Annotated in this window: 28 protein-coding genes and 1 tRNA gene (1 of these 29 running past the window's edge); 20 read left to right on the forward strand and 9 right to left on the reverse strand. The window is 70.1% G+C overall.

Annotated elements, in window-relative coordinates; all coding sequences use genetic code 11:
- From AB0D74_RS10665 to AB0D74_RS10675, 3 genes are all read right to left on the reverse strand, one after another.
- Positions 1-29, reverse strand: partial view of a hypothetical protein gene (locus tag AB0D74_RS10665; protein ID WP_362582950.1) — the beginning only. 814 nt of this gene lie to the left of the window's left edge; only the first 29 of its 843 coding nucleotides appear in the window; it begins with the start codon at positions 27-29; its stop codon lies off the left edge, out of view.
- A gap of 48 nt (positions 30-77) precedes the next feature.
- Entirely contained in the window at positions 78-6,566 is a 6,489-nt protein-coding gene (locus AB0D74_RS10670) for an RHS repeat-associated core domain-containing protein (protein ID WP_362582953.1), read from the reverse strand.
- 72 nt (positions 6,567-6,638) lie between these two features.
- A complete protein-coding gene (locus AB0D74_RS10675; protein ID WP_362582956.1) occupies positions 6,639-10,304 on the reverse strand; it encodes a LamG domain-containing protein in 3,666 nt (1,221 codons plus the stop codon).
- Between the two features lie 333 nt (positions 10,305-10,637).
- Between AB0D74_RS10675 and AB0D74_RS10680 the strand changes: the two genes are divergently transcribed.
- From AB0D74_RS10680 to AB0D74_RS10710, 7 genes are all read left to right on the forward strand, one after another.
- Entirely contained in the window at positions 10,638-11,684 is a 1,047-nt protein-coding gene (locus AB0D74_RS10680) for an ABC transporter substrate-binding protein (protein WP_362582959.1), read from the forward strand.
- A gap of 44 nt (positions 11,685-11,728) precedes the next feature.
- Positions 11,729-12,565, forward strand: a complete 837-nt coding sequence (locus AB0D74_RS10685) for a siderophore-interacting protein (protein ID WP_362582962.1) — start codon at positions 11,729-11,731, stop codon at positions 12,563-12,565.
- 127 nt (positions 12,566-12,692) lie between these two features.
- The gene (gene desA / locus AB0D74_RS10690; RefSeq protein ID WP_362582965.1) at positions 12,693-14,159 is read left to right on the forward strand and encodes a lysine decarboxylase DesA; all 1,467 of its coding nucleotides are present in this window, start codon (positions 12,693-12,695) and stop codon (positions 14,157-14,159) included.
- The gene (locus AB0D74_RS10695) at positions 14,143-15,426 is read left to right on the forward strand and encodes a lysine N(6)-hydroxylase/L-ornithine N(5)-oxygenase family protein (protein WP_362582967.1); all 1,284 of its coding nucleotides are present in this window, start codon (positions 14,143-14,145) and stop codon (positions 15,424-15,426) included. The genes desA and AB0D74_RS10695 overlap by 17 nt, the downstream gene beginning before the upstream one ends.
- Positions 15,423-15,968 (forward strand): GNAT family N-acetyltransferase, encoded by a 546-nt coding sequence (locus tag AB0D74_RS10700; protein ID WP_362582970.1) that lies wholly within the window; start codon positions 15,423-15,425, stop codon positions 15,966-15,968. Before AB0D74_RS10695 ends, AB0D74_RS10700 begins: the two co-directional genes overlap by 4 nt.
- On the forward strand, positions 15,965-17,734 hold the full coding sequence (locus AB0D74_RS10705; RefSeq protein ID WP_362582973.1) for an IucA/IucC family siderophore biosynthesis protein: 1,770 nt from the start codon (positions 15,965-15,967) through the stop codon (positions 17,732-17,734). Before AB0D74_RS10700 ends, AB0D74_RS10705 begins: the two co-directional genes overlap by 4 nt.
- Positions 17,735-17,826: 92 nt before the next feature.
- The gene (locus AB0D74_RS10710) at positions 17,827-18,705 is read left to right on the forward strand and encodes a DUF4429 domain-containing protein (RefSeq protein WP_362582976.1); all 879 of its coding nucleotides are present in this window, start codon (positions 17,827-17,829) and stop codon (positions 18,703-18,705) included.
- A gap of 17 nt (positions 18,706-18,722) precedes the next feature.
- On the opposite strand, the gene AB0D74_RS10715 is transcribed toward AB0D74_RS10710, so the two are convergent.
- Entirely contained in the window at positions 18,723-20,288 is a 1,566-nt protein-coding gene (locus AB0D74_RS10715) for a metallophosphoesterase family protein (protein WP_362582979.1), read from the reverse strand.
- 165 nt (positions 20,289-20,453) lie between these two features.
- Between AB0D74_RS10715 and AB0D74_RS10720 the strand changes: the two genes are divergently transcribed.
- Both AB0D74_RS10720 and glmS read left to right on the forward strand, forming a co-directional pair.
- A complete protein-coding gene (locus tag AB0D74_RS10720) occupies positions 20,454-20,711 on the forward strand; it encodes a hypothetical protein (RefSeq protein ID WP_362582982.1) in 258 nt (85 codons plus the stop codon).
- A gap of 30 nt (positions 20,712-20,741) precedes the next feature.
- Positions 20,742-22,559 (forward strand): glutamine--fructose-6-phosphate transaminase (isomerizing), encoded by a 1,818-nt coding sequence (gene glmS, locus AB0D74_RS10725; RefSeq protein ID WP_362582985.1) that lies wholly within the window; start codon positions 20,742-20,744, stop codon positions 22,557-22,559.
- Between the two features lie 241 nt (positions 22,560-22,800).
- On the opposite strand, the gene AB0D74_RS10730 is transcribed toward glmS, so the two are convergent.
- Both AB0D74_RS10730 and AB0D74_RS10735 read right to left on the reverse strand, forming a co-directional pair.
- On the reverse strand, positions 22,801-23,367 hold the full coding sequence (locus AB0D74_RS10730) for a GPR1/FUN34/YaaH family transporter (RefSeq protein ID WP_362582987.1): 567 nt from the start codon (positions 23,365-23,367) through the stop codon (positions 22,801-22,803).
- 154 nt (positions 23,368-23,521) lie between these two features.
- On the reverse strand, positions 23,522-24,049 hold the full coding sequence (locus AB0D74_RS10735) for a universal stress protein (RefSeq protein ID WP_362582990.1): 528 nt from the start codon (positions 24,047-24,049) through the stop codon (positions 23,522-23,524).
- 330 nt (positions 24,050-24,379) lie between these two features.
- Here AB0D74_RS10735 and AB0D74_RS10740 point away from each other — a divergent pair, with 330 nt between their 5' ends.
- The 5 genes from AB0D74_RS10740 to AB0D74_RS10760 all read left to right on the forward strand — a co-directional run bounded on the left by AB0D74_RS10740 (position 24,380) and on the right by AB0D74_RS10760 (position 30,272).
- Positions 24,380-24,733 (forward strand): hypothetical protein, encoded by a 354-nt coding sequence (locus tag AB0D74_RS10740; protein WP_362582993.1) that lies wholly within the window; start codon positions 24,380-24,382, stop codon positions 24,731-24,733.
- Between the two features lie 377 nt (positions 24,734-25,110).
- Complete coding sequence (locus AB0D74_RS10745; RefSeq protein WP_362582996.1) at positions 25,111-26,283, forward strand: helix-turn-helix domain-containing protein; 1,173 nt, start codon at positions 25,111-25,113, stop codon at positions 26,281-26,283.
- A 608-nt stretch (positions 26,284-26,891) separates the two neighbouring features.
- Positions 26,892-27,494, forward strand: coding sequence for an oligoribonuclease (gene orn, locus AB0D74_RS10750; protein WP_362582999.1), 603 nt, complete (start codon positions 26,892-26,894; stop codon positions 27,492-27,494).
- A gap of 114 nt (positions 27,495-27,608) precedes the next feature.
- Positions 27,609-27,681 (forward strand) — tRNA-His (locus AB0D74_RS10755).
- A gap of 359 nt (positions 27,682-28,040) precedes the next feature.
- Positions 28,041-30,272: a helix-turn-helix transcriptional regulator gene (locus AB0D74_RS10760; RefSeq protein WP_362583002.1), complete on the forward strand. Its 2,232-nt coding sequence runs from the start codon at positions 28,041-28,043 to the stop codon at positions 30,270-30,272.
- A gap of 91 nt (positions 30,273-30,363) precedes the next feature.
- On the opposite strand, the gene AB0D74_RS10765 is transcribed toward AB0D74_RS10760, so the two are convergent.
- Complete coding sequence (locus AB0D74_RS10765) at positions 30,364-30,993, reverse strand: LuxR C-terminal-related transcriptional regulator (RefSeq protein WP_362583004.1); 630 nt, start codon at positions 30,991-30,993, stop codon at positions 30,364-30,366.
- Positions 30,994-31,433: 440 nt separating this feature from the next.
- On the opposite strand from AB0D74_RS10765, the gene AB0D74_RS10770 reads away from it, so the two are divergent.
- From AB0D74_RS10770 to AB0D74_RS10795, 6 genes are all read left to right on the forward strand, one after another.
- Positions 31,434-35,012, forward strand: coding sequence for a putative Ig domain-containing protein (locus tag AB0D74_RS10770; RefSeq protein ID WP_362583008.1), 3,579 nt, complete (start codon positions 31,434-31,436; stop codon positions 35,010-35,012).
- A gap of 89 nt (positions 35,013-35,101) precedes the next feature.
- Positions 35,102-35,674 carry a ferritin-like domain-containing protein gene (locus AB0D74_RS10775; RefSeq protein WP_362583011.1) on the forward strand — a complete coding sequence of 191 codons (573 nt, stop codon included), beginning with the start codon at positions 35,102-35,104 and terminating at the stop codon, positions 35,672-35,674.
- Complete coding sequence (locus AB0D74_RS10780; protein WP_362583014.1) at positions 35,671-36,408, forward strand: ferritin-like domain-containing protein; 738 nt, start codon at positions 35,671-35,673, stop codon at positions 36,406-36,408. Before AB0D74_RS10775 ends, AB0D74_RS10780 begins: the two co-directional genes overlap by 4 nt.
- Positions 36,409-36,474: 66 nt before the next feature.
- A complete protein-coding gene (locus tag AB0D74_RS10785) occupies positions 36,475-37,527 on the forward strand; it encodes a hypothetical protein (protein ID WP_362583017.1) in 1,053 nt (350 codons plus the stop codon).
- Positions 37,528-37,582: 55 nt separating this feature from the next.
- Positions 37,583-39,808, forward strand: a complete 2,226-nt coding sequence (locus tag AB0D74_RS10790) for a hypothetical protein (RefSeq protein ID WP_362583019.1) — start codon at positions 37,583-37,585, stop codon at positions 39,806-39,808.
- A 41-nt stretch (positions 39,809-39,849) separates the two neighbouring features.
- Positions 39,850-40,626, forward strand: coding sequence for a Pvc16 family protein (locus tag AB0D74_RS10795; RefSeq protein WP_362583021.1), 777 nt, complete (start codon positions 39,850-39,852; stop codon positions 40,624-40,626).
- Between the two features lie 62 nt (positions 40,627-40,688).
- Here the strand turns inward: AB0D74_RS10795 and AB0D74_RS10800 are convergent, their stop codons facing one another.
- Complete coding sequence (locus AB0D74_RS10800) at positions 40,689-41,120, reverse strand: hypothetical protein (protein WP_362583023.1); 432 nt, start codon at positions 41,118-41,120, stop codon at positions 40,689-40,691.
- A 38-nt stretch (positions 41,121-41,158) separates the two neighbouring features.
- The coding region (locus tag AB0D74_RS10805; RefSeq protein ID WP_362583026.1) for a discoidin domain-containing protein at positions 41,159-42,186 on the reverse strand (1,028 nt) is incomplete at its 5' end.

A 42,186-nucleotide genomic window follows, 5' to 3' on the forward strand; every position in this document is an offset into this window, starting at 1 on the left:
ACGTCCATGCTGGGTGCTTCATCGTCCATGAGGGCCTTCTCCTTCTCCCGTTGTTCCCGACTCTACTGGCCGCCCTGCTAGGCGAAGGCTCCGCCCGTCAGGCCGTTGAAGATGAACCCCACCGTGAACAGCACACCGGTGAAGACCATTACTCCCGCTCCGGCCTTCTGTGCGCCCGGCGACACCTCGAAGCCACCCGCCGCCCCGCCTGCCGAGGCCACCCCGGTCGGGCCCGGCGCGGGTTCCAGAGCCGGCGCGTCGACCGTGCCCGGTGCGGTTTCCTCGACCGGTGCCGCGGTGCTGGCGCTGGGCTTGGGGCTGGGGCCGGGCCTAGGCGTGGGATTGTCGCGGTTCTTGCTCCCGTAGAAGCGCATGCCGGGGAACTCCGCCTTGGACCAGACGTTCACGATGCCCTCGCGGGACGCCGCCCGGCCGGACAGCAGGCCGGGGCCGCGCTCCACGCTCCGGTCGTCGCCCTCGTCCTCCAGGTAGTCCGACATGCCCTCGACATACCGGGTCAAGTCCTTCGGTCCGTCGGTCTTGCCGTACGCATTCCCCGGCTTGACCTCCCAGATGTACACCTTGTCCTTCGTCCAGAGGATCACGTCGGCGGCGCCGTCGTTGCCGGTGTCGTTGCCGCTCGCGCCCGGGACGGAGTTGGCGGTGGTGCCGCCGTCGCCGATGTCGACCGTCACATAGCCCTCGACCTTGTATTCCATGGCCCACACCTGCGCGGCATAGCCGGATTGGCAGACGGCGGCGTCGTGGCCGCTCAGGTGGAAGGTCAGGGCGCAGGCGGAGCCGACGTTGCTCTTGCCGCCGTGGCGGACGACCGTCTTGCCGCCGCCCTTGCCGTTGTTGCCGGAGCCGGACGAGGAGGCCTTCTTGGTGTGGGTGACCGGCATCCCGCCCCGGCACTCGATCAGACCCTGCGCGCACTCGATGAGCTGCTCGCCGCTCGGGTCGGAGAACGAGACCGGGTTGTTCGCGGCGTAGGTGTAGCCGTTGAGGGTCTGCGGCTTGTCGGTCTCCAGGAGCGGGTCGGCGCTGATGAAGCGGCCCGTCGTCGGGTCGTACTCGCGGGCGCCGATATGAGTCAGGCCGGTGCTCGCGTCCGCCGTCTTGCCGAGGAAGGCCTTGTCGTCGGGCCAGCTGCCGGTGCCGCCGGAGCGGGTGGCGCCGAAGGGCGTGGTGTAGCGCTTGGTGACGGCCTGGGTCGAGGAGTTGAGTGCGACGCTCGACGTGCCGTGCTGGTCGGCGGCGAGCCAGCACAGAGTGTCGGTGCCGGTCTTGTTGCTGCGCAGGGCGACCGCGTTGCCGTCGAACCCGTAGTAGCGCTGTGCCCAGTACTTGCCGGTGGTGTTGTCCAGGTGAACCTCGGTCGTGCCCAGGTAGAGGACGGTCTCGCCGGAGGCGTTGCGGCGGACGAGCAGGTTGCCGTCGGCGTCGTAGACGTATCCGGTGGTGGAGGTGCCCTCCTTCAGCTCGGCGAGCTTGCCCTCGGGCGACCATGTGAGGGACTGAGTGGCGGTGCCGTCGGGGCGGCCGGTGGTGTTGCCCGCGGTGTCGTAGCCGTAGACGGGTGTGACGCCGGTGCAGGAGGCCGCCGTGGTGGTCGCGTTGAGGGCGTGCGGCTGCGTGGAGCTGTAGCAGTAGGTCTTCGAGGAAGTGGCGGCCGTCGTGTGGGCGGTCTCGGTGGCGCGCAGGCCCGAGTCCGTGTAGGTGTACGACGTCCAGTACGCGCTCGGCCCGCCCAGCCCCGAGGTGGTCCGGGTCGCCGTGCAGTCGCCGTCGGCCGGTGTCCAGGCCTCGGTCAGCCGGCGGTGGCCGTCGTAGGCGAAGCACTGGTTGTCCGCGGACGAGGTGCCTCCCAGCGTCGTCGGGTCCTTGATGGAGGTGACGTTGCCGGTGTCGTCGTAGGTGTAGTTGAGCTCCTGGAGCTCGTAGCCGTGGGTCTGGTCGGTCAGCACCGCCTGGGTGAGCCGGCCCGTGCCCTCCTCGTAGGTGTTGGTGAGATAGGCCTTCTTGGTGCCGGTCGCGGTGGAGGCGCCCAGGGTCAGCTGTTCGGTCTGGCCCAGGGCGGAGTAACTGACGCCGAGCACATAGCCGCTGGCACCGGAGAGGCTGGTGGGCAGGCCCGTCCCGTTGTACTCGGAGGTGACCTTCTCGGCCGCGAGGCCGCCGGCGGCGGGTTCGTCGATGTACTGCTGGGTGCCGTCGATGTTGTAGTAGGTCGAGAAGTCCAGCGTGGCCTTCACCGCACCGGAGGTGACCAGCGCGTCACTCGACGGCAGCACCAACTGGGTTGCCGTGGCGTGGTAGTTGGCGTCGTAGGCGGTGACCTTCTTGGTGTATGCCGAGCCGCTCACGTAACGAGTCGTGGAGTCCAGCTGGCCCTTGTAGAGCGTGTCGTACGCCCAGGCGGTCAGCTTGTTGGCGTCCGTCTTGGACCCGCTCCACTCCCCCGTCCTGCGCCCGAGGACGTCGTACTCGTAGAGCAGGGAGGTGCTGCGCGAGTCGGTGACCTTGGCGACCTGGTCCAGGGCGGTGTACTCGGTGCTCGTCTTGCCCTTGTCCGGATCGGTGGCGGATGCCTGGCGGCCGTACAGGTCGTAGTCGTAGCTCCACTTGGCCTTGTCGGGCCCGGTCACCGTGGACTGCTTGCCGTCGAGGGTGAAGGTGAAGCGGGTGCTGGTGTAGGGGGCGCCGCTGCTCGCGCCGTAGTCGGTGTCGGCCGTGGCGGTGCCGGCGTACTCGCGACGCTCGACCGTGCGGCCCAGCGCGTCGGTGATGTCGCGAGTGGCGGAGCCGCCGGGCAGGGCGGTGACGGCGGTGGAGTCACCGGTGTAGCTGGTCGCGGTCGACCAGCGCTTGACACCGTAGACGAAGAGGGTGTTGGTGGTGGGCCGGCCGGCCGGGTCGAAGGCCGTCTCCGTCTGTTTGGGGGCCTCGCCGTACTCGGCACGGGTGTAGGTGCCGGTCGGTGTGTGGTCCTGGTCGAAGATGTCCGCGTACGTCTCGTAAACCAGGCCCCGGTTGTCGTAGCGGGTGTCGGTCAGCAGGCGCCCGCCGAGCGCCGTGGGCGCCTGTGTCTGCAGGGTGCGCAGCAGCGAGTCGTAGACGGTGTAGGTGGTGTTGTAGGTATCGCCGTCTGCCTTGAGCGTGCCGGTCGAGGTCCAGGACGGCTTGTCGGCCGTCACCGAGTAGTCGTACGTGTAGCTGGCGCTCTGGCCGCCGGAGTGGGAGCGGCTCGGCAGCCAGACGGCGGTGGTCCGGCCGAGGGCGTCGTACGCCGTCTCGGTCAGTTTGGTGTTGACGTCGTAGACCTTGGTGATCTGGCCGCTCGCCGGGTCGTGGTAGGTGTACGACTTCTGCGTCTTGGGGTTGGTCACCACCATCCGCGTCAGCGGTCCGGCCGTGGTGGGTGTGTAGGCGACGGTGGTGGTGTTCTTGCCGGCGTCGGTGGTGGTCACCACGCGGCCCAGGCTGTCGAAGGTGCTGGTGCCGGTGGTCTGCCAGGCGGTCGGGAGGCGCTCTCCGCCGGTAGCTGAGGCCGGGTATGCGGAGGCCCGGCCGGCCCAGGTCTTGAGGCCCTTGGTGGGGGTCTGGCTCGCGCTCCACGCCGTCGCGGACGTGTCGTCGTAGTAGCTCGCCGTGTCGGACAGGATGTCGCCGCGAGTGACGGACGAGGCCGGCAGGGACAGCGAGGTCTCGCCGACCGAGCAGGCACGGGCGACCGAACGGGTGCGAGAGACAAGGGAGTTGATGCTGGCGGCCTCGTTGCGGGCGTACCAGGTGCGGGTGCAGGTCTCGTCGCCGCTCTTGGCGGTGTCACCAGCGTCGTCGACGGTGGCGGCCATGCCGTAGTCGTCGTAGGTGGTGGCGGTGGTGCGCGTGCGCCAGCCCGCGGTCGCCGTCAGATAGGTGTGGGTGTAGGTCTTGGCGGTGCGGACGTAGTAGGCCTCGCTGTCGGCGTACGACTTGTGCTGGGTGGCGGTCCTCTTCGACCAGGGGTCGTTGACGGTGACGGTCACCGGAGTGGAGCCGTTGTAGGCGATCTGCTCGCGCAGCATGCCGGAGTACTGCTCGGTGTCCGTCTGGTCGGGCACGTCAAGGCCGGTGAAGCCGATGCCCCTGACCGACGCGGTGCGGCGGACGTCCGGATCCAACTTACCGTCGGAGCCCAGCAGTCGGTCGCCGTTCATGCCCTGCTGGTACACGGAGACAGTCTTCGTCGCGGAGGCGCCGACGCCCTTGGTGGTGGTCACCTTCCCGTAGCCGCGCCAGATGGACCAGGTGCGCTCGTCGGCGGAGACCAGCGGGTTCTCGTTGTAGCGCCAGGCCGGGTCGGAGTAGCTGTAAGAGGTCTCCACCGCGTCGTTGTGGCCAGTCGGGTCGGAGACGGTGACGGCGAGGACCCGGTACTTGTGGAACCAGTCGATGGTCGACTCACTCGCGCCGTTGATGCCCCAGTACTGGGGATAGCAGGACTTGGCGTTGTCGTCTTCGGCGGCCGGCATGTTCGAGCCGCGCACGCACTCCGGTTCGGAGAGGGTGACGCGGGTGATGGAGCCGGTCTCCGAGGAGATGCTCTCGATGCGTGGGCGGGACAGCGGGAGGATGTCGTCGGTGGCGTCGACCCGGTTCTCCCGCATCTGGTAGGTGAAGGTGATCGGGTCGAGGGAGATCGCGGTGCCGTTCTTGCCGGTCCGCTTGATGCTCTCGAGGGTCAGGGTCTGGTCGGTGCTGTCGCCGATGTCGCCGCCGTCCAGGTACTGCTGGGTGAACGCCCAGGTGTCGACGGGCGTGAAGGCGCTCGTGCTCGCCGACCAGGCCCAGGTGTCGAGCTGGGTGAGCCGCTTGCGGGTGAAGAAGGCCGGGCTGTGCGCGTCGCAGTCGGCGTCCTTCTTGCAGATCGCGTCGTAGGGCACGTCGGGCCAGTCGGGCGCGGTGGAGTCCTTCAGCTCGGAGCAGTCGGTCGCGGTGCAGCGCTCCTGGTAGGTGAAGGTCACCTTGTCGGAGGTGACGCCCGTGAACAGGGTGTCCTTGTTCTGGCCGTAGAGGATCTTGTTGAGATAGCCGCCGCGGGTGTACTCGGTGGTGGCCGTGGCAGCGCCGTTCTTGCCGTAGGCGTTGGTCTCCTTGGTGTACCAGTAACTGGCCGCGTTGCCGCTGGTGTCCTCGACGTAGTCCAGGTTCCAGCGCCAGGCCTGGGTGGCCGCGCGGTCGGCGAAGTCGGAGCCCTGGTCGTAGCCGGGTTCGCCGGAGTCGTCGCCGTAGACGGGCACGGTCCACACGGAGTTGGTGCGCTCGGTACCCGCGCCGGCGAGCTTGTTCAGGCCGAAGACGTACTTGGTGCCGTCGCCGGTCGTCACCGTCCAGTACTCGCCGTCGCCGTCGCCGTTGTCGGCGCCGGTGGAGTGGGTGACGGTGGACGCGTCGTCGTTGGCCAGCCGCCAGACGCCGCTGGTGTCGTCCTTGACCAGCTCACTGGACTTGCCTTCAAGGACGAGCGAGGCGTTGTCGTACTTCCAGCACAAGTCGTGCTTGTCGTCCTGACCGTCCTTGTCGCAACTGCCGTACGACCGCTCCACATAGGAGCTCGCCGACAGGTCGAAGCCCTCGCCGATCTGGGTCGTCTGGTTGTTGGTGGAGGCCGTACGGCCGTCGATGCTCCCCGATTCGTACGACAGTTGCAGTGCGGGCGCAGGGCCCGCGGCGGCGGGTGGCACGCTCATCGGGTAGGACCAGGTGAACGAGCCGGCGCTGCCGCCCGCCTCCCAGGTCGAGGACGAGGAGAGCGGGGTCGCGGTGTAGGTGCCGGCGCCGGAGGAGGAGCTCGTGGAGGTGGCGGCGAGGGCGAGGACGGTGGCGTTCGCGGTCATCGGGACGTCGGCGGAGACGGTCTGCTTACTGACGTCGTTGTCCGAGGCCACGGGGGTGCCGGTACGGCAGGCGGCCTTCTCCGGTGTGGTCAGCGCACACCCCGGCAGTCGCACCACCCCCAGCCGCCCCGACCAGCCACCCCCGTACGCCGACGCGAACCCCGAGTATTCCAGGGTGAGATGGGCCCGGCCCGGCTTCGTGGCCGTCGCCGTGAGCAGGACGCCCTTGATGCCCGCCGCGGCCGTGGTCCTGCGGTCGAGGACACGGATCGACGCGTCGCCGCCCGCCACGTTGCCCACGCCGCCCCGGGCGACCGTGACCGGGAGCCCGCCCGGCTCGGTCGTGGTGCGGACCGAGCGGCTGGTGGGCACGGCGACGGTCACCCGGGCCGGCTTGGGCCAGGCGGCGTGCTGTTCGGCGGCGGCCTGGCGGGCCTGGGCGGAGTTGCGCTCGCGCGCCGCGGCGACGGCCGCGCGGGCCTTGGCGGCACCGAGGCCGGTGACCGCGCGCACCTCGCTGTCTCGTTGTTTCGGTACCTCGGGACGTCCCAGGCCACCCGTCGCGGCCTGGGCCGGAGTCGCATCGGGCAGCGCGCCGGTGGCCAGTGCGACGGCCAGCGTCACCACGATCCCGGCGCGTCTACCGCGCAGCCAACGAACCACTTTCGTACCGGTGTTCACGACATACCCCTGTCAAGGCACGACCGCACACGCGGCCACGGAGGGAAAGAAGTCGAAGGAAGGCGGGCGGCGTCAGCCGCCGATCATGGTGTCGACCTGGGTACCGTCGGCCGCCGCGCCTGCCCACATCCGGATGTCGGAGATCCGGCCGGGCAGGTAGTGACCCCAGGCGCTGTTCACGAAGCTCTTGCCGACAGCGAGTTCAGCGGAGCCGAGGACTGCGGTGTACGGGGTGTCGGTGTCGTTCTGCGTGGAGTCGAGGTAGAGGGCGATGGTGCCGGCCTGCGCGTCGTACACCCCGGTCAGTCGCACCCGGCTGCCGACCACGGCCGCGCTGTCGGAGTCGACAGCGGTGAAGGTCCCGTCGATGCCGAGCCGGCCGAACCGCCAGAAGCCGACGGGGACTTCGTACGGGTTGTCCTCGTCGTCGAACCGGGTCTCGGTCCCGGTCGTCTCGTACCACAGGCCCCAGGCGGAACCGTCGGCGGTGCGCTGGCCGAGGACCTGGCCGATGAAGCCCATGCCCTTGGCGTTCAGTACGGTCTGGTCGAGTTCGATCTCGGTGGTGACGGTGAAGGAGCCGGTGTCGTCGAGGACCGGTCCGGCGGTGGTGGCCGCGTCGTCGGTGCCGTCAAGGACGATCGCCTCCCCGTCCAGCGAGGCGCCTCCGGTCAACGTCAGCGAGCGCCCGTAGCCGGTGACGGTGTCGGCGAGTGCGGTGCCGCTCGCTCCCTCCGGGTTCCAGGCGGCGACCATCTCGGTAGCGGTCGCGGTGCCGCTGGGGTCCAGCAGCCTGGCCTCGGTGGCGACCTCGGTCGGTGTGAGCGCCTTCTGGAAGACGGCGGCCTCGTCGATACGGCCCTTCCAGTACTGCGTGTAATCGCCGTAGACGTAGCTCGCGCGACCGAACTGCAGCGCCCCGTCCGGGGTCTGCTTCTCCCCGCCGGCCGGCACAGCCACCGGGTCGCCCTGCGCGCGTCCGTTGACGTACAGCTGGATGGTCTTCTCGTCGGCGTCGTAGACGGCGGCCACCTGGGTCCACACCTTCAACGGCTGGCCCTCCAGGGTGGCGCCCTTGGTGACGAAGTGCCGGGTGCCGGAACTGTCGGACCAGTTGAAGCGGAAGACGAATCGCTTGACGCCGCCCGAGTAGTAGAGGACGAACCCGGAGTGGTCGGTACCGGTCTGGGACATGACCGCCCGGTACTCGGTGCTGTCCGTCAGATAGGTCCACGCCGAGACGGTGTACGAGGACTGGGTGTTGACGGCGGCGGAAGCGGTCGCCGCGTATCCCGCCTGCCGGGTGGTGTCGGAGGTGTCGTTCAGCCACAGGGAGCGGTCGCTGGAGCCACGACGACCGAAGCCGGACCAGCCGGCGCCGGTGGTGTAGAGGGTGGCCGGGTGGCGTGTCCCCTGCGCCGTCGCGGAGTCGGAGGCCAGCGTCTCGCCGGAACCGACCGCGCTGTCGTTGAAGTTCCAGCGTCCGGCGGCCCCTTCGCTCTCCCGCACGTTGAACTTCACGCGCGCGATGGCGCCCCAACGTCCACTGCCCACGTTGTCCAGCGCCCGCACCTGGAGCACCTGGGTGCCGGCCAGCTCCGGTGCGATGGCCCTCTTCACCGTCGTCCCGGAGACTGTGGCCGACCAGGAAGCAGCGGAGGAGAGTTTGTAGCGGTAGCCGACGACCGTCGACTGGTCACCGGAGGCCGGGGAGAAGGTGAAGTCGTCCTTCACGCCGGGACCGCCGGCCGGGTCGCAGAGGTTGGCCGTGCACGCCGTGTACGTCGAGCCGAACGAGATGACCGGGGCCTTGGGTGCCGTCGTGTCGACCTTGAAGTAGCACCAGCCCTTGGTCGTCACCGTGCTGTGCGACTCCAGATAACTGTTGCCGCTGTTGTAGTAGGAGCGGGTGAACACGGCCATCCGGTATGTCCCGCCCTCCGCCAGCGTCACCGGCGAGCTGACCTCCACCTTCTTCCCGTCGCCCGTGTAGGCGGGGCTGACCGGTCGCACCGGTTCGGTGACCACGCTCCAGGTGTCGTCGCCGTTCTTCTTCTGCACGTAGAAGCGGGTGCGCAGGTTCGCCTCGGACTCGCCGCCGGCGAGTGTCTGGGCGACCGCGGTGAAGGTGGGCGTGGGGTCCGACAGGACGTCGGGGTCGTCCGCCTTCGTCTCGCACGAGGAGATCTCGCCCGAGAGGACGCCGGGGCTGGTGGGCGGCGCCGGGACGCCCACGTAGTCGACGTCGAGCACGGCGTCGTCGTCGAACCGCTTCCAGCCGTTGGGGTCCGACTCGTTGTACGCCTTCAGCATCAGCGTGAGGCGGGAGAAGTCACCGGCCGCGAAGGCCTTCACCGTGTTCGTGAGGTTCTCGTAGCTCTGCGCCGGATCGTCGTTGAACTCGATGGGCGCGTCGGGCTGGCTCGGGTCGCAGGCCGTGCCACGACCGGCCGACACGGTCCGGTCGCCCATGATGTCCCACTTGTCGGTCGGGCCGGGCCACCGGGTCGCCGAGGAGATGTTCGGGGTCCGCACCAGTTGCACGGTGGTGTGCGTACACGACATCGACCAGCGCTCGGTCACCCGGAACGTGGCGTCGAGGACCCGCTTGCCACGCAGCGCCGTCGGCGCGAACTCGAAGTACATGCGCTGCTTGTAGCCGGAACCGCAGTAGTAGGCGTAGCCGCCGGTCACATAGGTGCCGCAGTAGCCGACGCCCTTGCCGTCGTCGCCGCCCGAGAAGTTGTAGAAGGTGTCGCCGTCGGAGGACAGCAGGGTGCGCTCGGATTCGCCCCAGGAGACGTCGGGGTCGATGTAGAGCGGGTAGACCGTGTCCCCACCGGTCAGCAGGGCGGTGTCGGGAACGACGGTGATGGAGTCGGCGTCGGCCGTGACCGGCAGTACCGCGGAGGCGTCCCCGTCGCTCGGTCCCGCCGTCGGGTCGGGGGCGTGGTCGCCGTCGGCCTGGACCTGTTCTTCCGCGGAGGTCAGCGACATGGTGGACGCCCCGGATGCCGCGGTGTCGCCCGCGGAGTCCCACTGGCGCGCGCTCGGCGTGCGGAAGACCGCGTTGCCGTTGTCGTCCAAGGCGTTCAGACCGCCGCCCGCGCCCGCGCTCAGGGTCAGCCCCTGAGTCCGCACGGGGAAGTCCAGCTCCTTGAGCTCGTCGCTCGCCGCGGCCTCGGGTGTCTTGACGACGAGTACCTCGCGATAGCCCTCGGTGGTCGCGGTCATCCTGAGGTCCACACCGGGCAGCACTTCGGGATAGACGGCCGAGGCTCCGTCGAGGTTCGGCTCAGGCAGGGTGCCCGGCCAGCCGACGGTCAGCGAGTGGCCGCCCTCGGTGACCGTCACGAGGTCGGCGCCGTCACCGCCGCCGGAGAAGGACACGTCCGCGACCGTCGCCCTGGTGCCGACAGTGCCGTCGGCGCGGCGCTCCAGCGTGGCGTCCGGCTGCGCCCAGGAGCCGTCGGACTGGCGGGCACGCACCGGCACGGTGGACAGGCTGAGGGAGAAGGTGGAGCCGTCCGGGTTGGCGTAGGTGGTGGCGTATTCGGTGCGCTCGCTCGCCACCTCGACCCGCTCGCCGCTTTCGACTGCCTCCTGGGCGGCTTCCTGCGCGTCGGTGAGATTCGTCGGCGATTTCTGCTGCTGCGCGACGGACGTTACGGAAACGGCGGTTGCCGGAATCGCGCCGAGTGTTCCCAGGCCCACCGCGAGGACCGTGGCAAGACTCAACCAACGTCCACGCGCATGTTTTTGATGACACGTCAGCACAGACACACCGGCCCCCCGTGAGTCACAAGTCCCCAACGGGCGCAATTTTTACGCACCTTGACCGTTCATAGTCAAGATTGATCCGTCAATTGCCCTCCCTTTGCTCGAATTTCCGAAACAGGGAGGGACGCAGAGGAGAACACGCGGAAAACGCGACCTCAATGACGGGCGACACACGGGCGATCGCGAGCCACCCTCCCCGGCCCCCCACCCTTGGCCACAATGTGAGGTTAGGCTAACCTAATCTCCATCCCGTCCGGCGGTGTTTCCGCACGTCCGAAAGCAGCCACACCTATGTCCAACGTCAGAGCAGCCCACCTCTCCCGCCGTGGCATCCTCGCCGCGGGCGGCGCCCTCGGCCTCGGCGCCGCGCTCGCGGCCTGCGGTGACGACGACGCGAAAAGCGGCTCCTCGGACAAGGAGACGACGGCCGCCAAGTCCGGCCCCTGGACGTTCAAGGACGACCGGGGCACGACCGTGAAGCTGGACAGGTCCCCGGCGAACATCGTCGCGTTCGTGGGTGTCGCCGCCGCGCTGTACGACTACGGCATCACCGTCAAGGGCGTCTTCGGCCCGACGAAGACCAAGGCCGGCAAGGCCGACGTCCAGGCCGGCGACATGGACATCAGCAAGCTGACGATCCTCGGCAACGAGTGGGGCCAGTTCAACGTCGAGAAGTACGCGGCGCTCGCCCCCGACGTCCTCATCACGACGATGTTCGACGGCGCCGGCACCCTCTGGTACGTCCCGGACGAGTCCAAGGACAAGATCGCCAAGCTCGCCCCGAGCGTCGGCATCTCGGCCTACGACCGCCAGCTGACCACCCCGCTCCAGCGCGTCTGGGCCCTCGCGGAGTCGCTCGGCGCGGACATGACGGCCAGTAAGGTCACCGACGCGAAGAAGCGGTTCGAGGACGCGTCCTCCCGGCTGCGCGCCGCCGCCAAGGCGCACCCCGACATCAAGGTGCTGGCCGGCTCGGCCGCCCAGGACCTGTTCTACGTCTCGGGCTCCGACCTCTCCGTGGACCTGGAGTACTTCAAGGCCCTCGGCGTGAACTTCGTCGAGCCGTCGGCGTCCGTGCTGAAGGCGAGCGGCGGCTGGTACGAGTCGCTGAGCTGGGAGAACGTCGACAAGTACCAGGCCGACATCATCATGATGGACGACCGCACCGCGACCATCCAGCCCGCCGACATCACCCAGGCCACCTGGAAGAAGCTCCCCGCGGTCAAGGCCGGCCAGGTCATCGCCCGCTCCCCCGAGCCGATCTTCTCCTACGACAAGTGCGTCGCGACGGTGGAGAACCTCGCGAAGGCGCTGGAGACGGCCAAGAAGGTCAGCTGACCGCCCCGACAGTTCGTACAACTTCCTGAGTCCCAGGAGCTCATATGACGACGGCCGTAGCCGCCCCGTTCCGTTTCTTCTCCCTCCAGGTCGTACGGACGAGGCGGCTCGGTCCGTCTCTGGTCCGGGTCACCTTCGCCGGCGCCGACCTGGCGCACTTCCACTCCCAGGGACGCGACCAGTCGCTCTCCCTGTTCCTCCCGGCCGAGGGGCACACCGAGCCCGCCGTGCCGATCGGGCTAGGTGACAGCTGGTGGCAGGGGTGGCGTGAACTCCCGGACGACGTACGGGCCGTGATGCGCTCGTACACGCTGCGGGAGCTGCGCCGCGACCCCGACGAGATCGACATCGACTTCGTGCTGCACGGGATCGAGCCGGGGGCGGCCACCCCTGCCGGGCCCGCCTCCCGCTGGGCGGCACGGGCGGGCGCCGGGGACCGGGTGGTCCTGCTCGGCCCGGCCGTCGCCGACAACCGGGCGATCCGCTTCCGGCCGCCCGCGGACACCGACCTGGTGCTGATCTGGGGTGACGAGACCGCCGTTCCGGCCGCGACCGCCGTCCTCGAAACGCTGCCCGCCGGGACCCGGGTGCGCGCCTGGCTGGAGGTGCCGTGCGCCGGGGACGTCCAGGACGTGGCGACGGACGCGGACGCGGAGATCACCTGGCTGGTGGGCGGACGCGACGCCACGGCGGAGATCCGGGCCGCGCAACTCCCCTCCCACACCCACCCGTACGCCTGGATCGCCGGGGAGTCGGGGCGGGTGAAGGAGCTGCGCCGGCACCTCGTCGGCGAGCGCGGGATCGACCGGCGCCGGGTCACCTTCGTCGGGTACTGGCGGCAGGGCCTGACGGAGGAGCAACTCCGGGCGGCCGGCGAGTAGTCACGGCCACCGACGTGACGGCTGTCACGGGAGGGGCAGCGCTTCACTCGCGCAACTTAGGTTAGGCTAACCTAAGTGGAGCCGATCGCTCCCCTCCCCCGCACGGATCGTCCCGGAGGACCCCCTCATGCGCTCGCACCTGCTCAATGACCTCACAGCGGAGCAGTACCGCCGCTCCGTGACCGAAGGAGTAGAGCGGGTGGCGGCCAAACTCGCCACCACCGACCGTCCGTTCACGGGTGTCACGGTCGACGCCCTCTCCCCCCGCATCGACGGCATCGACCTCGACCGGCCGCTGTACGACACCACCGCGGTCCTGGACGAGCTGGAGGACGTCTACCTCCGGGACGCCGTCTACTTCCACCACCCCCGCTACCTCGCCCACCTCAACTGCCCCGTGGTCATCCCGGCGGTGCTCGGCGAGGCGGTGCTCTCCGCCGTCAACTCCTCCCTGGACACCTGGGACCAGTCGGCCGGCGGCACCCTCATCGAGCGGAAACTGATCGACTGGACCACCGCCCGCATCGGCTTCGGCGAGGCCGCGGACGGCGTGTTCACCTCCGGCGGCACCCAGTCCAACCTCCAGGCGCTGCTGCTGGCCAGGGAGGAGGCGAAGCCGGGGCCGGGCGGGTGGCAAGGGCCGGCCTCGCTCGCCGACCTGCGGATCTTCGCCTCCGAGGTGAGCCACTTCAGCGTGAAGAAGGCGGCGAAACTGCTCGGCCTCGGCCAGGACGCGGTGGTCTCCGTGCCCGTCGGCACCGACAAGCGCATGCAGACCGTCGCCCTCGCCCGCGAGCTGGAGCGCTGCAAGAACGACGGCCTGGTGCCCATGGCGGTCGTCGCCACCGCCGGCACCACCGACTTCGGCTCCATCGACCCGCTGCCCGAGATCGCCGAACTGTGCGAGCAGTACGGCGTGTGGATGCACGTCGACGCGGCCTACGGCTGCGGGCTGCTCGCCTCCCTGAAGCACCGGGACCGGCTCGCCGGCATCGAGCGCGCCGACTCGGTCACCGTGGACTACCACAAGTCCTTCTTCCAGCCGGTGAGCTCGTCCGCGGTGCTGGTCCGGGACGGCTCGACCCTGAGCCATGCCACCTACCACGCGGACTATCTCAACCCCCGCCGCATGGTCACCGAACGCATCCCCAACCAGGTCGACAAGTCCCTCCAGACCACCCGCCGCTTCGACGCCCTCAAGCTGTGGATGACCCTGCGCACCATGGGCGCCGACGGCATCGGCGAACTCTTCGACGAGGTCTGCGCGCTGGCGGAGGAGGGCTGGAGGCTGCTCGCGGCCGACCCGCGCTACGACGTCGTCGTCGAGCCGTCCCTGTCCACCCTCGTCTTCCGCTACATCCCGGCCGCCGTCACCGACCCGGCCGAGATCGACCGCGCCAACCTGTACGCCCGCAAGGCCCTGTTCGCCTCCGGCGACGCGGTGGTCGCGGGCACCAAGGTCGGCGGCCGTCACTACCTGAAGTTCACCCTGCTCAACCCCGAGACCACGCCGGCCGACATCGCCGCCGTCCTCGACCTGATCGCCGGCCACGCCGAGCAGTACCTGGGAGAGTCCCTTGACCGCGCTTCCTGAAATCCCCACCAAAACCTATGACTTCGTGGGGATCGGGCTCGGGCCCTTCAACCTCGGCCTCGCCTGCCTGACCGAGCCGATCGCCGAACTGGACGGCGTCTTCCTCGACTCGAAGCCCGACTTCGAGTGGCACGCCGGCATGTTCCTGGAGGGCGCCCACCTCCAGACCCCGTTCATGTCGGACCTGGTCACCCTCGCCGACCCCACCTCGCCGTACTCCTTCCTCAACTACCTGAAGGAGAAGGGCCGACTGTACCCGTTCTACATCCGCGAGAACTTCTACCCGCTGCGGGTCGAGTACGACGACTACTGCCGCTGGGCCGCGCACCGGCTCACCAACGTCCGCTTCGGCACGACGGTGACCGAGGTCCGGTACGACGACACCGACGAGGTCTACGTCGTCGCGACGGCCGCCGGCGAGACGTACCGCGCCCGGCGCCTGGTCCTCGGCACCGGCACCCCGCCCCACATCCCCGAGGCCTGCCGGGGCCTGGGCGGCGACTTCATCCACAACTCGCGCTACCTGCGGCACAAGCAGGAGCTCCAGTCCAAGGAGTCGATCACGCTGGTCGGCAGCGGCCAGTCCGCCGCCGAGATCTACCAGGACCTGCTCAGCGAGATCGACGTCCACGGGTACCGCCTGAACTGGGTGACCCGCTCCCCCCGCTTCTTCCCCCTCGAATACACCAAGCTCACGCTGGAGATGACCAGCCCGGAGTACGTCGACTACTACCACGCCCTGCCCGAGGCGACCCGCTATCGGCTCACCGCCGAGCAGAAGGGCCTCTTCAAGGGCATCGACGGCGACCTCATCAACGAGATCTTCGACCTGCTCTACCAGAAGAACCTCGGCGGCCCGGTCCCGACCAGGCTCCTCACCAACTCCTCGCTCGAAGCGGCCGATTACGACAACGGCAGCTACACGCTGAAGCTCCGCCAGGAGGAGCAGGGCAAGGAGTACGAGATCGAGACCCAGGGCCTGGTCCTGGCCACCGGCTACAGGTACGCCGAGCCCGGGTTCCTGAAGCCCGTCCGGGACCGGCTGCGCTACGACACGCACGGCAACTTCGACGTGGCCCGCAACTACGCGATCGACGTCACCGGCCGGGGCGTCTTCCTGCAGAACGCCGGCGTCCACACCCACAGCATCACCAGCCCCGACCTGGGCATGGGCCCCTACCGGAACGCGTACATCATCCGCGAGCTGCTCGGCTCGGAGTACTACCCGGTGGAGAAGTCGATCGCCTTCCAGGAGTTCGCCGTATGACCGCCACGGCGACGGCCTTCGCCTTCCGCGCCCTCGATCCCCTCCGGGACGCCGAGTTGCTGCACCGCTGGGTCACCCACCCCAAGGCCGCCTACTGGATGATGCAGGACGCGCAACCGGAGGACGTCGAGCGGGCGTACAGGGAGATCGCGGCCGACGAGCACCACCACGCGCTCCTCGGCCTCGGCGAGGACGGCCGCCCCGTCTTCCTCATGGAGTACTACGACCCGGTCCACCGGGAGCTGGCCGGGCTGTACGAGCCCGAACCCGGCGACGTCGGGATGCACTTCCTCACCCCCGCCACGGACACGCCCGTGCACGGCTTCACGAAGGCCGTCATCACGGCCGTGGTGGCCCGTCTCTTCGAGGACCCGGCGACCCGCCGGATCGTCGTCGAGCCGGACGTGCGCAACACGGCCGTGCACACGCTGAACGAGGCCGTCGGGTTCGTGCCCGTACGGGAGATCCAGAAGCCGGAGAAGAGAGCGTTGCTGAGTTTCTGCACCCGGGAGCGGTTCGAGCGGGCGGTGGCCGCCGTATGACCCTCGCCGACGCCGTGGCCCACCTCTCCCCCGAGCGCTGGGAGAAGGCCAACCGGCTGCTCATACGCAAGGCGCTCGCCGAGTTCGCGCACGAGCGCCTCATCACCCCGGAGGCGGACGGGCCGGCGTACGTGGTCCGCAGCGACGACGGCCTCACCCGCTACCGCTTCACCGCCGTCCGGCGTGCCCTGGACCACTGGCAGGTGGACCCGGACTCCCTCAGCCGTACCCGCGACGGCGCCGAACTCCCGCTCGCCGCGATGGACTTCTTCATCGAGTTGCAGAAGTCCCTGGGCCTGAGCGACGAGATCCTGCCGGTCTACCTGGAGGAGATCTCCTCCACCCTCTCCGGCACCTGCTACAAGCTCACCAAGCCGCAGATCCCGGTCGCCGAGCTCGTCCGCGCCGGGTTCCAGGACATCGAGACCGGGATGACCGAGGGCCACCCCTGTTTCGTCGCCAACAACGGCCGGCTCGGCTTCGGCGTCCACGAGTACCTGTCGTACGCCCCCGAGACCGCGAACCCGGTCCGCCTGGTGTGGCTGGCGGCCCACCGGTCGCGGGCCGCGTTCACGGCGGGCGTCGGGATCGACTACGAGTCGTTCGTGCGGGACGAGTTGGGCGAGGCGGCCGTCGAGCGCTTCGACGGCGTGCTGCGCGGCCGGGGCCTGGACCCCGCCGACTACCTCCTCATCCCGGTGCACCCCTGGCAGTGGTGGAACAAGCTCACCGTCACCTTCGCCGCCGAGGTCGCCCGCGGCCACCTCGTCTGCCTGGGCGAGGGCGACGACGAGTACCTGGCCCAGCAGTCCATCCGGACCTTCTTCAACCGCTCGCACCCCGAGAGGCACTACGTCAAGACCGCCCTCTCGGTCCTCAACATGGGCTTCATGCGCGGTCTTTCGGCCGCCTACATGGAGGCCACCCCCGCCATCAACGACTGGCTCGCCCAGCTCATCGACAACGACCCGGTGTTCAGCGCCACCGGCCTGTCGATCATCCGGGAGCGGGCCGCCGTCGGCTACCGGCACCTGGAGTACGAGAAGGCCACCGACCGGTACTCGCCGTACCGGAAGATGCTGGCCGCGCTGTGGCGGGAGAGCCCGGTGCCGTCCCTCCGGGAGGGCGAGTCGCTCGCGACCATGGCCTCCCTGCTCCACGTGGACCACGAGGGCGCCTCCTTCGCCACCGCGCTGATCGAGCGGAGCGGACTGCCGGCCCGGGAGTGGCTGCGGGCCTACCTCCAGGCCTACTTCACGCCGCTCCTGCACAGCTTCTACGCCTACGACCTGGTCTTCATGCCGCACGGCGAGAACGTCATCCTGGTCCTCGCGGACGGTGTGGTGCGGCGGGCGGTCTACAAGGACATCGCCGAGGAGATCGCGGTCATGGACCCGGACGCGGTGCTGCCGCCGGCGGTGGAGCGGCTGCGCGTCGACGTCCCGGAGGAGAAGAAGCTCCTCTCGATCTTCACGGACGTCTTCGACTGCTTCTTCCGCTTCCTCGCCGCGAACCTCGCGGCCGAGGGGGTCCTGGAAGAGGACGACTTCTGGCGGACGGTCGCCGAGGTCACCCGCGCGTACCAGGAGTCGGTACCCGGACTCGCCGACAAGTTCGCCCGGTACGACATGTTCGCGCCCGAGTTCGCCCTGTCCTGCCTCAACCGGCTCCAGCTGCGCGACAACCGGCAGATGGTGGACCTGGCGGACCCCTCGGGCGCCCTTCAGCTGGTCGGAACCCTGGAAAATCCCGTCGCGGGGTTCTGACCGAGGCCGGTGGGCTCCCCCGAGTACGGTCCTCGGGGGAGCCCACCGGATGACAGGTGATGCCCCCGCGCGGGCGGTGGAACAATCCCCGCATGGCGGAAATCATCCAGAAGGACGGCATCTGGGCCTTCGACGGAGTCGCCCTGCGGCTGACTCCCGGCCGGGACAGGAACGTCGGGGTGCTCCGCCGGGCGCTGGGTGAACTCGTCGTCCCGCTGGCCGCGTTGGCGGGGATCTCGTTCGAGCAGGGGCGCCGGCAGGGGCGGCTGCGGCTCCGGCTGCGGGACGGCGCCGATCCGCTGCTGCACGCCACCGGGGGCCGCCTCGCCGAGCCCGACGACCCCTATCGGCTGGCCGTGGAGCCGGACCGGTACGGAGTCGCCGAGTACGTCACGGACGAGGTGCGCGACGCGCTGCTCCTGGAGCGGGTGCCGGGCACGCCGGTGGGCGGGTTCCTGCTGCCGGGGCCGGCGCTGCCGCTGTCGGTCTCCGCCGGGGACGGCACGGCCTCCTTCGACGGGGAGCGGGTGCGCCTGGAGTGGAACTGGAAGACGGAGGACGTCAAGGCCGCCGCGGGTCCGCGCACCCTCGCCCTGGCGGACATCCTCGGCGTGGAGTGGCAGCCGTCCGCCGGCCTGGAGAACGGCCATCTGCGGTTCCGGGTGGCCGGCGCCCCGGTCCGGGAGCGGGCCAAGTTCGACCCGAACGCGGTGGAGCTGTGGGGGTTCAAGCGGGATCCGCTGATGGCGCTGGTCGCGGCGGCGGTGCAGGCACGGCTGCCGCATCCGGCGGCGGCCGGTTCCCCGGCGGCCCCCGGCTCCCCGGAGGTGTCCGGGGAACCGGGGGCGCCCGAGGCCGATCACGACGCGCTGCTGCGCCGGCTCCGCGAGCTGGGTGAGCTGCACCGCGCGGGCGTGCTCACGGACGAGGAGTTCACGCTGGCCAAACAGGCGGTCCTCAAACGCTTGTGAGGACCGCCTGCGGGGACTTACTTGGCCTTGCGGGCCACCGTGAAGTGGTCGATGCGGTCGCCGGTCTCGGCGATGCCCGACACCTTCAGCTTGGCGTACTGGCCGCGCGGCGCCGGCTCGACGTCGACGCGCAGGAAGGAGTAGTTGAGGTAGCGCACCCGGGACCAGGTGACGGTCTCGTTGACCTTGCCGTCCTTGGTGTTGATGAAGGAGGCGACGGAGTCGACCTCGTTCAGGTGGCCCTCGTAGGAGTCCGGGGCGGTGAACGCGTAGAGGCTGCGGCCGGCCGCGCCCGCGGTGACGTAGACGACACCCTCGGTCTCGGAGTAGGCCGTCTCGCCGATCGGGAGCTTCTTGACGACGGTGTTGCCCTTGATGACGTCGGTGCGCTCGTACTGGTGGTTGTGGCCGTTGATGACCAGGTCCACCGTGTACTTCTCGAACAGCGGCACCCACTCCTGTCGCACGCCCCCCTCCGAGGCGTGCGCCGTGGAGGTGCAGTAGGCGCAGTGGTGGAAGAACACGACGATGAAGTCGATGTCCTTGGAGGCGCGGAACTTCTTCAGCTGCGCCTCGAACCACTTGGTCTGGGTGCCGCCCGAGATGCCCAGGTTCGCCGGGATCTCGAAGGAGACGTCGTTCGGGTCGAGCGAGATGATCGCCGTGTTGCCGTGGACGAAGGAGTAGACGCCCGGCAGGTTCTTCTTGTCCGGCCCGTTGTCGGGCAGGGTGAAGCGGGCCTCCTCGCCGCCGTAGCCGTTCGGCGAGTACCAGGCCTCCATGTCGTGGTTGCCGTACGACACCATCCACGGCACGGACTTGGCGACCGACTCGGTCTGGGCCAGGAACTGGTCCCAGGTGCGGGAGTCGAAGACCGTGTCCGAGGTCTTGCCCTGGCCGGCCGGGTCGGCGTAGGCGATGTCACCGGCGTGCAGGTGGAAGCTGGGGTTCTGGCCGAGGATCAGGCTGTCGTTGGCCAGGGCGTGGTAGCTGACGCCCTGGTCGCCGAAGGCCGTGAAGGTGAACGGCGCCTTGTTGCGGGGCGCGGTGGTGAAGGTGCCGATGGTGCTGGCGAACTGCGGCGAGGCCGGGTCGAAGCCCTCGTGGCCGACGCCGTAGAAGTACTGGCGGCCCGGCTTGAGGTTGGCCAGCTTGGCGTGCACGTAGTACTGGGTGTGGTCGCCGCTGGCGCCGATGCCGGCCGGGGTGTAGAGGGTGCGGATCTCGGCGTCGATCTTGACCGAGAGGTGCGAGGCGTGGGTGCCGATGCGGACGAAGGGCTTCTTGACCGCGACCGGGACCTGCCAGGAGATCGTCATCTCCGTGCTGGCGTCGTTGCCGAAGGCCAGGTGGCGGCCGAACGGGGCGACGTAGGCGCCGTCGACGTACTGGGTGGCGGGGGCGGAGGACTGGGTCGGGACGGCGGCCTGGGCGGTGCCGCCCATGACCAGCGAGCCGCCCGTGACGGTGCCGAGCGTGACGGCGCCGCCTCTGATCATGGAGCGCCGGGAGAACTTGGCGCGGAGGTACTCGTGCTGCTCGGCCATGCTCATGCGATCGGCGAGCTCATCGGGTACGCCCATACGAGGAATGTCCATGGCGTCTGAAAATCGTCTCCACAAGCGACGTGGCGCAAGACACAGGATGGACAGGCTGCGAACAGCACCCCATAAGAGATTCAACAGTCCGTTGCCCGGAATCGGGCAGGATTCTTGCGAAACCGACGCCGGTACCCGAGGATCTACCGGGTGCACGACGAACTCGTTGATCATCTGATGCGGTCCTCGCCCCTGAGCCGGGGCGAGGCGCTGCGGGTGATCCAGGACGTGCTCGCCTACTTCGACGAGACGACCGCGGACTACGTCCGTCGCCGCCACCGCGAGCTCCAGGCGGAAGGCCTGGTCAACGCGGAGATCTTCGACCGGATCGCGGCGGATCTGCAGTACAGGGCGGTCGCCCCGCCGGAGCTCACCCTCCGGCAGCTGCGCCGCATGGTCTACGGATGACTACGACTGAGGAATACGGAACTCCTATATATGTGCGGAATTGTCGGATACATCGGTAGGCGCGACGTCGCCCCCCTCCTCCTCGAAGGTCTCCAGCGGCTGGAATACCGCGGGTACGACTCGGCGGGCATCGTCGTCTCCGCCCCGAAGACGGCCGGGCTGAAGATGGTGAAGGCCAAGGGCCGGGTCCGGGACCTGGAGGCCAAGGTGCCCGCGCGCTTCAAGGGCACCACCGGCATCGCCCACACCCGCTGGGCCACCCACGGCGCCCCCTCCGACGTGAACGCCCACCCGCACATGTCGGCGGACCAGAAGGTCGCCGTCGTCCACAACGGCATCATCGACAACGCCTCGGAGCTGCGCCGCAAGCTGGAGGCGGACGGTGTGGTGTTCCTCTCGGAGACCGACACCGAGGTCCTCACCCACCTGATCGCCCGCTCCCAGGCGGAGACCCTGGAGGAGAAGGTCCGCCAGGCGCTGCGCCTGATCGAGGGCACCTACGGCATCGCGGTCATGCACGCCGACTTCCCCGAGCGGATCGTCGTCGCCCGCAACGGCTCCCCGGTCGTCCTCGGCATCGGCGACAAGGAGATGTTCGTCGCCTCCGACATCGCGGCCCTGGTCACCCACACCCGCCAGATAGTGACCCTCGACGACGGCGAGATGGCCACCCTCAAGGCCGACGACTTCCGCACCTACACCACCGAGGGCACCCGGACGACGGCCGAGCCGACCACCGTGGAGTGGGAGGCCGAGTCGTACGACATGGGCGGCCACGACACGTACATGCACAAGGAGATCTTCGAGCAGCCCGACGCGGTCGACCGCGTGCTGCGCGGCCGGATCGACGACCGCTTCTCCACCGTGCACCTCGGCGGCCTCAACCTGGATGCCCGGGACGCGCGGGCCGTGCGCCGGGTGAAGATCCTCGGCTGCGGCACCTCGTACCACGCGGGCATGATCGGCGCCCAGCTGATCGAGGAGCTGGCCCGCATCCCCGCCGACGCCGAGCCGGCCTCGGAGTTTCGCTACCGCAACCCGGTGGTCGACCCCGACACCCTGTACATCGCGGTCTCCCAGTCCGGTGAGACGTACGACGTGCTCGCCGCCGTCCAGGAGCTGAAGCGCAAGGGCGCGCGGGTGCTGGGCGTGGTGAACGTGGTGGGCTCGGCGATCGCCCGGGAGGCGGACGGCGGCACGTACGTGCACGCGGGCCCCGAGGTCTGCGTGGTCTCCACCAAGTGCTTCACGAACACAACGGTCGCCTTCGCCCTGCTGGCGCTGCACCTGGGCCGGATCCGCGACCTCTCGGTCCGCGACGGCAAGCGGATCATCGAGGGTCTGCGCAAGCTGCCGGCGCAGATCTCGGAGATCCTCGCGCAGGAGGCGGAGATCGAGCAGATGGCGAAGGAGTACGCCGAGGCCCGCTCGATGCTCTTCATCGGCCGCGTCCGGGGCTACCCGGTGGCCCGGGAGGCCTCCCTGAAGCTCAAGGAGGTCTCCTACATCCACGCGGAGGCGTACCCGGCGTCCGAGCTCAAGCACGGCCCGCTGGCGCTGATCGAGCCGGCCCTCCCCACGGTGGCGATCGTCCCCGACGACGACCTCCTGGAGAAGAACCGCGCGGCCCTGGAGGAGATCAAGGCCCGCAGCGGCAAGATCCTCGCGGTGGCCCACCAGCACCAGGAGAAGGCCGACCGCACGATCGTCGTCCCGAAGAACGAGGACGAGCTGGATCCCATCCTGCTGGGCATCCCGCTCCAGCTCCTCGCCTACCACACGGCGAAGGCCCTGGGCCGCGACATCGACAAGCCCAGGAACCTCGCCAAGTCGGTGACGGTGGAGTAACGCGGTTTTGCGAGTACCGGTCGGTGGGGGCTGGTCGCGCAGTTCCCCGCGCCCCTTACGGGGCGCTGAGTCGTCGCGAGGATCAACGCGCCCCATAGGGGCGCGGGGAACTGCGCGAGCGACCCCCACCGGCCGGCAGGGGCCGGACAACGGAACGGACCCCCACGTGTGCCACAGAGCCACGGGGGGTCCGTTCTTCATGTCGCCGGGGACGCCCAACTCCCCGGCGTCGGCTGCCTTGTCAGCCGTGGGCCGTCACCCCACGGCCGGCAGCCCGCCCCGGCAGCACCGTCGGCCAGTGCGCGAGCGCGGCCGTCGCGGCGTACCAGGCCACCGCCCCCGCCGCCACCGCAACCCAGCCGCCGACCTTGGTCAGTGACGAGCTGTCGGCGAACTGCGCGACGGCGAGCACCAGCATCGCCAGGAACAGCAGCCCGTGCACGGCCTGTCCGAGCTGGTCGCCGCCCGCGAGGGTCAACGACAGGGCCACGAGGGCGAAGAGGAGCAGGAAGAGCCCGGCGCCGTTGGCCGAGGCATGGCCGCCGGACGAGACGGCCCAGGTGAACCAGAGGGCGCCGAGGGCCACATAGCCCGTGCCGTTCACGGTGTCACGGTCACGGAAGGCCAGCAGGCCGACGAGGAAGAGGGCGACTCCGCCCACGTAGTGGGCGATTGACACGGCGTCAGAGGTGGTGACGTTGTCGATGACACCGGTGGTGCCGAGTCCGAACGCCAACAGGGTGATACCCAGGGCGAGTCGACCGGCCACGGTGGTGGTTCCGCTTCCCGCAGAGACGTCGTTGTCCACGGCGGGCTCCCTTCATGCTTTGTGCAGTTGTGCGCGGTGACCGATATATGCCCTTCACAAGGGCACAAACACCTCTGCACGCCAGGAATTTCAGGCACTGCACGAAGAGAGCCGGACCGTTCCCACGGCGCATCTCACCTGGGCGAACGTGGAGTTACGGAATGACAACGACAGGGCGCTTCGCCCGCTTGGCGAGCCGCCCGGCGACGGAGCCGAAGATCCGTCCCACGATCCCGTGGGTCGACCCCACGACGATCGCGTCGGCCTCGTACTCCCGCCCCACCTCTTCGAGTTCGTGGCAGATGTCACCGCCGCGCTCGACGAGGATCCAGGGCACCTCGGCCAGGTACTCGGCGCAGGCGAGCTCCAGCCCGAGGACCTCCGTCCGGTGGTCCGGGACGTCGACGAAGACGGGTGGCTCGCAGCCGGCCCACACGGTGGTCGGCAGTCTGTTGGCGACGTGGACGATGATCAGGCCTGCGCGGGAGCGGTGTGCCATCCCGATCGCATAGGCGAGAGCGCGCTCACTGGAGGTGGAGCCGTCGAAGCCGACGACCACTCCGTGCTTGAAGGCTGGATCGCAGGAAGGGCGTGGCTCTTCCGCCGCGAGCGCGTCGGCCGCCGTGGGGTCGGCGACCGGCCGCTTGCGGTCCGCTGGATCAAAGAATTCGTGACCGGCCATGGCTGTCTCGGCGTAGTGATCCTTGTGTGGGAGGGACGACAGTGTGCGGCGAGCTTGTGTCCGGGAAACATCTTCCCAACCCCATACCCCCAAGGGTACGGCTGCACGCCTCCTCAGCCCAGATCCCGCACACTCTCCGTAGGGGACCTTCCCCGGAGTCGGTTAGGGGTTCCAGGGAGCATGCACGAGCCGCGCCCGTAACGCAATGGTTGCTGCCCCGTACAGGCGGTTTGCACAGGATTCGGACAGCAGCGGAACCTCCACGCACGGTGACCGACCGCCCGAACGCGCGTTGATCCCGGTACGAGTGCGTCACGAGGGAGTACCACCATGTCCGGACCGCGCCGCACCACCCCCGCCCCACGCCCCGCACCACGCCGCGCCCCGCGCCGCACGCCCGGCGCGCGCCCCGCCCCGCACCCCGCCCCGCGCCGCGCTCCGGACACCGCCGGCGACGTGGTGCGCTGGGCCGTGTTCTCCTGTGCGCTCGTCCCCGTCGTACTCCTCTGGTACGGCACCCCGCCGGCCGGCGCCGCCGGAACCGCCCTCGGTCTCGCCGCCGTCACCACCGCGTGCCACTTCCTGCTGCGCCGCTCGGAGCTCGGCGCGAGACTCGGCGCCGAGCGCGGGACGGCGGCCCGGGGAGGCGGACGTCACACCCGGAGCAGTACACCGGTCGACTGACCGGTTTCCGCGCACACCAACGCTTCTTTTCAGCCAACTTGGCGGACCTGCACAGGGGGTGTACCAACCACCCCCCAACCCCCGTTCCACCTGCACGGAAAGGGTCTGCGGGACCCTCCGCACCCTACGCGGTTTGGCCACTGCCACGAGGCGCACTTCCCTGCACGGCCCGTGAGTGCAACCCTTCGTGATCGAATGCTTCACGCCAAGTTGTCATGTCGACAATCGACGGCGTGTCGAACTGGTCAACGCGGCACCGCGGAAACCAGTAGATTCGATCTTGACGTCTTACGGCGGGGGACTCGTGCAGGACCGAGGGGAAACGTGCAGGAGCGACACAACCGAGGAGCCGCGACCACCGAGGGGGGCTTAGCAGGATGAGCCACGACTCCACTGCCGCGCCGGAAGCCGCGGCCCGGAAACTGTCCGGGCGACGCCGCAAGGAGATCGTCGCGGTGCTGCTGTTCAGCGGCGGCCCCATCTTCGAGAGTTCCATACCGCTGTCGGTGTTCGGGATAGACCGCCAGGACGCCGGCGTACCCCGCTACCGACTGCTGGTGTGCGGAGGCGAGGAAGGCCCGCTGCGGACCACAGGGGGCCTGGAACTCACCGCGCCGCATGGCCTGGAAGCGATCTCACGCGCCGGCACGGTCGTCGTACCGGCCTGGCGCTCGATCACCGCGCCGCCACCGGAAGAGGCGCTGGACGCGCTGCGCCGCGCCCATGAGGAGGGGGCCCGCATAGTCGGGCTGTGCACGGGTGCGTTCGTACTGGCCGCCGCGGGGCTGCTGGACGGCCGCCCGGCCACCACCCACTGGATGTACGCGCCGACGCTGGCCAAGCGCTATCCGTCGGTCCACGTCGACCCGCGAGAACTCTTCGTGGACGACGGCGACGTCCTCACCTCCGCCGGTACGGCGGCCGGAATCGACCTCTGTCTCCACATCGTGCGGACGGACCACGGCAACGAGGCGGCCGGTGCGCTCGCCCGCCGCCTGGTGGTCCCGCCGCGCCGCTCCGGCGGTCAGGAGCGCTACCTCGATCGATCTTTACCAGAGGAGATCGGCGCCGACCCGCTGGCCGAGGTCGTCGCCTGGGCGCTGGAGCACCTCCACGAGCAGTTCGACGTGGAGACGCTGGCGGCGCGCGCGTACATGTCGCGCCGTACCTTCGACCGTCGCTTCCGCTCGCTGACCGGGTCGGCCCCGCTCCAGTGGCTGATCACGCAACGGGTCCTCCAGGCGCAGCGCCTCCTGGAGACGTCGGACTACTCGGTGGACGAGGTGGCGGGACGCTGCGGCTTCCGCTCCCCCGTCGCCCTGCGCGGCCACTTCCGCCGCCAGCTGGGTTCGTCCCCGGCGGCGTACCGGGCCGCGTACCGGGCTCGCCGCCCGCAGTCCGAGCGCCCCGACACACCGGAACCGGCGCCGCTGCCGCCCACGGGTCCGCTCGCGGTCCCGTACCCCGAGGGCGTACTGCCGATGCAGACCCGCAGGACAGCCACGGTAGGCCTCTCCGCCAGCCTCCCCGGCCCCCGCACCGGCAGCTGACCCCTCCACCGGCCCACCCGACCATCCCGGGTGGGCCGGCCTCATACTCCCCCCTCGCCCACCCACCACCCGACTCGGTAGATCAAGGGGCGAGGTGGAAAAGCGGGGACACCCGCCCACCCACTCCCAGACACACCACCGAGAACCGGCCACCCGCGAACACCGGCCCCCAGCTGCCCTCCCGGCCCGGCCGCTGTTCAAGGCCAACCCCCCACTCAGCCCGGCCGACGTTCGAAGCCGACCGCACCCAGCCGCCGCCCCGGCCCAGCCAGCATTCGAAGCCGACCGGCACCCAGCCGCCCACCCAGCCCGGTGAGCGTTCGAAGCCGACCGCGCTCAGCTGCCCGCTCAGCCCCTCCGGCGATTGAGGACGACCGGCACCCAGCCGCCCACTCGGCCCGGCCGACGTTCGAGACCGACCGCACCCGCCGCCCGCTCAAGCCGCCCGGCGTTCGAAGACGACCGCGCCCAGCCGCCCACCCAGCCCGTCCGGCGATTGAGGACGAGGCCGTAGGCCGGTGGTGTGGGGCGTGGGGGCCGCGGTCCCCGCAGAGGTCGGCGTCGTACCGGGGGCACCCAAACGCCGACGTCAGCTTTAGGGTGGTCGCATGAACGATCGCATGGTGTGGATCGACTGCGAGATGACCGGCCTCTCGCTGTCCGACGACGCGCTCATCGAGGTGGCCGCACTGGTCACCGACTCCGAGCTGAACGTGCTCGGCGAGGGCGTGGACATCGTCATCCGTCCGCCGGCCAAGGCACTGGAGACGATGCCGGAGGTGGTGCGGCAGATGCACACCACGTCCGGCCTGCTCGACGAGCTGGCCGGCGGCACGACGCTCGCCGAGGCCGAGGAGCAGGTCCTGGCCTACGTACGGGAACACGTGAAGGAGCCCGGCAAGGCCCCGCTGTGCGGAAACTCCGTCGGCACCGACCGCGGTTTCCTCGCCCGGGACATGTCGGCCCTGGAGGGATACCTCCACTACCGGATCGTCGACGTGTCCAGCGTCAAGGAGCTGGCCCGGCGCTGGTACCCGCGGGCCTACTTCAACAGCCCGGAGAAGAACGGCAACCACCGCGCCCTCGCCGACATCCGCGAGTCGATCGCCGAACTGCGCTACTACCGCGAGGCCATCTTCGTACCGCAGCCCGGCCCGGACTCGGACACCGCGCGGACGATCGCGGCCAAGCACGTCCTGCCTGCGGAATAGGCGCCCGGGAGGCCCCGGAGACGGCCCCCGGAAAGCCGTGCGCGAGCACCCCTTCGGACCCTGTACACTTTTTCTCGGCCGGTCGGAGAAACCACAAAGTCACCGCCGGTCGTGGTGGGTGTAGCTCAGCTGGTAGAGCACCTGGTTGTGGTCCAGGATGTCGCGGGTTCGAGTCCCGTCACTCACCCTACGGGACAGGCCCGTGATCTGCGGAAACGCAGATCACGGGCCTGTCTGCCGTTTGGCCACGGCCGAACCACGGCCCCTCCGCACGCGATTCGAGTCGTCCAGGAGGAGCGACAGCCGCAAGTCCGCCACAGAACCTCACGTGATGTAGGCATCCAGGCCGGGCAGCGGGTGGCGGACGACCCAGGCGTCATTTTGATCTGGGCCTTACGGTGCCGAGGTTAGCCTTTCGGGGCTCGTATCATTGGATCCCGCTTGACGCAAGAGTCGCCATGGAACTCCGAGTTGTCATGAGCGCGCAAGAAAGGGCGATGTCGTCATGCACGTTCTGCTGGTCGACACCAAAAAGCAGGCCATCGCATGAGTGCTCCCTCTCCCACCCCGCAGCCCACGGCCGCAGCGGACGGCCTCGGCACGGCGGCGGAGACCGGGCACGAAACGGGCGGACGTACGGCCCGATCCGACGGAGGACAGGCGGCAGCCGCCGAGCCGCGCGCTGCGGCGCTCCACCATGACATCGCGCGCACGCTCGACGAACTACCCGAGCCGAGTCTGCGTCTGCTGGCGGCGATGGCCGTGGTGGATCAGGAGACCCCGCTGCCGATCCTCTCCGTCATCGCGGACGTGGCCGATCCCAGCGCCGCGCTCCACGACCTCATCGAGGCCGGGTTCGTCACCTGGTCACCGCGCGGCCTCGCCCAACCGGTCGGCATCAGCTCCCCGTCCCTGCGCGGCGTCGTGTACTGGAACCTGCCCGCGCCCCTGCGCCGGGCGATGCACCTCGCCTCGGCCAAGCAGGTCAGCGGCGTCCAAGGGCTCCAGCACGCACTGCTCGGCACCGGCCGGAGCGATCCCGAACTCGCCACGCGGCTGGAGAGCGAGGCGACGCGGTATCACCAGGCCGGGGACACGGAACGGGCCGGAACCCTCCTGCTGTGGTCCGCCGACGTCTCGGTGGACAGGGACGAGCAGGAACGAAGGCTGCTCATCGCGGCCCTGTGGGGTCAGCTGATGCCCACCGCCGGATGGGCGGCGGCACTCGGACAGCGGCTCGCGCTTCTGAAGCCCGGCCTGGAGCGCAACCTGTTCCTCGGTCAGATGGCCGCGCGTGAGGCGCGGTTCGAAGCCGCGCAGTCGCTCTTCGATCAGGCCAGGAGACTCGTCGGCGACCGGCCCCCCGCGGAGCGCGCGGTCGTGGAGCTCGCGGCCGCGACCCTGCACGCGGACAACGGGGACCACGAAGCCGAGCAGCGGGTCGCGTTGTCCCTGCTGGCACAGGACGGGCTCCCGGAGGAGTTCAGGGACTGGTCGGTGTGGTTCGCGGCGGACGCGCACGGCAGGATCCACCGTTCGGCGGACGCTTCGCTTCGCCGGCTGGAGCTGCTCGCGCCCGAACTCGGTGCGTCGGACGGAGACGGGGCCGGGCACGCGATCTTACGGTGGGCTCGTGGCATGTGGTTGCTGCAGAGCGGCAGGCCCAGCCAGGCCATGAGCGATCTCCAATGGGTCGTGCGCTCGTACGACGGCCCGGTCGGACCGGTCCTTCCGCTGTCGTACGCCCTGCTCGGCTTCGCCCAGTACCAACTCGGCGACTGGGACGCGGCGTTGCGCGACGCCCACGAGGGCATCCGGGTGGCCGAGGCCCGCAACGACCGGCGCCACGCCATCCCGGCGACCGCGCTCACGGCGAGCATCAGCGCTCTGCGCGGTGACTGGCACGTGGCCGCGGAGCGGGTGGACTCCTTGGCCAGGGACCAGCACACACTGGGTCCGGCCCGCTACGCGGTGTTTCCGGCACTGGCCGCGGCGACGCTGGCCCATGCACGCGGGGAGCCCGGCCGCGTACTGGCTGCGCTCGCCCCCGTCGCCGCCCAGCTGGGGTTGTTCTCGACCGAGCAGTTGCTGTGGCGCCCCTTGTACATCGCGGCTCTGATCGACACCGGCCGGCTCGCCGCGGCGCACGCCGCGCTCGCCCCGTTGCGCGCCGCCGTCGAGCCCGGTGCTCTCGCGACGACGGCCATGGCCCGGCTCGAAGCCCGGCTCGAAGCCGCCGAGGGGCACGTGGCCGCCGCGGCCGAGCGGCTCGCCGCGACGGTCGAGCAGCCGGCCGACGAGGACTCGCCGTTCACCCGCGCTCAGCTCGAACACGACTACGGCAGGCTGCTGCTGGGCACGCGGCGACGCAGGTCGGCCATCAGGTGGTTGCTGTCCGCACACGGCCGCTACGTCGAGCTCGGTGCGCGGCCGTTCGCGGAACAGTGCCTCAGACAACTGCAGGAGGTCGGCGCGCACATCCCCGGGGCCGGAACCGGTGGCGTGGAGGGGGGCGTCGAGACGGCGGGCCGCTCGCCCGTCTCCCTGACGCCACAGGAGTACCGCATCGCACAGCTGGCCGCACAGGGCCTGACGAACCCGCAGATCGCGCGTGCCCTGTTCGTGAGTGCCAAGACGATCGAGTACCACCTGGGCCATGTCTTCGCCAAGCTGGGCATCGCCTCGCGCCGCCAACTCCGCACCGAAATGGACGCGTTGACCGACGGTGGCGGCGAGAAGGGGCCCGGGACCGAGCCGACCGCCCGGCCGCGGCAGTGAGGCAGCGAGGTGCATCCGGCGGTGCGCACGCTCCCGAGCGGCGCTCCGGCGTCGAATCCCGGCGTGGCCCTGAATCCTTCGGCTGCGGTCCTCAGATCAGACCTTCGCGGATGGCGAATGCGACCGCGTGGGTGCGGTTGCGCAGCCGGTAACGGACCGTCACGTCATGCAGCACACTGGCCACGGTGCGTTTCGAGTAGGCGAGTTCGCCCGCGATCTCGTCGGTGCCGAAGCCGTCGGCCGCCAGGCGCAGCACCCGGCGTTCGCGGTCGGAGAGTCCGGTCAGGCTCAGGCCCTGGGGACGCAGCACGTGCTGCTGGAGCCGACCCACCTGCTTCAGCAGACGGGTCAGCAGATCGGAGGGCAGGGCCGCGTTGCCCGAAGCGGCCCTGATCACCGCCTCGGTGAGCGAGGTGGCGGTGGCTTCCCACCGCCACAGCACCGCGTAGGCTCCCGACTCGACGACCGCCAGCAGTTCGTCGTCCGACAGGGCGGAGAGGACGAGCACGACCTGCGCCCCGTCGCGCGAGCGCACCGCCCTGATCAGTTCGAGGGCCGACACCGACAGCGCGTCGAGCGCGAACACCACCACTCTGGCCGGTCCGCCCACGGGTGATAAGTCGACGAGCTCGACCTCGGCGCGCTGGCGCAGCTCGGTCGTCAGCCCCGCCCGCGTGATCGGGTCGTCCGCGTGGATCGACACCGGTATCCGACGTTCCAAAACGACCTCCCAGGGTCTGATGGCCGAGGCGGATACGCCGGCCGCTGCGGCCGGATCCGGTGCCACTCCAGGAGGCTGGTTCGCCGTGAAGTGCGCGCTACGTGTGCGGCCTCTTCACAAAATGACCATATCCCGGCTGGGGATGTCGACTAGGGAAGCTCCTAGGCGGTGCCTAATCGCGCACCGGGTGTCGCGGAGAGCGGCAGTACCGCGCTCTCCGCGAGGGTCGCCGCCCCCGTCCCGGCTGCGCTTTTTGCTGCACGTTCGCGCAGGCGCCGGGCCGCGCCCGATGCCACTCTGTTCCGGCACGCCGGGACGCTTCGCGCCGCGTGCCGTGCTGACGCGCGCTCTCCTCCGAACGGCCCGGGGTGCGCAGAACGGTCGGCAGAAGCGATTCCCGAGGAACGTGGACGAGGAACGAGGAAGGGGGGACCGGGCCGATGGGAGTTTCCGTCGTCTTCGCGGACGACAACGACGCGGTCGAGGTCGTACCGGGCGAGGAAGCCGTGTGCGTCCTACGCGTGGAGAACACGGGGATGGTGGTCGACCGCATCCTGCTCGACGTGCTCGGCGAGGCCGCCGAGTGGGCGGACGTCGAACCCGCGCAGGCCAATCTCCTGCCGGGTGCGGTCGAGCAGGTCCGGGTCCGGTTCCGGCCGCCGCGCACGGCCTCCCAGGCCCCGGGCGAGGTCCGGTTCGGGCTGCGCGCGATGTCGACCGAGGACTCCGCGGGCTCGTGCATCGAAGAAGGCACCGTCAGGGTCGGGGAGTTCGGCGACCTCGCCGCGCAGTTGGTGCCCAAGAGTTCGACGGGACGGCGTGCGGCGCGCTTCAAGCTCGTCGTGGAGAACCGCGGCAACCGGCCGGAGCAGGTCCGGGTCGAGGCGCTCGACCCGGAGGTCAAGCTGGGCTTCAGAACGAAGCCCGCACTGTTCGTCGCCAGACCGGGCACGGCGACCTTCGTACGCCTGAAGGCCGTGCCCCGCAAGACGTTCCTGAAGGGGCCCAACCGCACGCTGCCGTTCGAGGTCTCCGCGTTGCCGGAGCGGGGTGAGGCCGCGCGGGCCGAGGGCGTGATGCTGGAGAAGCAGACGCTGCCCGAATGGCTGCTGCCGGTGCTCGGGATCACGGTGGTGGCCTGTGGCCTGCTGTTCGCGCTGTGGATGACCGTGCTCCAGCCCGTCGCGCACTCCGCCGCGTCGGCGGCTGCGGACGCGCAGGACGCGGCCGGCGCCGCGAAGTCGGCCGCGGCCAAGGCCATGGCGAGCGGCAAGCCCACCAAGGCCGCCAAAGCCGCCGAGCCCGCGCCGCCGACCGCGCTGACCGTCAAGCTGGCCTCGCCGACCGTCGTCACGGGGGCGACCGTCCCGGCGACCGGCGACTTCTCCGGCGGCACCGGCGCACACCCCAAGCTCGTGTGGACCTCGTCCGCCCCGCATGTCGCCACGGTCTCGTCGAGCGGCGAGGTGACCGCGCACAACCCGGGCACGGCGATCATCACCGCGACCGGCGCCACCGACACGGCGTCCCCCGCCGCCGCTACGCACTCCCCCGACGCCGCCACCACGTCCGGGTCCCCGTCCGCCGCCGGCGCGACGCCCGGTCCGACGGCGGGCACGGCGAGTCCCAGCCCCGCGAGCCCGGCGATCCTGACCGGTTCCGTGACGGTCAACGTGGTGAGCCCGGTGTCGGTCACCAGCACCTCGCTGTCCCAGGCGGCGCGCGGCAAGCCCTACTCCGAGTCCTTCGGCGCCACCGGCGGCACCGGCTCGTACACCTGGCAGGTCAAGTCCGGGTCGCTCCCGATGGGCCTCTCGCTCTCGCCCCAGACGGGAGCCGTCACCGGAACCCCGGCCATGGCCGGGACGAGCACGTTCACCGTGCGGGTGACGGATGCCGGGCCGCCCGCCCAGTCCGCCACCAGGACGTTCAAGGTGACCGTCCGCAACTCGCTGGCCGTGAACAGTTCCACGCTGCCCGGGGGGACCACGCGCAGCCCGTACTCGCAGACACTCGAGGCGATCGGCGGCACCGCCCCCTACCGATGGGCGCTCGCCGCGGGCAAGGGGGCGCTCCCGAACGGGCTGCGTCTCGACCCGGGCTCCGGGGCGATCAGCGGTACCCCGACCACGGCCGGCGTCTTCGACTTCACCGTCCAGGTCACGGATTCCGCCATGCCGAACCAGTCGGCCACCCAGGCGCTGTCCCTGACGGTCTCCAACCCGCTGGGGATCAGCACCCTGTCCCTGCCGGACGGGGTCACCAAGGCGCTGTACTCGCAGCCGCTGAGCGCCTCCGGCGGCGTCGAGCCGTACACGTGGTCGATCTCCCGTGCGCCCCGTTCGGCGCCCGCGGGACTGACGCTCAACCCGAAGACCGGTGTGCTCGGCGGAACGCCGCAGGCGGCCGGCTCCTCGACGTTCACCGTGTACGTCACCGACTCCGCCATGCCCGCCCACACCAGGTCCCAGACGTTCACCCTGGAGGTGGTGTCCGGGTTCGCCGCCACCACGTCGAGCCTGCCCCAGGGGACGTTCGGCAAGGACTACGGGGCGCAGCTGACCGCGGCGGGCGGCACCGCGCCGTACGTGTGGACGCTGATGGGTACGCTGCCGGACGATCTCACGCTCGGGTCGAACGGCTCGATCACCGGCCGGCCACAGGCGACGGGCAGCTTCCCGTTCAGTGTGCAGGCGACGGATTCGAGCAAGCCCCCGCTGACCACCACCAAGACCCTGACGTTGACGGTGGTGGCCTCGCTGGGGATCATCACGACCTCACCGCTGCCCCACGCGCTGACCGGGAAACCGTACGCGCAGACCCTCAAGGCGGTCGGCGGCACGGCCCCGTACACCTGGGCCCTGTCCAAGGACACCCCGCTGCCGGACGGCCTGAGCCTGGACCCCGTCACCGGTGTCATCAGCGGCACACCGGAGTCGACCGGCGACGTCACCCTCGATGTCACCGTGACCGATTCGGGTCCCACGCCCCAGACGGACACCAAGTCGGGTCTGTCGCTGACGGTCGTGCTGCCGCTGGGCTTCCAGGAGCCCTCGACGATTCCGGAGGCGGCCCTGGGATTCCCGTACAAGGGATTCGCGCCGACCAATGTGACCGGCGGCTCCGGCAAGCGGAGTTGGTCGGTGACCGAGGGAGCGCTGCCGGACGGCCTCGGGCTCGACTCGACCACCGGGGCGGTCACCGGCACCGTGCGGTCGCCCGCCAGCGCCGGGACGTACCAGTTCACGGTCACGGTGAGCGACACCACGGACTACACGGTGACCGCGAAGACCAGCATCTCCATCACCGTCGTCGACCCCCTGACCGTGCAGACCCCGGACCCGTGGAACGGTACGGTCGGGACGCGCTTCCAGGGCAGATCCGTCCAGCCGGCCAACGGTCTGGCGCCCTACAGGTTCACCCTGGCCCCCGGCCCGGGATCGGCGTGGATGTCGATCGACGCGTCGACGGGTGAGGTCACCGGAACCCCCGACGGGACGTGCGCGAACCCCGCCGCCACGGACGGACCGCCCACCGGAACCGTGACGGTCGGCTGTGCCGCGACCGACTACACGGGGCAGGTGACGGTCAAGGACGCCCTGGGCGAGTCCGTGACCACGACGGTGCACGTGAAGGCCGCCGTGCCGGCGCTGACCGTGCAGTTCAACAGGAGCACGCACACCCAGACCGGCGGCACCCCGCTGACGGACTTCGCCGTGACCGTCGGCAGCCCGAGCGGCGGCTACGGCGCCGGCACGTACTCGTACGACGTCAGCCCCGCGGTGTGCGACGAATCCGGCCTCGACTGCGACAGTTTCGACACCTCCACCGGGACGATGAGCGGAGAGATCGACGATCTCACCGACGGGACGGCGACCTTCACCGTGACGGTCACCTCCACCGACCCCGAGGACAGCGACAACAAGGTCACGGCCACCTACTCGGAGTCGATCAGGACCCTGCCCGCCCCCACGCCGCCGGCTTCCGGCGGCGGTGCGACCGGTGGAGGCTCCCAGTGACCGGATCACCGAGCGGGTCGCCTGACAGCCCGCCTACCGGGTCGCCTGCCGGGTCGCCTGCCGGGTCGCCTGCCGCGACGGCCCCGCCGGTGCCCCCGCTGGCCGTGCTGGTGCTCCAGACCGCCGCGTCCTTGGAGAACCTCGCCGTCCAGTCCTACACGACCGCGGCCGAACTGCCCTTCGTGGTGCGGGGAAGCGCTCGGCTGCGGGCTCTGGTGGCCCGCAACAGGGCCCACCACCTGGCGCACGCGCAGGCGTTCAACCAGGCGGTGGTCAGGGCCGGCGGGGCTCCGCAGCATGCCGCGGACCCCCTGTACGCCGCGACGGTGAGCCGGCGGCTGGCCGCCATGACCGATCCGGACACGCTGGTCAGCCTGCTCACCGAACTCGAAGGCAACAACGCGGGGACCTGCACCCGCTACGCGAGCCTGGCCGAACGCGGCGGCCTGCGCTCGCTGTTCGTGAACGTCGCCTCGGTCGAGGCGCAGCACGGTGCGGAACTGCTGATCCTCCGGATGCTGCCGGAGAGCGGCACCACGGGGGCGCACGCGCGCGGGGCCGCCGCGCGAGCGGTCCCGGCGGCGGCGGGCACGGTCGGCGTTCCGCACGCCGTCTATCCCACCACGGCCGCGTCAGCGATCAACGAAGGAGCGGTGCGGTGACCGGCACCGAGCATGTGCCCGACGTGGACGGCGAGCATCCCCCCGACCCGGGGCAGGAGGCACTCGACCCGGAGGAAGCACCACCCGGCGCGGAGAACACGAAGAGCAGGCCGTCCCGCCGGTCCCTGATCCTGGGGGCCGGGGGTGTCGTCCTGGGCGCCGCGGTGATCGGGGTGGGCCTCGCGGTGGACGGGGGCAGCGGCAGCGGCCGGCACGCGTCGTCGCCGTACTCCGGAGACCTGCGGACCGTGGCCCTGGCCGCCGCGCTGGAGAACCAGGCGGTGAGCGCCTACCGGGCGGTCGACGCGGTGCTGCGCGCCGGGAGGCTCGGCCCGGAAGTACCCGCGCTCGCGGCGTTCGTACGGACCGCGGCAGCCCATCACACCCAGCACGCCGCGACCTGGAACGCGATCCTGCGCGAGGCGCGCAAGCCGGTCGTCACCGGGGTCCCGCTCTCGGGCCACGCACGGTTGCTGGACCGGATCGAAGCGGCGTCGGACGTGGACGAGGTCGTGTCCGCGGTGCAGGGCCTGGAGTACCAGGCGGCGCAGACCCACATGGCCGCGGCCGGCAGCCTGGCGGGCGTCGGGCCGGCCGTGACCGCCGCCGCCACGATCGCGCCCGTCGAGGCGATGCACGCCGCGACGCTCGGCTATGTGCTCGGCGGACGGCCCTGGACCGCGAACTTCCTCGGTACGAACGAGGCCCTGCGGACCACGGAACTGACGGCATGAAGGCTCGCCGCGCACTCGCACGTGCGATTTCCCCAGGAGGATCCTTTGCAGCAGACCATCCCTTTGATGCCGATGTTCAAGGCGCTCCTGGCCCCCGCGCGGACCGTCCCGGAGGAGGAGGCGGAGAGCCCGGTCCAGCTGGCGAACGGCGCGAAGCGCGGTGACGTCGACTGGCTCAACGACGTCCTGGTGCCGCTGGTATTCCACCAGGACCGTGCGTGGTTCGAGCAGGAGGACAGCTGGGTCGCCGAGTGTCTGGCCGAATGGGCGGACCCGGACACCGAGGGCTTGTTCCACTCCTCGCTGCGGGAGGACGCCGGGCAGAGCGAACTGGAGATGTTCGTCGACGCTTTCGGGGGCGTCGTCGAGCAGTGGCGGGTCCAGAACGAGCAGGCCCAGCCGCAGCCGAATCCGGACTTCGATCCCGCGGAGCCCGTCGAGGGCACTCAGTACTACAAGTACGCCAAGCTCCCGGGAACGCAGGAGTTCCAGTGGCTCTACGCCTCGGGGCCGGACTCGGCCGACTGGCAGATCCTGGACGTCCGGTACGACCAGTACGACCAGTACGACCAGTACGACCAGTACGACCAGTACGACCAGTACGAGCAGAACGCGGCCGACGCCGGCTACGAGCAAGCGGAGATCGTCGAACCCTACGGCGACCACTTCATGAAGGCCGTCGACGGGCGGTGGGTGTTCGGCGCGTCCCGGGACGCGGCCGTCTGGCACGACGAGTACGAGCAGTTGCTGGCGCAGGAGGGCCTGCTTCCGGAGCCTGAACCGGCCCAGCCCGAACCGGCCTACTCCGCACCGGCCCAGCCCGCACCGGCCGAGGAAGTGGTCGAGGAGCCCGCACCGCATGCCCAGAAGGTGGCCGTCCTGGCGGCCGTCGCGGACGGGCTGGACGCGCGGGTCTTCGACCCGGAGGCCGAGCTCACGGCCGAAGAGGCCGAGGAAATCCTGAGCAGCCAGGCCGGAGAGATGTTCTTCGGGGCTGTGACGCAGTTGATGGCCGACGCGCAGAAAGCGCAGCTCGAAGAACTGCTCAAGGCGCACGAGGACTTGAGCGCGGAAGAGCTGAGCGAGCTGCTGGAGCTGGTCCTTTCACATCAGGCATGACGCACGGCGCCGGATCCGGCGATGAATTCCCCAGCTGTTCCAAGGAGTGTGCATTATGCCGTTCGACGGCGCGAGCGAAGGCCGGAAGCAACCCCTGACCGACCGGGAGCATCTGGTCGAGAGCTTCGAGCGCACGAAGGGCGCGCTCGACAGACTGATCGACCAGGAGGTCCTCAAGGACGACATCGCGACACTCGGCGAGCGGGTCGTCCGGCTGGAGGACAGGAGCCAGGGACTGGTCATCCACCCCAGGATCTGGGACGTGCTCAGCAAGAAGTGCGCCGCGGTCCTGCTGGAGGCACACGCCGGCCGGATCTCCGAGCAGCTCACCGGCCAGATCGCGGTCGAGGTGAGCGAGAAGGCGGCGGAGATGGCGCAGTTGGAGGTCGCCGAGCTGTTCGAGGAGCGGATCGACAGAGCCAGGGAGGACTACTCCGGCGAGAACCTGCGGAAGAAGGCTCGCGAGCTCAGCGATTCGATCGGTGTGCTCATCGACGGCATCCCCCGGCAGGTCGAGGCCATCGACCGCATCCTGGCCGAGGTCGACAAGTTCAAGAAACTCGAGTTCGTCAGGGGTGCCCTGAACACCGGGGGCCTGTCCGTGACAGGAGAGGGCGAACTGCGGCGCCTGAAGCCGACGTTCGAGAAGTACGACCTCACGCTCGGCAGGGCCCGCACCGCCGTCGAGGATGCTCTTGACGCCGACGACAAGAAGCTTCTCAAGGCCATGCGCGAGGCCCACCAGGTCATCGCCGGGTATTTCCCCGACATGGCGCGCAAGTCCATGGCGACGGCCGCCGCCTACAAGGGCATGACGCTCACGATCGACACGAAGATGCTCGACGCCTATATATACGCGAACAGTTTCACCGTCGAGAACCTCAAGGGCCTCCAGACGGTGGCGGGAGCCGGTACGAGCATTCTCGGGACGGTCCTCGAGGTGACCAACCTCTCGGGATTCTTCCTGCGGGTCGCCGACCTTTTCAACATCGTGAGCAACAAGCTGGCGACCGAGGCGGCGGTGACGGCGGGGGTCGCCAGGTTCGAGCGGGTGGACGTGAAGGGCAGTCTCTTCACGGCGTACAACGAAAATCCTGACATGTTGTTCAAGAGGCTGCAGGACAACCAGAAGGTGGCGCTCGACATCTTCCTCGGCGCGCTGCAGGTGACGGTCGCCGGGGGCCTGCTCGCCGCTCCCCCCGGGGCGGGCGAGCTGGTCATGGCGGTGTTCGACCCGATCGCCGACTTCGTCAAGGACGTTGTCGGAAAGGTCCTCGACGAGCGGGCGGAGCTGGCCGGGAAGAAGATCGAGGAGGCAAGGAGCCAGGGGAAGCTTCCCCTGCCGAAGGAGGGCGGCGAGAAGGCGTTCTGGACGAAGGTCGAAGGGTGCTATGAAAACGGCGCCGACTGGGTCCGGGAAAAGCTCGAACCCCCGCTGAACGAGGCAATCGGCGAGAAGGCCACGGAATTCGCGAAGGGGGTGGCCGACGAGCTGGCCTCCCTGAGCACCCCCACGGAAATTCTCGGGTTCCTCTACTCTCCGGGGTCGGCCGACGAGGACGACGAGGACGGGCCGGTCGACCCGGGCGAGCTCGCCCATGCCCTGCAACGCCTGATCGTCCAGCCGATCGTGGGCGTGGTGGTCAAACACTGCGAGATCACCCCTGCGGAGTTCTTCTCCGGAGACGAGCTCGCCGGCAGGCTGACGGCCATCAACCTCGCCCAGCTGCCCCTCGGCTTCGTGTTGAAGCAGTCCTGGAAGAAGAGCCCGCCGCCGCTTCCGGTCGACCAGAAGGCGCACCCCGGCGTGGTTCCCGACGAGATCAACGGCCACCGGGTGACGACGACGGACCGCACCCGGAGCAGGCTGGACGGCCCTGCGGAGTCCCATCTCGTGTACGTCGCACTGGACTTCGGCGGAATCCAGGTCTGGGGAGACTGGAACCCCGGGAAGCGGACATGGCGGGCGCGCGACATCCACCGGGACTCGTTCACCAACTGGAGCGGGATCTCCATGGAGAGCACCGTGGACAACGCCCTGGAGAACGCCATGCGCATCAAGGAGAACGACACCGTTCTGCGCGGCACATGGCACGCCATCGTGAGCCCGGAACGGGCCACCACGTACATCGGGTTCCAGGCAGAGGACGGTACGTGGCGGATCGGCCACTTCATGGATCTGCCGAAGGGGGCCCGCACCCCGGAGTACGGACTCGGCCGGCAGACGGAGAGCGTCACCCGGTCTCGGACGCGGGACGTCGGAGACGTCTTCCGGGCCTGAGTACGCGTGACCGACCGCGGGAGCGGCACACGAGGAGACCGATGAGCACGCTGCGGGACGCGGACCTCTCACTCGCCAACTGGCTGGAGAGCGTTCTGCCGCCGGGCACCGGCGTCAGGTTCGACACGCCGCGCGCCGACTGGGAGCGGCCGGTGTCCGGCGCTCCTTTCGTCAGCCTGTTCCTCGGCGACGTCCGGAGGGACGGGCAGGACCTGCCGCCCTCCGGATGGTCGGAGGTGCGCGACGCCGACGGGCGGCTGGTGGGCAGGCAGCCCGCGGTTCGCCACTACCGGATCTCCTACACGGTCACCGTGTGGGCCGGTGCGGCAGGCACCGGCCAGGAGGCGTCCGAGGAGGCGTCCCTGCGGGCGATCGAGGAGCACGACCTGCTCGGCCTGCTGATCGACGCCTGCACGAACACCGACACCCTCGCGGACGACCATCTGACGGGAGCCCTGGCCGAGGCCGGGCTCCCGTCCTTCGTGCGCTGCGGGGGCGACGAGCCGGGGCGCTCGACGCAGGGCCTGTGGCCTGGGCTCGGGATCGCGCCGCGCGCGCATCTCGTACTGGAACTGGTGGCGCCCGTGGTGCCGCCGATGGTGACCGACCTCGCGCCGCCGGCCCGCGGAATCGTGCTCGGCGCGGCCCGGTTGCCCGTCCCCGGCCCGACCGGCCCGACCGGCGAGGCCGCCGCGACGGCCGGCCCGGCCCCGGCCGGCCCGGCACCGGCGGGGGCCGCGGGAACCGTGCGGCGCTGGGAGCGGCGCACGGTCACCGAGTCCCGCCGGGCCACGCCCCGGCCGGGAAACGAGCCGTAGCGCCGCGGTCGCGGCGCGTACGCCTGTCCTGTCCCGCCGGACCCGCCGTGCTGCCCGCGCCCTCAGCCCGCGGTCACCGAGATGTTGGTGGTGATGAACCGCGCGGTGCCCGGCTTCGCCAGCAGCGGGTCGGGCAGGGCGGTCGGAGGCGGCTGGGTGGCGGGTGTCTCCACCGTGAACACGGCCGTGAACGTGGAGCCCCTGACCAGGATCGGCTTGCCGCCGTTGGTGGTTTTCCGCGTCAGGTTCTCCGGCAGCAGGGTGAGTGCCAACGTGCCCGTGCCGGGCTGGGTGAAGGGCGGTGCCGTGTACGCCAGCGGCGCGCGCAGCACCATCGGCAGTTCGTCTCCCTGGAGGCAGACGGGCGTTCCGCCGACGGTCACGTTCGAGCTCGAACCGGTCAGTGGCAGCGGCGCCGCCAGCGCCGGTACCACCGCGGGCGCCGGGATGGTCACTTCGAGCAGGTCCCCGGTTCTGATGACGAAATCCGCCACGCGTCCTCCTGTGCCGTGTCGTGCCGTGTCGTGCCCTGTCAGGTCGTGAAGCCGAACAGCTCGATCTCGGAGACGCCTACGGTGGACCCGCTGCTGCCCGGATACACCGCGCCGACCTTTATCCGCACGCTGCTGACGAGTTCCGCGTGGCGGACGGAGAACTCCTGCTCCTGCGAGGTGTCCTTCGGGACGATGGTGAAGGACTCGCCGTTGGAGTACGTCAGCCGCAGTTCGCTGGGCCTGCCGTCCCGGACGTAGGCGTTGCTCGCACCCGAGTGCAGGATGATCTTCATCAGCGTCACGCGGTGTGCGAACGTGAAGGTGAGGGCCGGTTCGGCCGAGGTCGACCAGGGTGCCAGCCAGTAGGTGTCGAGCAGTTCGTCCGCGGCGTTCAACGCGGGATGCCCGTGCTCCGACGCGTTCGCCGTCACGCTGACGGCGTGGATCGGCGAGAGGTCGTGGGCGACCGCGCCGGTGACCCTGGCCTTCAGGCTCCGCGCCCTGCTGTCGACCGTGCTGCGGAACGGCGGGTACGTGCCGTAGAGCATGCCGCCGAAGAGCAGGGCCACCGCGACGACGATGCGGCCCTTGCGGTAGATCTGCCGGAGCGCCGACTTCGGATCGAAGCCGGGTCCGGCGAGGTGCGCGGCCGACGTGCCGTCCGCCCGGCCGCCGCCCTCGGCCTGCGCGAGCTGGACGACGCGCGGTCCGCGCCTGGGCACGAACCTTCGCCACCACGGTGGCTTGACCTTCACCGCCTCGACCAGCGAGGCGCCGCACCGGCTGCAGAAGCTGCGCGTGCTCGGATTGCCCTCGCCACACGCCCCGCACACGAGGTCGCCCGGGTGCAGCCGACGGGTCGGCGCGGTCCTGGTCACCGCGACCGCCCGAGCCCGCGCGATCTGCGGCGCCTGTTCGCGGATCTCCCCCGGTGACCGTACCGGGGCGGTGCCGACTCCGGTGGGCGCCGGACCGGTGGGCCGCGCATCGTCCGCGTCCGCCCCGGGGGCGGGCGCGGGCTCGGGGGGGGCGACGGGCAGATGGGTAGTGGGTCGGGGTGGGGAAG

This window comes from Streptomyces sp. NPDC048278, assembly GCF_040652195.1.
In the GTDB taxonomy this organism is placed as follows: Bacteria; Actinomycetota; Actinomycetes; order Streptomycetales; family Streptomycetaceae; genus Streptomyces.

Excerpts from the sequence above, each read along its gene's own strand:
- AB0D74_RS10760 (WP_362583002.1), top strand. The coding sequence starts at position 28,041 with ATGAGTGCTCCCTCTCCCACCCCGCAGCCCACGGCCGCAGCGGACGGC.
- AB0D74_RS10740 (WP_362582993.1), top strand. The coding sequence starts at position 24,380 with ATGTCCGGACCGCGCCGCACCACCCCCGCCCCACGCCCCGCACCACGC.
- AB0D74_RS10735 (WP_362582990.1), bottom strand. The coding sequence starts at position 24,049 with ATGGCCGGTCACGAATTCTTTGATCCAGCGGACCGCAAGCGGCCGGTC.
- AB0D74_RS10710 (WP_362582976.1), top strand. The coding sequence starts at position 17,827 with ATGGCGGAAATCATCCAGAAGGACGGCATCTGGGCCTTCGACGGAGTC.
- AB0D74_RS10770 (WP_362583008.1), top strand. The coding sequence starts at position 31,434 with ATGGGAGTTTCCGTCGTCTTCGCGGACGACAACGACGCGGTCGAGGTC.
- AB0D74_RS10680 (WP_362582959.1), top strand. The coding sequence starts at position 10,638 with ATGTCCAACGTCAGAGCAGCCCACCTCTCCCGCCGTGGCATCCTCGCC.
- AB0D74_RS10700 (WP_362582970.1), top strand. The coding sequence starts at position 15,423 with ATGACCGCCACGGCGACGGCCTTCGCCTTCCGCGCCCTCGATCCCCTC.
- desA (WP_362582965.1), top strand. The coding sequence starts at position 12,693 with ATGCGCTCGCACCTGCTCAATGACCTCACAGCGGAGCAGTACCGCCGC.
- AB0D74_RS10795 (WP_362583021.1), top strand. The coding sequence starts at position 39,850 with ATGAGCACGCTGCGGGACGCGGACCTCTCACTCGCCAACTGGCTGGAG.
- AB0D74_RS10685 (WP_362582962.1), top strand. The coding sequence starts at position 11,729 with ATGACGACGGCCGTAGCCGCCCCGTTCCGTTTCTTCTCCCTCCAGGTC.
- AB0D74_RS10790 (WP_362583019.1), top strand. The coding sequence starts at position 37,583 with ATGCCGTTCGACGGCGCGAGCGAAGGCCGGAAGCAACCCCTGACCGAC.
- AB0D74_RS10745 (WP_362582996.1), top strand. The coding sequence starts at position 25,111 with ATGAGCCACGACTCCACTGCCGCGCCGGAAGCCGCGGCCCGGAAACTG.
- AB0D74_RS10705 (WP_362582973.1), top strand. The coding sequence starts at position 15,965 with ATGACCCTCGCCGACGCCGTGGCCCACCTCTCCCCCGAGCGCTGGGAG.
- orn (WP_362582999.1), top strand. The coding sequence starts at position 26,892 with ATGAACGATCGCATGGTGTGGATCGACTGCGAGATGACCGGCCTCTCG.
- AB0D74_RS10785 (WP_362583017.1), top strand. The coding sequence starts at position 36,475 with ATGCCGATGTTCAAGGCGCTCCTGGCCCCCGCGCGGACCGTCCCGGAG.
- glmS (WP_362582985.1), top strand. The coding sequence starts at position 20,742 with ATGTGCGGAATTGTCGGATACATCGGTAGGCGCGACGTCGCCCCCCTC.
- AB0D74_RS10715 (WP_362582979.1), bottom strand. The coding sequence starts at position 20,288 with ATGGGCGTACCCGATGAGCTCGCCGATCGCATGAGCATGGCCGAGCAG.